Origin of the sequence: Thermocrinis sp. (assembly GCF_036781485.1) — a bacterium.
Lineage (GTDB): Bacteria > Aquificota > Aquificia > Aquificales > Aquificaceae > Thermocrinis.
Genome location: NZ_DAIQAX010000005.1, coordinates 26282 through 69403, shown reverse-complemented (window position 1 = coordinate 69403; position 43122 = coordinate 26282). Strand labels below are relative to the sequence as shown.

Here is a 43122-nt window from a genome sequence, read left to right as displayed (position 1 = left end):
GGAAAAAGGTTGAAGAATACATAAACGGTGGTTAAAATACAAAGAGGGAGGTAAGAGGTTTGGAGTGGCACACCTGCGGTGCTAAAGGACGTAGCTGTCCCCAACGTGCTAATAGTTTATGGATCAAAGGAAGACCCAGAGGTAGTAGCCCAGGCGGGGAAGCTTGCCTTCTACTGAAGTCCCTTGGGACTCTCTGCCTGTGGTAAAAACATGGCTCTGGCTGGACCTATGGTAGCCCAGTGGTCCGATGAGCTGAAAGCTGTGGTTAGAAAGAGAAATGCCATACTATACGCAGAACTACCAAAGGCTTTGGAGGAAAGGAACAAAGATAAGGCGGTGGAGCTCTGGAAGGAGGCTATGCTTACGTGCTATCAATGCCACCAAGGTATAGGTATTCCCCAAGTGAGAAAGTTTAAACCCGTAGAGGAAATACACGCAAAACATCAAAGGATAGCAGAAGCTTTTGGTTTGGTAAAGGTGGTTGGGAATGAAAAATCTTGCATAGCCTGTCATGCTGGTCAAACTCAGGTGAGAGGCTATAAGTGAAAAGAGTAATAGTTCTCTCCCTTTTTTTTCCCTTTCTTTTGATTTTTCTTTGCGTTAGGCTTGCCTTTACAGAGTTATTTGTGGAGCTAAACTACAGATTTGGGGACCTTCCACCCGATAGGTGGGGTATGGGATATGAGGAAAGGCTCAGTATAGCCAAGCTGGGGCTCAGGTCTGTGCTCTCCGACGAAGGAATGGAGGAGTTCATCAGCTCTGGGCTCTTTAGAGAAAAGGAAATAAGGCACATGCAAGATGTAAAAAGTCTGCTCTCTGTAATCTTTAAGATCCTTTACCTGGGTGGTCCCCTTTGGCTTTTTTTATTTTTTAGCCTAAGGGACAAAAAGAAAATGGGGCTTGTCCTCTTTTTTGGTGCGCTTCTTACGGAGATTTTGGTAATTTTCGTCCTGGTGTTTTCTCTTTTAAACTACGACTTGCTCTTTGAGGTTTTCCACAACTTCTTTTTTGACCCATATTCGTGGAGGTTTTTTGACCAGGACATGCTACTCAGGGTTTATCCTATGAAATTTTGGTATAACGCTACCCTTTGGGTGGGTGTCTTTTCCCTTCTTTTAAATTCTCTTTTCCAAGCCCTCGGGCTCATTCTTTGGAAGAAAACTTCTTGAGCTTTTCTTCCAAAGGTTCTGGCTTTCCAAAGTAATAACCCTGTGCGTAGTCTATGCCCAACTCCTTAACTACCTCCAAGATCCTATCATCCTCCACAAATTCCGCGATGGTTTTGATCCCCATTTCCTTTGCCACATTTACAATGCCTTTGATGAAGATTCTGTCTGTGTGTGAGTGGGTAAGATGTTTTATGAACTCACCTTCAATTTTCAAAAAGTCCGTGGGTAGGTATTTCAGGTAATAAAAGGAGGAATAACCAGAGCCAAAGTCGTCTATGGCAAAACGAAAACCTTCGTTTTTCAGTTCCCTAACAAAGTTAGCAACTTGCATAATATCTTCAATGGCTTTTCTTTCTGTAATCTCAAAGACAATATTGCTGGTAGGAACAGAATACTTATCCGCAAGGGCCCTGACCTTTTCCGCAAACTCCACTGTGGTGTTTTCTGGCACCATGTTAATAAATATGCTATACTGGTTTTCAAAAAGTTTATAACTTTCAAAAACCTTTTCCATAAGCAAAAGGTCAAGCTTTGGCGTGGCACCAAGTCTTTCTGCCACATCCACAAATTCTCCCGCATTCAAAATCCTACCGTTAAACTTTATCCTCGTGAGCACTTCAAAACCAAAGAGAGACATACTTTTGAGGTCTATGATCTCTTGATAGTAGGGCAAGACAGAGGACTTTTCTATACTTTCCACAAGGGACCTTTCAAGCTCCTTTACCACAGAGAACTTGTGAGGAACATCCTCTGAACTCAGAATTATGCTCTTTCCTCTCCTTTTTGCTTCCTTCATTAAGTATTCCGCATAGGTTATAAGCTCCTCTGCGCTGGTTCCGTCTTGGGGATAAGATACTACAACCGCACTTACGCTTAAAGAAATGTTTTTGTCTTCTATCTTCATGGGCTCGGAGGAGAGTTTGCCTGTAAGTCTTTGTGCCACAGTGCGGGCAGTTTCCCTTGAAAGGTATGGCAAAAGCACTGCAAACTCATCTCCCCCAAACCTTGCGGGTATATCCATCTCCCTGACGCTCCTTTTCAATCTTTCGCTTAGCTCCTTTAGGACCATGTCTGCAGTTTGGTGTCCATAAACGTCGTTTATAAGCTTGAAGTTGTCAATGTCTATGAGCGCAACGGAAAACACCGATCCAGTCCTCGAGCTTATTTGGATGTTATCTTTAAGATACATTTCAAAAGTTCTTCTGTTATACAGCATAGTAAGCGGGTCATACTCGGAGAGAAACTTAATGCTAAGTTGGGCACTTTGCAGATCCTCTATAACCTTCATCAATCTTACTATGTGGAACAGTTGATTGGAAATAGTTTTGAAGAAAGCAAGATCTCCCTTATCACAGGGTTCCTTTAACCTAACGCCCGCAACTCCAACTTGATACTGACTATGCTCAAACTTGGCAAAGCAGAGGCTATTTTTTGTATCAAAAATGTTTGGGTTAGCTTGAACCTCAGCAAGGAGCAATTCGAGGTCTTCCTCCCTAAAGTTCTTTAAAAACATAGAGGAAATGACGAGTTTTTCTATTTTTTCTGCGTTTTTATCAAGCATGTAAAATAGGCTACCGTCCATATGGAGGACTTGGTCCAACCTATCCAGCACTTGCTTTGAAAAGGTCTCTATGTTGTTGTATGCTTGAACTACGTATTCGGAAGTTTCAAGCATAGCTTGTAGTATCTCAATTTCCCTTAATTTCTCTTTGAGCAGCTCCTCATAGTTTTTGTGCTGGAGGAAATAGTAAAAGAGATGGCTTTCTATGTTCGTTACGTGGGCAATTATTAGGGGGTTGTCTGTGTCTGCATGGACCCTGCCGAGCAGCAGATAACCCTCTTCAACACGAAAGCGCCGTCCATCCTTGGTAAAGTCCACTTTGTTTTCTAAGATACTATTCCAGTCCTCAGGTGGTCTTAGGTCCTCCTCCCTTTCCTTTAGCCCATAAAAGTATGCCTTTAGCTCCTTCGTTCTTAGGTCGTATATGCACAAGCTTGTTATATAACCCTCTTCAAAGGACTTGCCCAGCGCAACTTTTAGCACACCACCCTCCCATCTTGGCACAGCTTTTGCCAAAGAGATCAAAAAAAGCCTTGAGTGTCTTAATATATCTTTACCCACATCTGTAATTTCCATCTTGATAACACCATAAGCAAATAACACATAAGCCAAAGCCCTATAAAAGGAAACTGCTATCCAAATTATGTCCCTAAAGTGTATGTAAAGGATGGGAAGGGCGCTGCCGATGCCATAAAAGAGCATACCCAAGCCTAAGTATCTGCTTACCTTTTCTCCATAAACCTTTTTCTTTAACAGAAGGTAAAAAAGCCAAAAGTTCCAAAGGGAAAGACCAGTCCAAAACACATCGGAAAAAGTAGTTGATCCCACCCCTTCTACGTAGGTCTTTGGGAGCAAGGGGTAGTAAAGCACTATAAAAAAGGAAACCGCCAGGGAGGAAAGAAGCAAAGCAAAAAACTTAGGGTATGGGGCAGTGTCTTTTTTATGGAACATTCCAAGGGTTATGCCAAGCAGTGTGTATGCCACAAAGGTTATATGTAGCCACGAGACCTTATCCCTGTGATTTGGTGTTATAAAGTCAGGAAAGAACCCAAAGGAAAGTATGTGAAAAGCTTGCGGGATCAAAGAAGGAACCAGAAAGAGGGCGGTATAGTAAAATATCCTTTTAACAATGTGGGGACCAACAAAAAGTGGGGCAAGCACGGTGCCTGCAAACATAAAGAAAGCAGGAATGCGGGTTATGGCAATAAGATAAGAAAAGGTCCCCTGGTCTAAGATAATTTTGTCGTGTACGAGAATTATAAAGAGAGCGGACAAAACCCCAAGGATCACAAGAAGCATCGTTCTAAGATCCATATTCTATACTCACCCCTACTGGCTTATCTTTTACTATTTTCATTATGAACCTTGCTACCTCCTCCGGTGGCTTTAGGGTAAGTGGATTCTCATTAGGATAGGCTTTGGCTCTCATTTGGGTCCTTGTGCCACCGGGATTGAAGGCATAAACCTTTATCCCCCTTGGCTTTAGTTCTTCTGCCAGCAAAAGAGAAAAACCCTCCACCCCAAACTTGGAAACCGCGTAGGCTCCCCAATAAGGTGCAGGCCTTTTTCCAGCCCCAGAGGAAAGGTTTATTATAACTCCTCCCGCTTTCATGTATGGGATGGCATACTTTGTTATGTAAAAAACGCCATTTAGGTTTATTCTTATCACTTCTTCCCAAATATCCTCTGGGTAGTGTTCTATGCTTGTTCTTTCTCCCAATATGCTTGCGTTGTTTATAAGCAAGTCAAAACTCTTAAGGTTTTCTTTGCAAAATTCTACAAAGGCTTTGGCAGAGTCTCTGTCTCCCACGTCGCACACCTTTGTATGTAGGTTTTTTGGATGTTTTAGCTCTTCCTTAATTCTTTTTAGACCTTCTTCGGACCTTGCGCAGGTGCATACGTCCCACCCTTCCTTTAGAAAAAGCTCAACTGTTGCCTTCCCTATACCCTTTGTTCCACCCGTTATTACCAAGTTGGGCATTATAATAAGTATATGGGAAACATAGAAGTTCTTGAAGGGCTTACCTTTGACGATATACTACTGATCCCTCAGTATTCCGAAGTGCTTCCTCATGAGGTAGATGTCTCTACCCAACTAACCAAAAGGATCAAGCTAAACATTCCTATAGTTTCCGCTGCGATGGACACGGTCACAGACCATAGGATGGCTATAGCCATCGCAAGGGAAGGAGGCATAGGCATAATCCACAGGAACATGGGAATAGAAGAGCAAGCTAAGGAGGTGGAGAGAGTTAAAAAATCTGAAAGTGGGATGATAACCAACCCGATAACGGTGAGACCAGACACAAACGTTAAGACCGCCTTGGAGATAATGGAAAGATACAAGATTTCGGGTGTGCCTGTGGTCTCGGATGGAAACAAACTGGTGGGAATACTAACCAATAGAGACCTTAGGTTTGTAAAGCCTACCGATTACCACAAACCGGTGTCCATGTTTATGACAAAAGAAAATTTAATAGTGGCCAAGGAGAGGGTAACCTTGGAGGAGGCTACGGAAATACTTCACAGGCACAAAATAGAAAAACTACCCATAGTGGATAAAGAGGGAAATCTTGTGGGCCTTATAACCATAAAGGACATTATCAAAAGGCAAAAATATCCCAATGCGTGCAAGGATGAGATGGGTAGGTTAAGGGTGGGAGCGGCGGTAGGAACGGGACCGGATACGAAGGAAAGGGTCTCGGCGCTTGTTTCCGCCGGTGTGGATGTGATCGTGGTAGATACAGCTCACGGACATTCAAAGAGAGTTTTGGACACGGTCCAAGATATAAAGTCTGTTTATCCTGAGGTAGATGTGATAGCTGGAAACGTGGCAACTGCAGAGGCAACAAAGGACCTGATAACAGCTGGGGCAGACGCGGTTAAGATAGGGGTAGGACCAGGTTCCATATGCACCACCCGTATAGTAGCCGGAGTGGGTGTGCCTCAGGTGAGCGCCATAATGTGGGCTTACAGTATAGCAAAGGAGTATGGAGTGCCTATAATAGCGGATGGGGGCATAAGGTATTCGGGGGACATAGTCAAGGCTTTAGCGGTAGGGGCCAGTGCGGTTATGCTTGGAAGTTTGCTGGCTGGAACAGAAGAAGCGCCGGGAGAGGTGATCTACTATCAGGGAAGGGCTTACAAAGCATATAGAGGTATGGGTTCTTTGGGTGCTATGATGAGTAGGATGTCTGCGGATAGATATGGACAAGAGAAGATGGAAAAGTTTGTGCCGGAAGGCATAGAGGGAAGGGTGCCATACAGGGGAAAGCTTTCGGACGTGCTCTTTCAGCTGGTGGGAGGATTAAGGTCTGGCATGGGATATTTGGGTGCAAGAAACATAGAAGAGCTCAGAAAAAGATCAAAGATAGTTAGGATAACTTGGGCAGGATACAAAGAGTCCCACGTGCATGATGTGATAATAACCAAAGAGGCGCCAAACTATTGGATAGATTAAAGTGGTATTAATTCTTATTTTCCTTACTCTGCTATCTCTGTTGCCAAACCTCAGCAGCTATGTTTTCAGGAATGAAGAGGCACTGAGGGTTTACGTTGCCTACCAAATGGTGAAAACCGGCAATTATTTTCAGCTTTACGTCCTCGGAGAACCTTATTACAACAAGCCCCCTCTTTTTAACTGGCTTATAGCTCTATACTCTAACTTCATACCTTGGAGTGAGTTAACTGCAAGGGCTGTTAGTTTAACCTCTCTCGTGCTTTGCGCAATAGTTATTTTTTTATTTTCTAGACGCACGTTTGGAGATTACTCTATGTCTGTTCTATCTTCTTTAGTTTTTCTAACCTTTGGCAACGTGCTGTTTTTTTATGGATATTTAGCAGAAATAGACACAACTTACACTCTGTTTGTTTTTATAACCATATCCTCCCTCTACATATGGTCTTTTGGGGCGGGTTTTGTTTGGGGAATTTTGGGTGCGTTCTTCGCTGGCCTTTCTACTTTGCTGAAAGGTTTTCCTTCTTATGCTTTCTATTTTCTTACCTTACTTGCTCTAAGTCTCTATCACAGAAGGCTTGGCACGCTTTTAAGCAAAAAGGTCCTTTTTATGCACCTTATCACTTTAGTAGTCCCTCTTTTGTGGCTTATAAACACAGAACATCCAATTACCTATTTAAAAACGTTGTTTTACGAGTCTTTCAGCAGAGTAAGTCATCAGGAATTTTCAAGAATTGTCCACTTTTTTACTTATCCTCTTGAAAACTTCAAAGACCTAATGCCTCACAGTGTATTGTTTTTGATTTCTGTCTACATTCTTTTCAAAGAAAAGAGATTGCATGTGCCAAGCCCAATAAAGGCTCTTTTACTTATCTTTTTGTTTAACTATCTTCCATACCTTTATGCTAAATCTGCTGGAAGATACATAATGCCTCTATATCCTGTGCTTGCAATCATCTTTTCTCTTTACATAAACAGAGCCCTAAGCATCGGATGGTTCAAAAAAGCCTTCTATACGATACTGATAATGACCATCGGACTCAGATTTGCCTATGGCCTTGTCTATATGTCATACAAAACCAACAGCGAGCACTCTAAGAAAGTTGTGGCGCAGAAAATCTTAAAAAGTATAGACCTAAGCTCCAATATAGAGTGTAACTGTAGACAAGAGCTGGCTGTATGTTTATATGTTAGTTTTGCAAAAGGAGAACCTCTGAAGAGGAAGCTTCCAGAGGCGGACTATTCAATAACTTGTACGGAAGAAGAAAAAGGAGAAGAAATAGCAAGCTTTGACGTAAAAAGGGCATACAAGATAAGGGTTTTAAAGCTAAATTAAAGTATAAGCATACCATCCCCGTAACTGTAGAACCTATACCTTTTTTCAACCGCGATTTTGTAGGCTTCCATTATAAAATCCTTGCCCCCGAAGGCACAAACTAAAAACAGAAGGGAAGACTTAGGAAGGTGAAAGTTTGTAATCAACCCGTCTATAACCTTGAATTGGTAACCTGGGTATATGTATAAGTCCGCCCAATCTTCGTAGGGTTCATAGGGTCTATTCTCTAAAGCTCTAACCACAGTAGTCCCAACTGCTATTACCCTTCTGCCCCTCTCTTTTGTTTGCTTTATCAGTTTTACCGTCTCAGTGGGAACCTTCACATACTCTGGATCAACTTTGTGTTGTGTTATGTCCCGTACCCTTACGGGCTTGAAAGTGCCGTAAGAAATGTGAAGTGTTATAAAGGCAATATTTATACCCTTTTCTTTTATCTTCTTTAGTAATTCTTCTGAAAAATGAAGGGATGCAGTGGGAGCAGCCACTGAACCTTCTTCTTTTGCAAAAACGGTTTGATAATATACCCTGTCTATTTCCTCTTCTTCCCTTTTAATGTATGGAGGTATAGGTATTTTTCCGTATCTGTCCAGAGCCTTCAACGGCTCTGAGGAGTGAAGATATACTTTAAATTTCCCACCCTCAACATGTTCAAGTATCTCAACTTCCAAATCTTCACCAATAAAAACTCTAAGTTTTTCTTTTATACCCTTCCCACCCACCAGGGCATACCACGTGTGTTTGTCTATGTAATCCGTTAGCAAAATTTCTACCACACCACCTGTGCTCTTTTTTCCGTAAAGCCTTGCGGGAAGGACCTTAGAGTTGTTAAAAACCAAAAGATCCCCTTCATTTAAATACAGCGGAAGATTCCAAAAAGTGTCGTGTATTATAGACCTACTTTCCCTGTTTAATACCATAAGTCGCGCATTATGTCTTGGAACAACTGGATATTTGGCTATGAGTTCTTCCGGAAGGGAATAGTCAAATTCACTTAAGTCCATGTATATATTCTAAGACTTTTATAAACTTGCACATACACACTTATTCTTAATATTTCTTACAAGGAGGGGTAGGCCATGAAAAAAGTAGTCTTGACTGTGGCATTATTTGGTATAGCTTTTGGTGCAGATCAGATAATCCTAAAAAAACCTCCTGCCTCCTTAGGAAAATACTATCCTCCACAGTCCAATAAGTTTGAGTTTGTTAGTGTAATGCACGAGATGAGCGGGTCTTTTTATGGTATTAGGTTAAACATAAATGAAGGCAAATGGGACAAAGCTCTGGAATGGGCAAACAGGCTAAAAGACGCCTACAGCAGAGCTCAAAACATGGTTCCAGAGTGGAAGCAGTACTATAAACCCGCTGTAGCGGACCAGCTGGTTAAGGCTGTGCAGGCTAAGAACACAGACGAGGTTTTGAAGCTTTCCAGGGAGCTTGGGCAAACCTGTCAGAAGTGCCATGCGGATAATCAAATAGCTGTAAAGCTCGTTTATCACTATCCTCCCTTTGCCAACTTAAAGATGGAGGACCCAGTGGAATTTGCCCAGCTAAGCCCGAAGGAATACATGAGAAAGACTTCAGACTCCATGAAGGCTCTGAGGATCTTTCTAATTCAGGGGGATGTGCCAAAGGCAAGGGAAGCTGGAGAGGCTTTTGTAGAAAGAGTCAGAGGCACTCAAGCGGTGTGCTCCAAGTGCCACACAGATAAAGCGTCCGAACAGCTTATATACAACAAAGCTCACGAGGATGCCTTGGCTTCTATAGAAAGACTGCTCAAGGAACCCCAGCCAAATAGGGACGCCATATTCAGGGCTATGTCCGTTGTGGGTCAAGCTTGCAACAGATGCCATAACACACACCTTGTGCCAGCCATGGTTCAGGAAGCTTTTAGAAAATGATCCTTGTCTTATTTATCATTTCCCTTTTTAGTTGTGCTAAGTTTGAAGAGATAGTAAGAGAAGAAGACCTTTTACAAAGACCAGAAGCTAAAAGATGCTCCGATTGTCACAGAGAAATCTTTGAAGAATGGAAAAACAGCAGGCATGCCAAAGCTTGGATAAGCGAACACTTTAGGCTTGAGTCTGAAAACTACACTAAGAATAAGTGTCTTTCCTGCCATGCCCCCCATCAGGTGGACCCAGACAAGGAGCCTATTCTTAGGGCAGAGTTTAAAGAGGATGGCGTTGGTTGCGTAGCTTGCCACTTCAAAGAAGAAACTAAGGCTATGCATGGGCCTTTGAAGGTTTGGTCCCCTCCCCATCCTTCAAAACAGGACCTAAGTTATACAAAGTCCAATTTCTGCGCAGGTTGTCATCAGGAAACTTTCAAACAATGGCAAGCTACCGGAACACAAAAAAGCTGTCAAGATTGCCACATGCCAAGTCTTGGAAAAAGGGACCTTATTCAAAGATTCCCGTTCCACCTATTCCACCTGTCCAAACCAAGACATTCTCACGAGTTTCCAGCTTTGAAGGCAAAGCCAGAAGATCTAAAGCTTGAGATCAAGGAAAACAGGCTTTACATAACCAACGTGGGAGTGCCTCATAACCTTCCCACCGCAGACCAGGGAGACCCAAAGCTTTATATAACCATTATTTTTGATACACCAGAGGGACAGCAGACTATAAGAAAGCTACTCTCCGCCCAAGCAAAGACAGCTTTGGAATACGGAAAACCTTACAAATTAGAATTGCCCCAAGATTTTAAAAACCTCAAAGTTTTGATCCACAGGAGACTATCCCATAGCCAAGAAAAGGAGCTTATACTTGATAAGAGTTTAAACTAATTACATCATTCAAGCCTGAAGGCCACTGGCAACCTTACTATTACGCTTGCTGGGGGTTTTGGGAACTCCCTGTAGCTTCTCTTTATGGCTTCCAGAGCTTCTCTGTCCAAAACTTCATAACCGCTACCTTTTAAAATTTTTAGATCCCTTATTTCTCCGCTTGGCTCCAAAACAAAGCTGATCAAAACCTTTCCCTCCCATCCCATCCTCCTGGCTATAGGCGGATAATTTGCGTATCTTTGGACTATACCTGATATAACGGAGAGCTTTTCCTTGAGAAAGCTTTCCTCCAAAGAGGCTTTTCTGCTTTCCTCCGCATGCTTTGAACCTTCTGAAGATTGGGTGCCCACAACTTGAGCTGTAGCTTTCTTTTCTTCAATCTCTACCCTCTGATTTGCGGAGGATGAAGGGGAAGTGTCCGCAGGTTTTCCCTCTGCGATACTTTGAACCTGAGAAGCCCTATCCTCTTCTGGTTCATCTCTTACAGGCGAAAGGGTTGGAGTTATTGGCTGTTTTTCTTGTGGGACTGTTTGAATTTGAGCAGTTTTTTCCTCTTGGTTGAGGGTTTTATCTTCATGGAAAGCTTTAAGAGGCTCTGCATGCCTTGACGGAGCTTGCTTTTGGTTTTTTTCAGCTACGATTTCTTTTTCCAGCTTTAAATTTTCAAAAGACAAATCTATTTCAACGATCCTTTTCTCCAAGAAGGGCATCCTTTGAGTCAGAAAAAGCAGGCCAAAGACCAAGAGGAAGTGGATCAGAAAGGATAGGCTATAGGCCTTAACGAGCTCCCTCACTACCTGACCTCCGTCTTTATGGATACCTTTTTAAAACTGAGCTTTTTCAAAAGGTCTAAGACATCTACTAAACTTTGGACTGTAGCCCTCCTATCTGCTAACACTTGCACCTGGTGATCTCTTTGATACTTCTCAAGCTCTCTCTCAAGCTCTGACAGAGAAACAATCCTGCCGTCAAAGAAGACCGACCCTTCCTGTGTTATGATTATGGAAAGTCCTTTCAGATTTTCTTGGGAGCTTACGCTTGCCTTTGGTAGTTGAACGGGTATGCTTCCCTGCACTACAAAGGTAGCGGTGATAAGCACGATTGTTAAAAGCACAAGCATTATATCCACCAAAGGAATAACGTTTATGGAGCTAAACTCTTTGTCTTCCATTCTTTGCCTCCCACAAAAGCAAAAGGATCTTTACTCTTCTAAGAAGTAGGTTGTAAAGGACGGAAGAAGGTATGGCTACCAATAGCCCAACCGCCGTAGCCTTGAGAGCTAAAGCAAGACCTACCATAACCTTCTTTGTATCCACAAAACCCTCCTCCCCTATGTTGTAAAAGGTTAGCATAATGCCAAGCACCGTACCCAAAAGTCCTATGTATGGTGCGTTGGAGGCCACAGAAGCTATAAAGGTAAGACCTTTGCTGAGCTCTACTTCCAACTCCTGTTTGCTTTTGTATTCTTCAAGCTTTACCTTTCTGTAAAAGCTCCACCTTTCTATGGCAACGGCTACCGCAAAGAAGCTAAGAGCAAGCAAAAGACCTATAACTCCGTAATCCACAAGTTCTCTAATGAAATCCACAATGGAATTTTAACACAGACTTAAAGTGAAAATTATGATAAAATAACCTAAATTTAACTGGAGGTGATAAGGTGGGTAAAAAAGGGTAGTGTTTTGGCCCTTTTGGTGCTATGTGGAGTAGCCCTTTCAAAAGGGACAGAGCCTGTATCTTTAGCATACCCGCTCTTCAAGAATAAATACATGCTTTTGTTCTACAAGTTTTTTACTACTTTCTTACTCTTCTACGCCATAGCTTACGGCAGTGGCTTTCCAACCCCTACATAGGGCTTATAGGTTCAAACATCTTGGCATACTGGTTTGTCCTTTACACATTCCCGGGATTTTTCAGACAACCCCTAAACACTGCTTTATTCTTTCTCTTCTTTACCATCCTCTCCTTTGTCTTCTTCTTCCTCTTCAACGGCATGGCTTACTGTAAATACATCTGTCCCATAGGTTCTGTTAATACCGCCTTTTCCAGAACTTCTCCGATGTGGCTTTCTACATATCAAGGGGAATGCAAAACCTGTAAAAGACCGGACTGCGCCTCGGCATGTCCTTACAAGCTAAACCCTTCAAAGTTTGATGAAAGAAATTCCATGTTTGGATGCACCATGTGCATGGAGTGTGCCCATGCTTGCGATGCGGTAAAGCTTGAGTTCAAAAGGTGGGGATACTCATTGTACGAAAAGATAAAAGAGCCAAAGATGATAGAGGTTATGGTCTATTTGTTCTTGACAGCGGTTATAACCATCACCATGAGGTTCCACCACGGGTTATCCAGAAGCGGTTTGGGTGAATACATGCCCTGGGTGGTCGGTGGAAAATACATACAGCAAGCCTTTAACCTTCCAAAGTGGGTGGATACCTCTGGACTTTTGGCAATGCTGTTGAGCTTGATTTTGGTCTTTGGCATCGTCTATCTGACCTTTGGGAAGATTGCCAAAGTGCTACAGACCAATTTATCCAACGTCTTGCTTTCACTTGGTTATGCCTTTGCCCCACTCATGATAGTTGGGGGGCTGTCCCACGTGCTGGAGCTTTTCTTCATAGAGTATTACCACCATATAGTAAATGGCTTTTCTCAGGCTTTTGGTTTGGGGGTATCCGTCGGACCACTGGCTAAGAGAGGTGAGCCATGGCTTTTGATCTTTAGAGTTTTCCCCTTCATAGCGGGCCTTTGGAGCTTGCACATACTCTGGAATAGGGTAAAAATGCTCCACACTCCAAGAAAAGGCTATGTGTTTGCCTTGGCTTCCGCCCTTCCGGTATTCTATCTACTTTTGGCTCTCCATCACCATCATTGACATGGGGGGAGGGGCGCTCCCTCCTTTTTAAAACAAAATTCTATGATTTTAAGCATCACTTTTTGGCTTATAATATTTAATTCTTACTTAAAACTCCCTTAGGAGGTTTTTATGAAGGTAAAGGTTGCCCAAAAGGAAGACTTTCACTTCGTAGGTGTGGGAGAGTCTAACAGAGAAGTGCCCATAGATGCAGCCGGTTATGTGGGTGGTAAAGGCAGAGGCATAAGACCTCCTGAGCTTTTGTTTCACTCCATAGCGGGCTGCGTGGGGATCCACCTGTACGAAGCCCTGCACAAAGAGGGCAAACACACAGAGCATATAGAGATAGAAACGGATGCGGAGAGGATCACAGAAGGCTATCCAAAGGTATTTACCAAGATCTACCTTTTTGTCAAAGTCAAAGGAGATGTTTCTGAGGAAGACGTAAAAAAAGCTTTGGACAAAACCATTTATGACCCCGGCACCTGTTCGATCGCGTACATGATAAACAAAGTTGCACCCATAGAGTATAGGATAGAGCTTATAAGGTAGGAGGTTGGCATGTTCAAAAAGGTGCTAATAGCCAACAGGGGAGAGATAGCCTGCAGGATCATAAGAGCTTGCAAAGAGCTTGGTATTCAAACGGTTGCCATATACAACGAAATAGAATCTACCGCAAGGCACGTGAAGATGGCAGACGAGGCTTACATGATAGGCGTCAATCCTCTGGATACTTATCTGAATGCAGAGAGGATAGTGGATTTGGCTTTGGAAGTTGGAGCGGAAGCTATCCATCCGGGCTATGGCTTTTTGGCAGAAAACGAGCACTTTGCAAAGCTCTGTGAAGAGAAAGGAATAACCTTCATAGGACCCCACTGGAAGGTTATAGAGCTTATGGGAGACAAGGCAAGGTCTAAGGAGGTAGCAAAAAGAACAGGCCTTCCTACCGTGCCAGGAAGCGACGGCATACTCAAGGACGAGCAGGAGGCAAAGCAGATAGCAAAGGAGATAGGCTACCCTGTTCTTCTAAAGGCTTCCGCAGGAGGTGGAGGAAGGGGTATAAGGATATGCAGGAATGAGGAAGAACTTTTGAAAAACTACGAGCTTGCTTACAATGAAGCCCAAAAAGCCTTTGGAAGGGGAGATCTACTTCTTGAAAAGTACATAGAAAACCCAAGACACATAGAGTTTCAAGTTTTGGGAGACAAATACGGAAATGTTATACATCTCGGAGAAAGGGACTGTTCCATCCAAAGAAGAAACCAAAAACTCGTGGAGATTGCACCATCCTTGCTGTTAACACCGGAGCAAAGGGAATATTACGGTTCTTTGGTGGTAAAGGCTGCAAAGGAGATCGGATATTACAGTGCGGGCACTATGGAGTTTGTGGGAGACGAAAAGGGCAATCTATACTTCATTGAGATGAACACACGGATCCAGGTGGAGCATCCTGTCACGGAGATGATTACAGGAGTGGATATAGTCAAATGGCAGATCCGTATTGCAGCAGGAGAACCTTTAAGATACAAACAGGAGGATATAAAATTCAACGGCTACTCCATAGAGTGTAGGATCAACGCAGAGGACCCAAAAAAGGGATTTGCTCCAAGCATCGGAGTTATAGAAAGATACTACGCACCTGGAGGTTTTGGCATAAGGGTGGAGCATGCAGCATCCAGAGGTTTTGAGGTAACACCTTACTACGATTCAATGATTGCCAAGCTCATAGTTTGGGCACCCCAGTGGGAAGTTGCAGTAGACAGAATGAGGGCAGCCCTTGAAACTTACGAAATCACCGGCGTAAAAACAACAATTCCACTTTTAATAAACATCATGAAAGATCCAGACTTTAGAGCTGGGCGCTTTACTACCAAATATTTAGATGAACGTCCTCACCTCTTTGATTACCCTGAGCACAGGGACAAAGAGGATTTTGTTGCTATAATAGCCTCTGCCATAGCAAACTATCACGGATTATAGGAGGTTTAACATGCAAGCAGTGGAGATTTTAGAGCAAATACAAGAAGAGCTTAAAAAGCTTGAAAAGAAAGGCTTTCGCAAGAAGATACTTATAACAGACCTTACGCCAAGGGATGGTCAGCAGTGCAAGCTTGCCACCAGAGTAAGAACGGATGACCTTTTGCCTTTGTGCGAAAAGATGGACAAGGTGGGCTTTTACGCAGTGGAAGTTTGGGGAGGTGCCACCTACGACGTGTGCTTGAGGTATTTAAAGGAAGACCCATGGGAGAGGTTAAGAAGAATAAAGGAGGTTATGCCCAATACCAAACTGCAAATGCTCTTCAGAGGTCAAAACATAGTAGGCTACAGACCAAAGTCTGATAAGCTTGTTTATAAATTCGTAGAAAGGGCCATAGCCAATGGTATAACCGTCTTTAGGGTCTTTGACGCCCTAAACGACAACAGAAACATAGAAACTGCAGTAAAAGCTATAAAAGAGCTTGGAGGAGAAGCTCACGCTGAGATCTCTTACACCAGAAGCCCCATCCATACCTATCAAAAGTGGATAGAATATGCCCTTGAGATAGCTGAGATGGGAGCAGACTGGCTCTCCTTCAAAGATGCCACCGGTATTATCATGCCCTTAGAAACTTACGCCATCATAAAGGGTATAAAAGAAGCCACGCAGGGGAAACTGCCGGTGCTTCTGCACAATCATGATATGAGCGGAACAGCCATCGTCAATCACATGATGGCAATACTTGCGGGCGTAGATATGGTGGATACTGTCCTATCCCCTTTAGCCTTTGGCTCTTCTCACCCGGCCACCGAGTCGGTAGTTGCCATGCTTGAAGGCACCCCCTTTGACACCGGCTTGGACCTAAAGCTCATAGACGAGTGCGCAGAGATCACCAAGCAGATAAGAAAGAAGTATAAGAAATACGAAACAGAGTATGCGGGCGTGAATGCCAAAGTGCTCATTCACAAGATCCCCGGTGGTATGATCTCCAACATGGTTGCACAGCTTATAGAAGCCAATGCCTTAGACAAGATAGAAGAAGCCCTAAAGGAAGTTCCAAACGTAGAAAGGGACCTTGGCTATCCACCCTTGCTTACTCCATCCTCCCAGATAGTTGGTGTTCAAGCTGTGCTTAACGTAATAAGCGGAGAGAGATACAAGGTGATCACCAAGGAGGTAAGGGATTACGTGGAGGGCAAATACGGAAGGCCACCGGGACCCATCTCCAAGGAACTGGCGGAGAAGATCCTTGGTCCTGGCAAAGAACCAGACTTTTCCACAAGGGCGGCAGACCTGGCAGACCCAGAGGACTGGGACAAGGCCTACGAAGAAACAAAGGCTTTGCTTGGAAGGGAGCCAACGGATGAAGAAGTTCTCCTTTATGCGCTCTTCCCTATGCAGGCTAAAGACTTCTTTGTAGCAAGGGAAAAGGGAGAGCTTTATCCAGAACCCATAGAGGAACTGGCGGAAACTGCAGAGGTCAAACCTGGCACAGTGCCCGGTGCTGCGCCAGTGGAGTTTGACATTATCTATCACGGAGAGAAATTCAAGGTAAAGATAGAAGGGGTAAGTGCCCATCAGGAGCCTGGAAAGCCAAGGAAGTATTACGTCAGGGTAGATGGAAGGCTTGAAGAGGTTCAGCTCACTCCGCTGGTAGAAGCTATTCCGGCAGGGGGTGTGTCTCAGGCAGTGGTTCAGGCAGAAGAGAAAGGTATTCCCAAAGCAACTCAGCCAGGAGATGCAACCGCACCCATGCCCGGAAGGGTAGTAAGAATCCTTGTGGAAGAGGGTCAGCCAGTGCAAGAGGGACAAACGGTAGCCATCGTGGAAGCTATGAAGATGGAAAACGAAATCCACGCTCCAATAACAGGAGTGGTAAAGAAAATCTTTGCAAAGCCCGGGGATAACATCACACCCGACGATGCCATTCTAAGAATAGAAGCGGTTAAAGGCGACTCTGACACTTACGGCTGAAAAGTTAGGGGGCGAAAGCCCCTTCCTATTTTTATGACCTCTATAACTATGAACCCCAATTTAATGGAAGCTATACAAGCATGGAAAAGTTAGGATACAACGGCTATCGTATGGCATTTCTCGGTAAATCTTACATTACACCCTAAAAATAAAAAGAAGGCATTATAATTAATATCTATGCTTAAAGAAGGAGACAAAGCTCCAGATTTTTGTTTGAAAGGTATAGACGAAGAAGGTAATGAAAAAGAGTTTTGCCTTAAAGACCTTTTAGACCAACCCATTATCCTTTACTTTTACCCAAAGGACAATACATCCGGATGCACCCAAGAAGCCTGCGACTTTAGGGACAACATAAACCAACTCATAAACAAAGGCTACAGGGTGGTTGGCGTAAGCCCAGATTCCATCTCTTCCCACAAAAAATTTAAGGAAAAGTACAATCTTCCTTTTCCTCTGCTGAGCGACCCAGACTGTAAGATCGCAGAGCTTTATGGCGCTTATGGTGTAAAGAAAATTTATGGAAAAGAAACAAAGGGTATAATCAGAAGCACCTTCGTCATAAATCCGGATGGAACTATCAAAAAGGCTTACTACAACGTAAAGGCAAAGGGACACGTAGAAAAGCTAATGCAAGAGCTTTAAACCTATGAAATATCCAACTCCCAAGCTTGTGGTAAGTGCATGCTTGGCAGGAGAGTTTGTAAGATACGACGGCGGGACTGTAAAAGATCCTTTTGTGGAAAAACTTCTAAGATACTGTCAGGTTATACCAGTTTGTCCTGAAGTGTCCATAGGATTGGGTGTGCCAAGAAACAAAGTTATCCTTTACTGGAAGGAAAAGGAACTAAGACTTGTTCAACCTTCTTCTGGAAAAGACCTAACAGAAGATATGCTCAGCTTTGTAGAAAGTTTTTTAAGCGGATTGGAAGAGGTGGATGGTTTTTTGCTAAAGGGCAAATCTCCCTCTTGTGGAGTGTCAAACAGCACCCTTTCTTACAAAGACCCAGAGGGAAGAACTTTCTCCCATCGCACAAAGGGACTGTTTGCAAAAAAAGTTATAGAGAGGTTTGAGGATTTGCCCGTAGAGGACGAAAAAAGGCTAAAGGACGAAAAGATAAAAAAACACTTTTTAGTTAGACTCTTTTCCATCGCAAGGCTGAGGGAGTTTATAAGCAGAGCAGAAAGTATAAGCCAGCTTATGGAGTTTCACAGAATAAACAAGTACCTTCTTATGCTTCACTCCCAGACAAAGCTAAAGGAGATGGGAAGACTTGTGGCATCCTCAAAGGGCTTTACTCAAACAATTAAAGAATACTCAAGGCTTTTTAGGCAGGCTTTAAAGAAAACTCCATCCAAAGGGCAATACATAAACACCTTCACCCACATATACGGCCATCTCTCCAGAAGGTTAAACCAAAAGGAAAAGGACCACTTTTTTACACTGCTGGAGGACTTCAGAAAAGGTCTGGTAAGTGAAAAGACTATCCTTGAACTTCTAAAAAACTGGAGTTTTAGGTTTGAAGAAGACTACCTTCAGACCCAAACGATCTTTGAACCCTGTCCAAAGGAGCTAAATTAAGACTATGGAGTTTATAAACATTTGCATAGCCCAGCTTAACTTTACAGTGGGAGACTTAGAAGGGAACGCAGAAAAAATCCTTGAGGTTTGGAGGTCTAAAGACGAAGAGGCCCATCTTGTAGTCTTTCCAGAGCTTTCCATAAGTGGCTATCCTCCTCAAGACCTTCTTTTTGATAGAGGATTTTTAAAAGAGTGCCAAAGGCAATTGGAAAGGATCGTGGAATTTTCTAAATCTCTAAACTCTACAGCGGTTTTGGGAATGCCTTACTACGATGGAGAGTTGTTTAACTCCTTGGTTCTCGTAGGAAGAGGAAAGGTCTTCGGGATATACCACAAAACCTTTTTACCAAACTACTCTGTTTTTGACGAAAAGAGGTATTTTAGAAGTGGCAGCAGGCCCCTTATGCTGTCCATAAACGGAGTTAAACTGGGTTTTTCTGTGTGCGAGGACGTATGGCATCCAGATGGATGGGAAAGATACTACGCTCTCTGCGGTGCGGAGGTTTTAATAAACATAAACGCCTCTCCATACTACGCAAACAAATACAGTTTTAAAGAAAACTTTCTAAAGGCAAGGGCTCAGGACAATTTAGCTTACGTAGTCTATGTAAATTTGGTCGGTGCTCAAGATGAGCTGGTTTTTGACGGAAGGAGTTTGATAATAGACCCAGAGGGAAAAGTAATATACAGAGCTAAAGCTTTTGAGGAAAGCGTAAAGACTGTCAGCTTGCCCCTTTCAAAGGTAAGAGCAAAAAGACTGATGGACCTTAGGCTGAGGGAGAGGCCGACTGAATGTCCTTCTGTTGAAAACATTTTAGACCAAAGAAGGTTGGAGTATTTTCAAGCTACTTTAGAACCAAGTCCGCAGGGAGAGGAAGAAATATACAACGCGCTACTTCTGGGTCTGAAGGATTACTTTTACAAAAACTCTTTTAAAAAAGCTGTCCTTGGGCTATCTGGTGGAATAGACTCTGCCCTTGTGGCTTGTCTTGCAGCAGATGCCCTCGGCAAGGAAAAGGTGGTGGGTGTGTTTATGCCTTCTCAATACACTTCAGAAGAGAGCAAAAGGTACGTGTTGGAGCTTTCAAAGAACTTAGGTATTGAACTTCTTACTTATCCGATAGATCCCATCTTTGAGTCCTACAAAGATAGCCTTGGAAGTAAAGAGCTAACGGTGGCCGAAGAAAACCTTCAGGCACGCATAAGGGCAAACATACTTTTTTACCTTTCCAACAAACACGGCTGGCTTGTGCTATCCACTTCCAACAAAAGCGAATCTGCTGTGGGATACACAACCATATACGGAGACATGGCAGGAGGCTTTGCTCCCATAAAGGACGTGTATAAGACCTTGGTTTATAAACTGGCAAAGTACAGAAACTCAATAAAGCCAGACATTCCAGAGGGACTATTTACCAGACCACCCACTGCAGAACTAAGGCCAAATCAAACAGATCAAGACACCTTGCCACCCTATGCGGTGCTTGACAGAATTTTGGAGCTTTACATAGAAGAGGGCTACACTTTTGAGGAAATCGTCAAAGAAGGCTTTGATAAAGAGCTTGTAAGAAAGGTTCTTGAAATGCTAAGAAAGGCAGAATACAAGAGAAAACAGGCGCCCATCGGGACTAAAATATCAAAAAGAGCCTTTGGATCAGATTGGCGCATGCCTTTGATAAACTTTTGGAGAGGATGAGAAGGTTTTTCCTAAGAAAAGAACAGATAAAGGATCTGGCAAAAAAAGTAGGAGAAACTTACAGATTAATATACCCTACGCTAAAAGATGGTGTAATAACTTATGTGGAGTGGAAGGGTGAGGAACTGGCTTTTCCTGAAAAGGTAAAGGAATATCAATCGCCAGGCTTTTATAGAATTTACTCGGGGGAGGAGGGCATCTTAAACGGATGGACCCACGGTATGAATTCACCTAAGGAGTTTTTACATCCTAAAAATCTCACCTTTCTCAGAATCTCAAAGGACCTTGAGCAGGAACTTCCAGAGCTTAAGGGCGGTTTTGCCTTCTTTGGTATAAGAAACTGCGACCTTACTGCGGTTAAGGTGTTGGACAGAGTTTTTAAGGATGATGTCTTTTACAACAAATTGAGGGAGGGCAATCTATTCATAGTGGCAAACTGTGTTAAACCTTCGGACACTTGCTTTTGCACGTCTGTAGGAGGCTCTCCCTTTAGTGCAGAAGGCTTTGACCTGGCTATAACCGAGTTAAAAGATGGCTTTTTAATTTCTGTGGGAAGTCCCAAAGGGCAGGAAATTCTGGATGGTTTAAGCCTTTTGGAGGCTACCCGGGAGCAATTGGAAGAAGAAAAAGCTCTAAAACAAAGAGCGGTTGAGTCTATGAAGAAGGCTTTCTCCTTTGAAAATCTCCCCGAAAGGCTTTTAAAAAGGGTGGATGATACATGCTGGGAAGCCATGGAGAAAAGGTGCCTTGCCTGTGGAAGTTGCACGATGGTCTGCCCTACGTGCTTTTGTTATGAGGTAAAGGATGAGTTCTTATCAGGGGGAGAGTTTGAAAGGATCAGAGAGTGGGATTCCTGTTTCAGGCTTGGCTTCTCCGAAACGCACCATATCCCAATAAGAAAAAGCATAGCCTCCAGATACAGACATTGGCTTCTTCACAAATTCTCCTACTGGTTTTATCAGTTTTCCACTTTGGGCTGTGTAGGTTGTGGAAGGTGTATCACTTGGTGTCCAGTTGGGATTGATGTAAGGGAAGAGGTAAGGAGGGTCTTGAATGCATAATTACTTTTCCCTTCTAAAAGCCAGAGTAGAGAGGGTTATTCAAGAAAACGAGAATACTAAAAGATTTCTTTTGAGCGTGGATGGGTTTCCAGACTTTAAGCCGGGGCAATTCAACATGCTTTATGCCTTTGGTTTGGGAGAGGCACCTATATCCATAAGTTCCATTAGAAAGGATCTTTTAGAGCATACTGTAAGGGCCGCAGGGGATGTAACTAATTGGCTCTTTAACTTAAAAGAAGGAGACTGTTTGGGTTTGAGAGGACCCTACGGTTCCCACTTTCCTGTAGAAGACTGTAAAGGAAAAGACATCGTCCTTTTAGGTGGAGGATTGGGGCTTGCGGACATAAAGCCCGTCGTTGAATACATAATAGCCCACAAGGAAAACTACGGAAGAGTTTATTTACTTATGGGCTTTAAGAATCCTAAGGGGATCTTATATAAAGAAGAACAAAAGGAATGGGCAAAGTATATAGATACGCTTTTGGTAGTCGGGGAAGCTTCTGAAGGTTGGACAGGAAGAGTGGGACTTATAACTGACCTTATACACGAGGTAGAGATCAAGCCAGAACACACGGTAGCTATGATGTGTGGTCCAGAGGGTATGATGATAGCTTGTTCGGACATCCTTTCAAGTCTTGGAGTTAAAAAAGAGAACATCTATCTTTCCTTAGAAAGGCACATGAAGTGTGCAGTGGGCACCTGTGGGCACTGTCAGTTAGGATGGGCTTTTGTTTGCAGGGATGGACCCATATTCCCTTACTCTGTGTTGGAGAGGCTATTAAAGACTAAGGAACTCTAACCAACTTCAAAAAGTGTGAAGCACAGGATATGCAAGGATCGTGATTTCTGATGATCTTTTCCGCTAAAGCCAAAACCTCTTGGTTGAAAACCTTCAGCCCCGCTTTTAAATCCTCTTCCATTGCAAACTGATTTTGAGAGGTAGGAGGCACTATCTTTGCAAGCTCTACTTTCCCTTCCCTGTTTATTCTATACCTATGAAAGAGTATACCTCTCGGTGCTTCTGTTATACCCACACCTTCTCCTTCTTTAAGCTCGTAATCAACATATGGCTCACCACCTTCGTATTTTTCCAGCAGTCTTTTAGCCTCTCTCAGGGCATACAACGTCTCAACTGCTCTTGCTATTATGCTTTTGAAAGGATTTTTTATAGGCAAAATGCCCTCCACCTTTTCTCTTATATCTTTTGGAAGGGTTCTGTAGTTATTATTTAGCCTTGCCACAGCACCCACTAAATAGTGCCTTCCATCTTTTAGCTTTGAATACATTGCGGTAGATGTAGGTTTTTGAAACTCCTCAAAGTATTCTTCGTAGTTCTCCTTTTCTATTTGCGAACCGTCCGAAAGGACGATCTTACCTTCCGTTATTGGATAATCCTCCCATCCTCCCAAAGAGACAAAAAGATAGTCCCTTTCAAAGTCCGGAAAGTCAAGGTGCAATGTGAAATCCAAAAACTCCTCCGCAAGGACAGTAGCTTCCTCTATAAGCTTTAAAACATCTTCCAACTTTTTCCAGCTTGGCAAACTGTAAAAGCCACCAACCCTTATGTTTATGGGGTGTATGTGCCTACCTCCGATCAGTTCTATTATTCTGTTTCCCGCTTCTTTTATCCTTAGGCCCATGTTTAAAAAGTCTTGTCTTTCCTTTGCCAGAGCAAGGGCGCTTGGTAGGTTAAAGTAGTCCGGAAGATGCAGTAAAAACATGTGGGCAGAATGGCTTGAAATCCATTCACCACAATACAAAGCCCTTCTTAGGTTTCTTATATGCTCTGGGACTTGAAGGTTCAGTATCTTTTCAAAGGCTTCAACTGCGCTCATTTGATAGGCAACGGGACAGAGGCCACAGATTCTTGGAACAATGTCCAACACTTGATCCATTCCTTTTCCTTTCAGTAACCACTCAAAAAACCTGGGTGCCTCGTAGATCTCAAGCCAAAGGTCTTCTATCCTTCCTTCTGTTTCTTTAACCACTATCTTTCCCAGTCCTTCTACCCTTGATATAGGATTTATCTCCTTCATTGGATGACCTCTCTTATGGGCTCTGCATAGGCGTTTTCGTTTTCAAAGATCTCCCTTGAATAGAGTCCCTGTCCCTTTAGCCAGCTCACAAAAGCCTTTACGTTTGCTCCTTCGCACGGACCAAAACAGCCATAACAACCTCTGCCTACGGAAGGGCACAATGCTCCACAACCTGCATTGGTTATAGGACCAAGGCACACCAAACCCTTTAGATCCGTAACACACGCATACCCAAGCCTTTTGCACTGCATGCAGAGAGGATAATTAGGCACCGCTGGGCGTCTATTGTGTTTGATGGCATTTATAAAATCCTGTAGAACCTGCGCATTTATAGGACAGCCGGGTATTTCGTAATCAACTTTGACTACTTCCTTTATAGGCAAACTCTTTTCGCTAACCTTAAGCCAATTGGGTTCAGGGTAAACTCTTAGCACATTCTCAAAATCTCCAAAATTTCTAAGAGCCTGAATGCCACCGGAAACCGCACAAGCTCCTATGGCTACAAGTAATTTTGATTTTTCCCTGATTTCATAAAGCTTTTCCCTCTCTTCCTCTGTTGACACAGATCCCTCCACAAAGGCTATATCTACATCTTCAAACACAGAATCACTTTTTCCCAACTGCCAATAGACTACTTCAAAAGGCATATCCACCTCAAAAAATACAGCCTGACAACCATCGCAAGAAGACAGTTTGAAAATCCCAACGCTTAGCTTTCTGTCACCCATTTTATAATATTAACTGAGCACATAGCTTTTTCTGAAACCGCTATAGCCAACTGAGTTTGGGATAAAGTGGTCTTTAGCTTTCTTTTTTGATGTAGCGCCCGCTGTAGATAAACCAAAGCAGAATACCCCCTACTGGGAAGAGATACACCAACAGAAGCCAGAATATCCTCGCGCAGTTATCTTCAAACTTGGCACCTGCAATACGAACTATTATCCAGACAAAAACCACAAGGTAAATCAGTATTAACCATCCAAAGATCGCTTCCATTTTATTACTCCCTCTTGCTGGATGTAGGATATTATACCATGCTTGCTCTTATTCTTTGTGCTTTCGGGCTTATTCAAAAACCCTCCCCATTCCACGCCTTGCTTGCTAAGTTAGGTTTCAGTCCCCTATAGGCACGTAAGAAACTAGAAAAGGATGTAATTCTTGAATGTGTTTCTAATGCTAAAGGAGATAAAATTGGAAAAATAAAAGTGAGAGGAGTTCCCTTATCTAAATTAATAGGGTGGAGCGATAGAGCTATTAGAGGAAAAGATTATTTTATAAAGTGATTTTATAGGGGGTCTCAAAGCCCCCCAGCCAACAAGATTACTGTATTTGTGGTTTTGGTGTTTTTGGCGATGATGGTGGTAGTACTGGAACTTTTAAAGCATCTTTTGGTATCTCTCCCGTTAAAGAATCTAAAAATGCAACAATTTTATCCACTTCTTCATCTGTTAAGTTAATCCCAAGTTGTGTTTCTCCCATAATTTTAACAGCTTCTTTTAAATCCCAAACTTTTCCATCGTGGAAGTATGGATATGTTCTTGTAATATTTCTTAAAGATGGAACTTTATAAACATATTTATCTGCTTCATTTTTCGTAACGTTATATCTTCCCAAATCGTTAGGATCTTGATATGGGTATGGTTTTACAATTCCAAATTTTTGGAACATATTTCCACCTACTGCAACACCATTATGACAAGATACACATCCTTTTTCTATAAAAAGTTTTAAACCTTCTTTCTCTTTGTATGTCAATGCTTTTGTGTTTCCTTTTAAAAATTCATCAAATCTTGATGGAGTAACCAATGTTCTTTCAAAAGCAGCAATAGCTTTAACTACGTTATCATAGTTTACAGGGTTTGGATCGTTGGGGAAAGCTTTTTTAAATTCTGCAACATAAGCATCAATAGTTTTCAATCTTTCTATCACCAATTCTGGATTTGGCATTGCCATCTCAACAGATGCTAAAATAGGTCCTTTTGCTTGTTCTTCCAAATCTTTTGCTCTACCATCCCAAAACTGTGCAATATGAAATCCTGCATTTAATACCGTTGGAGCATTTTTTCCACCAGTTTGAAATTTATGTCCAAGGGATGTTTCAACACCATCTACACCGTACATTGCCAAATTATGGCACGTATTACAACTAATCACACCGCTTAAAGATAATCTTGGATCGTAGTAAAGTTTTTTCCCAAGCTCTACTTTTTCTTTTGTTGTTGGATTACCTGATGGTGCCGGTATTTCTTTTGGTAAAGGTTGGAAATATTTTTTTGCTTGGTTAAGTAGATCTTTGTCGTTGATCTTTTGTCCTCCAACAGAGTAGGTAGTAAAACCAACAACTACAGCAGATACTAATCCAGCTAACGCCAATTTTTTCATCGCAGCACCTCCTTAATAGTAATTTTACCAAAAATAATTATAATATCTTCTATTTTTTTGTCAAGTTTTTGTATAGGTCACACTGAGAGTATGAATTGGCGTTTCAATCCCCTATAGGCACGTAAGAAACCCAACCCCTTTACATATTCAATTGCCAAGCTAAAAACATTGGGAGACAAAGCCCCCAACAAACGCCCCATTGAGGTCGACAATTTAAGGAATGTCAAATAACTAGATTAACTGAGTAAAATCATAATACAGATTTGCTTTTACAATACATTTAACTTAAATTTTTACCCAAGGAGGTGTCAGATGATTCAAACGCAAGCAGAGAAGGTTATATACAACAGAGCTGGCCAAAGGGTGGTTTCACCCGATTATCTACTCTTTGAAGCTCCAAGAACCAAGCATTTTATGACAGGTTCAGAGGCGGTCAAGGAAGCGGTTAAAAGGGCTTCAGTAGATGCGTCCGTATCCTATCCCATCACCCCCCAATCGGAGGCAGCACACCTTATAGGCGAGCTCTGGGTGGAAGGCTACGTTGGTGTTTACTTTAGAGGAGAGTCTGAGTTTGGTGTCATGTCTGAGTTGGCAGGATGTGCAATGGCTGGAGCAAGATGCATAACCACTACCTCTGGTCCCGGAACGCTCAGGGCTATGGAGAACTTCCCCATGTGGGCTGGGACAAGGATACCTGTCCAGCTGGTGCTTATGGCAAGAGGTATAAACTCGCCCCTTTCTATACAGCCTGATAACTTAGAAGTTTCGTTCCTCTTAGATACGGGATGTATGATATGGTATGCGGAAAATGCCCAAGACCTCTTCGACATGATCCTGGCTGGTTTTGTGGTGGCGGAACAACCGGAAGTTCATGTACCTGTAATAACCGTGGTGGATGGCTTTTTTGTGTCCCATACCAGAGAAGCCATAATGCTTCCTCCAGATGATATAGCCTTGCCACCATACAATCCATACAAGGCTCCAATGCCAGTGATAGACGCGGAAGTTCCACCGGGAAGATTTTTAAGAGATCCCTTTGTGATGAAATCAAACTACATTTCTTATGCAACCCATGCCAGCTGGCAGTGGGAAGTAAGGGCTGCTATAGAAAGGTCAAGACCCTATGCTAAGCATTACCTAAGGGGGCTGATTGAAGAATTTGGAGATCCAGAAGCGGAAATCGTCTTTGTTGCCTGTGGAACAGCTGCGGCACAGTCAAAGGAGGCGGTAAGACTTCTTGAAGACGAAGGAATAAAGGCAAAGGTGGTAAAGCTAAAGACCATAAGACCTTTTCCAATACAAGAGCTAATAGAGGCAACAAAGAACGCAAAAATTATCTTTGTTCCAGAGTTCAACGTTGTAGGTTGGCTGGAAAGGGAAGTAAGAAGATACTTATACAAACAATCTGAGGCAGACATCATAGGCACTCCAAGAGTTGCTGGTGGTATGACCATGCCCCCAGAGGTAATAGTAAAAGAAGTTTTAAAAACTCTAGGAAAGGAGGTTAAGTATGTCATATAAGATATACGATATCAACGAAGATTTAAAGGAGTTTATGCCAAAGGAAATTATAGACCTCGAAGAGAGGGCTACATGGGGCAATCCAAAAAGGGGTGTGATGGATCTTCCTTACGCAAAAGAGCTCATAGAGGAGCATTCCCTTTGCGCTGGATGCCCTGAGTCCATGGCTCTTAGATACATACTGGCATCTTTGCCCAACCCGGAGGACACTATTATAGTAAATTCCACCGGATGCACTTCTTTGGTTTTCCCTCACATAGCTTTGCATACTGTTCACTCTCTCTTTGGTAATCAAAATGCAGTAGCTTCTGGTATAAAGAGGGTGCTTGAGTGGAGGTTTCCAGACAAGGTCAAAGACGTGGTGGTCCTTGCAGGGGATGGGGCTACCATAGACATAGGCTTGGACTGCACCCTTCAATCCTTCTTCAGACAGGAAAAGATAACCACCATATGCTTTGACAACGAAGTATATGCAAACACCGGAGGTCAGGAAAGCGGTTCTACGGTAAAGGGACACGTCTTTAAGATGGCTCCAAAGGGCAAACAGTGGGACAAAGTCCCCATGTGGCAGTTGGCTATTGATTCGGGGTGCCATTATGTAGCAAAGCTAACGGTTTCTTCTCCAAAACGGGTAGAGCAGGTTATAAAGAAGGCAATCTACGTGGCAAGGGAAGTGGGACCAACCTACGTACATCTTTACACTCCTTGCATACTTGAGATAGGACTAAACTCTGACGATGGATTGGAAGAGATGAGGGCAAGGGATAAGGAGAGATTCTCCTTCTTTGAATACGCCACTCCTCAAGCAGAGGAGGTTATAAACCGCAAGAAAGAGGAGGGTTTGATATGACAAGAAGAAGGGTTAATATAAGAATGCCAGCGCTCGGCGGACAGGGTGCGGTTACCGCCGCCCACATAATAGCAACCGCAGCGGACTACGAAGGATACTATGCAGTTTCCAATCCATTCTTTGGTGCGGAGAAGAGGATGGCGCCTGCAGAAAGCTACGCTCGTATTGGCATAGAGCCCATATTTGACAGAGGAGAGGTGGTTTATCCGGATGTTATTATGGTCTTCCACCCTCAAGTTATCACCATGGGCAAATCCTACACAATGCCCTTTTACTCTGGAATAAAGAAGAATGGCCTGATAATAATAAACTCAGAAGAGGACCTGCTTACAGAAGAAGATAAGGAGTTTTTGGAAAGTTTAAACGTAAAAGTTTTTAACTTCAACGCCACCAAGTTCGCCATAGATATAGCTGGCACAGAGCTTTCCACAAACATGGCAATGATTGGAGCGCTCTTCGGCTCCATAGGCGGAGTGGGTTTAGAAGCTATAGAGGAAGGTATAAAATCTAGGTTCCTAAAGAAGTTTGTGGCCTCTGGAGGAACGGCATCCTTGGACTCTGCTTTGGAAAGAAAGTTCAAGAAAAAGCTGGAGCTAATCCAGAAAAACTTAGACACCGCAAGGGAAGCTTACGAGCTTGCAAAGAGGTGGGCTCAAGAACAAGGGCTTGAGCCTTTCTTACCACCGCCTCCAAAGAAGGTCACTGTCTAAAAATTTGGGCTCCTCTGGAGCCCATTTCCTTTAAAATATAAGCTAATGCCCATAGATGAGGCTTATAAAAACTTAGCAATAAGTAAGCTGGAAGAGTTTGGAGAATTAGCCCAACAGAAAATAAAAAATTCTGTTTCTGAGCTGGATCCAGAGGACTTAGAGTTTGGTCTGAGCCTTAGCTTGCAGGATCAAGAGCTTTTTAAGTTATGGCAGGATTGTATAGAAAACAACAACTACATGGAAGTTAGCTTTGTGGAGGTGATGGAGCATCACGACGGTGCGTATCTGAAGGCTACTTTCAAAAACTCAAAGGGTCCATATACCGCAGAGAGGTATGTTAGCGTAAGAAGCTCTGGGAGGGTGGAAATAGCCCATGCCTTTCTCTTAGAAACAAAAGGGATAGTTGTTAGAATGGAGAAAGAACCAGACGGTAGTTTTAAAGTGTTTGTAAGGTATAAATGAAAGCTTTTGTGTCGGTAGTGGAGAGGTCTGCCAGCAACTACATACATGCTATAATGAAAGACTTTAACTCCGTAGAATTCTGGGGAATAACGGATGAGAGCTTGGAAAGAATAGGTTTTAAAAGCGTGGGAAAGCTTGAAGACCTGTCGGTGGTTGGTCTTTGGGAAGCCATACCCAAGATCCCCACGGTAATCAAACTTCTCAGGCGCATAGAAAGCTTGGTAGAGAAGATGGACGCGGTGATCCTGTGTGATGCTCCCGCCTTTAACTTAATGTTGTTAAAAAGGATAAGGAAAAAGGCAAAAAAGGTAATCTACTTTATCTCTCCTCAGGTTTGGGCTTGGAAAGAGAAAAGGGCGGAAGTTATATCCAAGCTTGCGGACCATCTTATAGTCATTCTTCCCTTTGAGGTGGATTTTTACAAAAAATACAACAAGGAAGCCATTTTCGTTGGACATCCGCTGGTAGATTTGGCTAAACCTACCTTGCCAGAGGAAAAGGTTAAAAGCCTGCTGGACTGGGACCAATACATCGTCATACTTCCCGGAAGCCGATGGAGCGAGATAAAAAATCATGCGAAGTATCTCAAAGAAGCATACCAAGCAATATACAAAGAAACCAAGCTTCCAGCAGTTATTCCTACTTTTGAAAGCTTTAAAAGAAAACTTGAAGAAGTATTTGAAGACCTTCCCGTCAGGGTATTTACCGCCTTGGACATAGAACAGCCTAACTATAACCTGTCAGCTTACGCCAAGTTTGGGCTCGTGGCAAGTGGGACTGCGGAGCTGGAGCTTAGCCTTTTGGGTGTGCCTCACGTGGTATTTTACAGGGTAAATCCCATAACGTACTGCATAGCAAAAAGGCTCGTAAAGGTAAAAAACGTAGCCCTCACCAATCTGGTATTGGGGGAAAACGTCATTCCAGAGGTGGTGCAAAGACCTTGGCAAGACCTTGTGGAAGCCTCTTTGAAGATAGACTTTGAGGCACAGAAAAGAGCTTTTCCAAAGCTTAAAAAGGAGCTTGGCGGTGAGGGAAGTATAGAAAGACTGAGGGCTAAGTTTAGAGAGCTTCTCTTAGGTAGTTAAGCACGCTTGTAAAGGGTTCTACATTTTGCACTTCAAACTCAAGCCAACTGCCTTTTTTAGGATGAAAAAAACCGAGCTTGGAGCTCAGAAGCATATGACAGTCTTTTAGCATTTCAAGAAGCTTTTTAGGAAAAGCTTGAGCTTTAAAACCGTAAGTTTTGTCTCCAAGTATGGGATGTCCCAAACTGCTTGCATGAACTCTTATTTGATGGGTTCTCCCAGTGTGGATTTTTACCTCCAATAGCGTAGCATTGTGCTTTGGAAATCTCTCTTTGACGAAAAATTCGCTTTTGGCATACTTGCCCCCATCTTCCAATACGGTAAATCTCTTTCTGTCTATAGGATGCCTTCCCACGTTTGTTTCCACCAGTTTATAGTCCCAGCTTACCACACCTTGCACTATAGCCCTGTAAAGCTTTAACACCTTTCTTTCCTTGAACTGCTCAGACAAGCTTTTATGTACATCATCCCCTTTGGCTACCACCATAAGCCCCATGGTGTCTTTGTCCAGCCTATGGACTATACCCGGCCTTTCTACGCCACCAATGGAGGAAAGGTCCTTTACATGATACAAAAGAGCATTTACTAAGGTGCCAGATGTGTGACCAGGTGAAGGATGAACTACCATACCGCAAGGCTTTATAAGCACCAGTAAGCTTTCGTCTTCGTAAAGGATCTCTAAGGGTATGTCTTCTGGAGCAATCTCTAACCTTTCAGGTTCTGGCACAAGCAGGACAACTTTTTCGCCACCTTTTAGTTTTTTTGAAGGCTTGCTTACGGGCTCATCATCTACAAGAACGTATCCTTCCTCTATAAGCTTCTGTATGTAAGTCCTTGAGAATTCTGTATAAACCTTTGTTAAGAACTTATCCAGTCTATCTTGCTGTTGAACCTGAAATTCAAGTATTTCCTGTATTTTCCTCTTTTCCAACTTTTACTTTTATCTCTACCTCCCTTGGTGTCTCGTTAAGTTTTAGGCTTTTGACAAAACCAAGCAAAATGTTGTAGATTGCCCTTTGAGGAAAGTCCTTGAGCTTTACCTCCTTACCGTTAACAAATATCTGAACTTGCCACCTTTCTTCCATGAATTATTTCCGAAAGCCAGATGTACTTGTCCCTTTCTGGGCTTGTGGAAAGCATGACAATAGGCGCACCTAGGAACCTCTCTATGAATTGTATATAGTTCATTGCCTTTTCTGGTATGTCTTTGTAGTTTGTTATACCGTAGGTGCTTTCCTTCCAGCCTTCAAAGCACTCGTATACGGGCTGAGCTTTTTCTAAAAGAGAAAGACTGGCTGGAAAGTTTTTAAAAACCTTATCCTCCACTCTATAAGCGGTGCATACTTTTATCTCGCCAAAGCCATCCAGCACGTCTAACTTGGTGAGAACTATACCGTCCAGACCGTTTAAATCCACCGCGTGCTTTAGTGCTACCAAATCTAACCATCCGCACCTTCTGGGCCTTCCCGTAGTTGCCCCGTACTCTTTTCCTTTTTCCCTCAGAAGCTGTCCCACTTCATCCTTTAACTCCGTTGGAAAAGGACCTTCTCCTACCCTCGTGGCGTAAGCCTTTGAAACTCCAATGAATTTGGCGTTGGAGAAAAACTTTGGTGGAAGCCCTGTACCTGCCGAAAGTCCAAGGGCAGAAGAGTTGGAAGAGGTCACGTAAGGGTACGTGCCAATATCCACATCCAAAAGGGTCCCCTGAGCCCCTTCAAAGAGAATGCTTTTTTTCGTGTTCAAAAGATAGCTTGAGGTGTCTGTGATGCAGTGCTTTATCTCTTCAAAGCTCTCCAAAGCCCTATCCACCACCTCATCCACCTTCATCTGAAAATCTTCGCAATAAACCTTTTTGCACAGCTCTTCCACAAATTCTAAATTGTCCTTTATTATGCTGTAAAACCTATCTTTGTCCCAAAGGTCGCAGACCCTTGCACCTTTCCTTGCGTACTTTAGCATGTATGCGGGACCTATCCCTCTCAAAGTGGTGCCTATTTTGCCCCTTTTCTCCAAAAGAGCATCCAAGGTTTTATGATAAGGAAGAACCAAGTGGGCTCTGTCGCTTATCAAAAGTCTATCTCTTACGCTTATACCTTTACTCTCTATCTGCTTTATCTCTTCTACTAAAAGCTCTAAATCTACCACCATCCCCTGAGCTATAACTCCGACAGTGTGGGTGTGGAGTATGCCCGTAGGCAAAAGGTGAAGGATGAACTTTTGACCATTTACCATGACAGTATGGCCTGCGTTGCTACCGCCTTGATAGCGCACCACTACCTCGTATTCTGCAGATAAAAGGTCCACTATTTTACCCTTTCCTTCATCACCCCACTGAGCACCTAAGATTACCAAGTTCATGTGCCCGCCTCCACTAACTCTTCAACCTTTTCCCTTACTGCCTCCAGCAACTCTTTTATCCCCCACCCGTATTTACTGGAAACTACAACAGATCTGCCTTTCAAAAAGGCCGGTTCTGTCAGAAGTTTTATATCTTCCTCTTTCTCCACAACTTTGTCCGCTTTGTTAAACACGTATATGGTAGGTTTTTCATCTGCTTCAAGTTCTTTGAGTATTTCCTGAACTACCTTCACCTTATCCAGCCACTTAGGGTCTGATATATCTATCACATGAAGAAGGATGTCTGCCTCTTGAACTTCCTCCAAAGTAGCTTTGAAGGACTCTATCAGCTCGGGAGGAAGTTTTCTTATAAACCCTACGGTGTCTGTGATAAGAACCTTTATGTCTGGAAACAGAAACTTGGCTGAAGTCTTTGTGTCCAGCGTGGCAAAGAGCATGTCCTCTACAAAGGTCTCCCTGCCTGTAAGTGCCTGCATTAGACTGGATTTTCCTACGTTTGTGTATCCAACGAGCGCAACCTTAACCACCTTTATGTCTCCGTATTCTCTTTCTCTTTTCTTCCTCTGCTGTCTTCTCTGCCTTTTCACCTCTTCAAGCTCTCTCTTTATCTGCTCTATTCTCTTCTTTATGGCCCGCCTTTTTATCTCCAGCTCTTGCTCACCTGGACCCCTTGTCCCAACACCACCACCCAGACGGGAAAGCTCCTTACCCTTACCGTAGAGCCTTGGCAGTTGATGGGTAAGCTTAGCCAGCTCCACCTGAAGTTTGGCTGTCTTACTTCTTACCCTTCTTGAGAATATCTCAAGGACCAAATCTGCCCTGTCCAAAACCCTGACTCCTAAAAGGTCTTCCAAGTTGGAAACCTGGGAGGGACTCAAGAAAGCATCAAAGACTATGCAGTCCGCACCAGTGCCTTGAATCACCTCCTTTAGCTCTTGAGCCTTTCCAGCTCCTATGTAGTATCTTGGGTCTGGTGATTGTCTTTTTTGATAGACATAACCTAAGCTTTTACCACCTACTGCTCTGACCAGCTCCTTTATCTCTTCTAAGGATTCCCTAAACTCCCACTTTGTCTCTGAGGAGAGAAGGCTAACTAAGATTGCTTTCATTCATCCACCAAGCACTATGGTGCTTATGGCATGCTTGTATATAAGGTTTGGCTCTCCTTCCACTTCCAAAAGCACGGTGTATTTATCGTGGTTTATGATCTTTCCGGTTATTCTGTTTCCCCTTGTTAAAAATATGGTGACTGTGGCATTTTTCCTTTTAAGCTCTTCGATAAACTCATCCTGCACTTTTCCGTTTCTTTCCGTAGGATACATTTTTACCTCCTCAAATTATAAAATATAATACAACACTTAGCGGGTGTGGCGGAATTGGCAGACGCGCGGGACTCAGGATCCCGTGGGCATTGGCCCGTGAGGGTTCGACTCCCTCCACCCGCATTATAATTATTGGTCATGAAATTCTTAATAGTTGGTGATATTTTGGGCAAACCAGGAAGGAGAGCACTAAAGTATTACACCGTATCCCATCCGAATAGTTTTGATGTTCTGCTTGTGAACGTGGAAAACTCCGCAGGTGGCTTTGGCATAGACAGGAAGGTTTATGAGGAGCTAAAGTCTATGGGAGTGGATGTGATGACCTCGGGCAACCACATATGGGATAAAAAGGAGGTGTTGGAATTTATAAATTCGGACGATCTTCTAAGACCTGCCAACTATCCCCTTAGTGTGCCTGGCAAAGGCTATGGGCTTTACGAAAAGCGCGGGGTAAAGTTTGCGGTCATAAACCTGATGGGTAGGGTATTCCTGGACCCCCACTTGGAAAATCCTTTCCACACCTTTGACCGGATATACGAAGAGGTAAGCAGGCAAACCCCAATTATACTGGTAGACTTTCACGCAGAAGCAACCTCAGAAAAATATGCCTTTGGTATGTATGCAGACGGGAGAGCAAGCGTGGTTTTTGGCACACATACTCACGTTCCCACCGCAGACCAGATAATCCTAAGGAAAGGCACGGGCTTTGTCAGCGATGTGGGCATGTCTGGATGTTGGTATTCAGTCATAGGGATGAAGCCTGAGCAAATTATCAACAAGTTTCTAACAGGTATGCCCCAGAGGTACGAAGTGGAAGAGAAAGAGGACGTGGTTTTTAACGCCATTCTTGCGGATATTGACGAAAACTCTGGAAAGTGCCTGAGCATACAAAGAATTCAAAAATACATCTCAAGAGATGAATTAAAAGAACTATAATATTCTCATGCTTTGCATAGACCTTTCTGAGAAAAAGGCTCTAATTACGGGTTCTACAAGGGGTATAGGAAAAGCTATCGCCGAATTTTTGGCAAAAGCTGGGGCACAGGTTGTGATAACTGGCAGGGATGAGAAAAGAGCTCAAGAGGTTGCAAAGTCTATATCTTCCAATGCAATAGGAATAGGCATGGACCTTTCTGACCCCCAGTCCGTACGCACTGGCTACGAGGCAGTAGAAAGGGAGATTGGTCCGGTGGATATACTCGTAAACAACGCTGGAATCACAAAGGACAAGCTATTTTTGAGAATGACGCTGGAGGATTGGGAAGAAGTTCTAAGAGTAAATTTAACTGGGACCTATCTTATAACTTCTTTGGCTGTAAAGGGTATGTTAAAAAAGCGCTGGGGAAGGATAATAAACATATCTTCTGTTGTAGGTTTTACTGGAAACGTGGGACAGGCCAACTACTCAGCTACCAAATCTGCTTTGATAGGCTTTACCAAAAGCTTGGCAAAGGAGCTGGCGAGCAGGAACATAACCGTAAACACAATCGCCCCAGGTTTTATAGAAACAGATATGACATCATCTCTTTCTGAAGAGATAAGAAAAGAATACCTGAAGAATATACCCCTTCAGAGGTTTGGCACTCCAGAGGACGTGGCAGGTATGGTTGTCTTCCTTTGCTCATCTATGGCTGATTACATAACTGGAGAAATAATCCACATAAACGGTGGTATGTTCTGAAGAATGTTTAGGTTTGATGTTATAAAAAGCGACGGGATGGCAAGGAAGGGGAGACTCTACACTCCAAGGGGCATAATAGAAACGCCTGTATTTATGCCAGTGGGCACGCAGGGAACAGTCAAAGCTATGATCCACAAGCTTTTGGAAGAGATAGGCACCCAGATAATCTTAGGAAATACCTACCACCTTTACCTAAGGCCTGGGGTAGAAGTAATCCAGCAGGCGGGTGGGCTTCACTCCTTCATAGGTTGGAAAAAGCCCATACTCACAGACAGCGGAGGCTTTCAGGTCTTTTCCCTCTCAAGGGATAGAGTAAAGGATGGCAAGTCTAAGGTAAAGATAACCCAAGAGGGGGTTTATTTTAGAGACCATCTGGCAGGAGATTATCACTTCTTTACACCAGAAAGGGTGGTGCAGATACAAGAAATATTTGGTTCAGACATTATAATGCCCCTTGACGAATGCGTCGAGTATCCAACTACCTATGCCTACGCAAAGGAAGCTTTGGACCGGACCATAGAGTGGTTAGATAGGTCTATAATAACAAAGAGAAGGGAAGACCAAGTGCTCTTTGGCATAGTGCAAGGGGCTTTTTTTGAAGACCTAAGAAAGGAGTCTGCTTTAAGGACAGTGGAGAGGGACCTTTTTGGATATGCCATCGGTGGGCTTTCGGTGGGAGAGCCAAGGGAGGTTATGATAGAAATGGCTCAGTTGGTTTGTGAATACCTACCCTGGGAAAAACCAAGATACCTTATGGGAGTGGGTATGCCAGAGGATATTCTTATGGCGATAGGTGTTGGGATAGATATGTTTGATTGCGTAGCACCCACCAGAATGGCCCGCACGGGCACACTCTTTACCTCACAAGGTAAAATAAACATAAGAAGCGAAAAGTATAAAAAAGACTTTTCTCCACCAGATCCAGAGTGTGACTGTTATACTTGCAAGAACTTCTCCAGAGCCTATCTTAGACACCTATTTAACGCCGATGAGATTTCAGCATACATACTTAACACGATTCACAATCTGTATTTTTACCACAGACTAACAGAAGGAGCAAAAAAGGCCATAGAGGAGGGAAGGTTTGAGAAATACAAGAGGCAGTGGCTGGAAAGATTATCGGTGGCTGTGGGCTAAGCTTTTAACCTTGTGTCTAACCTTAATACTATCCTTTTCACAAGAAAGGGTGTCAGAAAACTTTTTTCTGGCTCAAAAGAAGTTCTACAGCGCTAACATATATTTAGAAAACAAAAACTACGAAGAAGCCATAAGGGATTTTACAAGTTCGTTTAATCTTGACAGAAGGGGCTACTACGGAGAGTTATCTTATCTATACTTAGGTTATTCTTACGCTTTACTTTCCCATTCAAAGGGGGACAAAAGAGGTTTGTTTTCGTCCATAGCTTTTTTGAACATGTATACCTTCTACTTTAAAAAGCCCAACTACGCAGATTTACAGGCAGAGTTTTTGGCAGAGGTGCACCTTCTATTAGAGGATTATTCAAAGGCAAAGGAAATCTACATGAGTTTATACAAAAGGACAAACCAAAAAAAGTATTTGGCAAAATTTCTATACGCCGAGGCTTTGGAGGGAGGTACTGATAACTTTAAACTCATAGACAACATTCAACCTGAGGTTGATGGTATAGATGGATACTTTATTTCTGTAATCAAAGGATACTACCTATACAACATGGGTAATTTCAAAGAAGCTATAGCAGAGCTAATACAAGCAAGAGCTCGGAATAGATACTTGGAGAATGACCCACACTTTCTTTACAGATTGGCTTTGTCCTATTACATGATGGGGGATTGGAGAAACAGCCTTTTCTACTTTGAAGTCCTGCAGAGAAAGGACATAAGTTACAGGTACAAGGAGAAAACTAATTACTTCCTGCTACTGATAAATCTCAAAAACAAGAACTACGCAGAGGCCATGGAAAAGCTTGAAAGTCTTATGGAGGAAGATCCTTTTGGCAATCTTACTCTACGGCTTGCTCTTTCCCAACTTTGGCTATACGAGGACTTTTTGGAAAAGTATAAATTAGAGTGGTATAAGCCCCTTCTCCTTAAATTAGCTTGGATTGATTACAACAAATACTATAGCTTACCCTCAGTCTTAGGTGTTTATTACTACTCCCTGAAGGATAAAAAAATAGCTGAGAAGGACCTAATAAGCAGAGTTAGAGTCAAAAGAGAAGGCTACATAACCGTGGAAGACATAAAGGTAGATCTGACGCCCCTTTACTTTGCATTAGATGAAGCCTATAAGAAGCTAAATCCCTACGAAAAACAAGATTTTGAGTTTATTGAATCTTTATACGTTGCAAACAAGGACAATTTTCTCCTTTTGTTCAATCCGGAGAGCTTGCTAAGGGGTGCGGTCTTCAACGGTAAAAAGGAATACGCCCAGCTTTTGGATAGGATCCAAGAGCCAACAAAGAGCTTTTTAAGATCGCAGTTTCTTATCTTGGAGGACAAGGATAAGGAAGGATTGGAGCTTTTAGCAAAAGTAAAGGATAGCCTGCCCGAAGAGGATAGGATTGAAGCCCTTTTAATCTTAGGTCTCCTTTCTGAAAATAAAAAGGCTTTGGAGGAGGTTATACAGTATGATAAGCTGGAAAAGTCTGTTAGATTCAAAGGATACAAACCTTTAGCCCTTATTGAACTGGGAGATTACTATTATTCTACCCGCAATTTTCCAAAGGCAAAAGAGCTTTATAAAAGCTATCTGGAATTGGAAGAGGAAAACAACCTATACTGGCTTACGGCACTAAGGTTGGCAAGGATAAGCAGTTTAACCAAGGATCAAGAAACCTTAGAATGGGTTGTCAAAAAGGCGGAAAGGACAGATAATATAATAGGTAAGGTCCTAATCGCCATTTGGGGGGAATGAGATGGATATTTTTGGGGGCATAGACAAGGTTTTGCCCCATTTGAATTACACGTGGAAAAGACACAAGGTCATACTTAGCAACATAGCCAATGCGGATACGCCAAGATACAAGGTAAAGGATATAATAATGGAAAAAGAGAGGGGAAGAAAGTTGAAAACCACAAGAGAAAAGCACCTATTCACCAAAGGTGAAGAGATATACAGGGTAATTGAATTGCAAAGAAGGCTCGTGGGAAACGACCTTAACAACGTTAGCTTGGAAGAGGAGATGGCAAAGCTTAGCCAGAACAGAATAGCTTACGAGACCTACATGAGGATGGTAAGGGGCAGTATTGACAAGCTGAACAACGTAATAAAGGAGGGTAGGTAATGAACGATCTATTTAGAGCCTTTAATATTTCAGCCAGTGGGATGTATGCCCAGAGGGTAAGGATGAATGTAGTGGCTTCAAACCTGGCAAATTACGAATCTTATAGAGCTAACGGAGAGCCCTATAGAAAGTTGGAAGTGGTCTTTGAGGCTGTGGAAGATCCGCAGTCCCTTGCTAAGGGTGAAATACCTGTGAATGTTGCTCAGATAAGGTTTTCGGATGAGCCTTTTAGGTTGATCTATGATCCAAACAATCCAAGGGCTAACGCGGAAGGCTATGTTCAAAAGCCAAACGTGGATCTGGTAAAGGAGATGGCAGATATGATAACCGCTGTAAGAAGTTATGAAGCTAATTTGAACGCGTTTGCAACAACAAGAGAAATGGCACAGAGGACATTAGAGCTATGGAGATAGGCGGTGTAAATCCACTTTTTAACCTTCAGGCTGAGAAGTTAAAAAGTAAAAACTCAAGTTTTACTGAAGAGTTTGCAAAGTTTTTGCACTGGGTAAATCAAGAGCAGGAAAAGGCAGAGGCAATAAAAGATGCGGTCCTTAAAGGTGCAGACATTCCGCTACATCAGATGATAGTTGAATTTGAAAAGGCGAGCGTAGCTCTTAACCTTCTTATTCAAATCAGAAACAAGCTGGTGGAAGCCTTTCAGGAAATCAACAGGATACAGGTATAAGTTATGGCTTGGCAGGATAGATTAAACGAGATAAAAGAGAAGTTCCTATCACTTAGTCCTGCCCAGAAGGCTATTCTTATAGCTGTTCCTGTCTTTGTCCTTTTACTTCTGTCGGTCCTATTCTTTTATGGGTCAAAGCCTAACTACGCTGTTTTATACGGAGGATTAGCTCAAGAGGACTTAAATGCAATAATTTCTGAATTAGATAAGGAAAACATCCCATACAAGATAAGTCAAGATGGGTCCACCATCTTTGTGCCCGAAGATAAAGCAAGGGACATAAGATTGAAGCTTGCGGCAAAGGGGATTCCAAATAAAGGTGTGGTGGGCTACGAAGTCTTTGACAAAGATCGTTTTGGGGTTTCGGACTTTCAAAATCAAGTTAACTTCAAAAGGGCGGTGGAAGGGGAACTTGCAAAGACTATAATGAGGATTGATGGGGTGGAGTATGCTAAGGTGAACATCGGCATGCCGGAAAAGTCCATCTTCCTCAGGGAAGAGGATGAACCAAGCGCAAGCGTGCTTGTCAGATTAAAGCCAGGTTATGAACTAAACCCAGATCAAGTAAAGGCTATAAGGAACCTGGTGGCGCTGAGCGTGCCTAGGTTGAAGCCTAAAAATGTGGTTGTTGTGGATGATAAGGGAAGGGACCTTACAGCCCAAATAGAAGAGGATGAGTTAATAAAGGATAAAGAGCTAAAATTAAAGGCTGAGTTTGAAAAGAACCTTGAGAAAAAGATACAAAAAACCTTAGAAGAAGCCTTAGGTTTAGGAGCGGTCAAAGTTAGAGTATCTGCAGACATTGACTTTACCAAGAAAGAGCAGAGGGAAGAAATTTACGATCCAGAGATGACAGCCATAGTAAGCCAGCAGAAGAAAAAAGAGAGAGTTTTTGGGGGAGCCGTAGGTGGTGTGCCGGGGGCAGGGGCAAACATACCACCAGGTACTGGGGCTGTTCAGAACGTTATCTCTGAAAAAAGTGAAACTATCACAAATTACGAAGTGAGTAAAAGGGAAATATATACCCAGGAACCTATAATAAAAGTAAGGAGGCTTAACGTGGGTGTGCTTGTGGATAGCAATCTTAAAAATCTGGATTTAGAAAAAATAAGACAACTAGTGCAGGCTTCGGCGGGTATAGACCCCAACAGAGGCGACGTGCTAAGTGTGGTATCCGTCCCATTCAAAAAGCCCGAGGTAGAAAAACCACCCACAGATTACACAGAATACCTAAAATGGATAGTTTTACTCATTTTTGGTCTAGCATCCTTCGCTATAGTTCTGATAGTTTAAAAAAGCTGTCCAAAAAACCTACCCCTACGATCCCAACACCACCGACTACTGTGCCTGTGAGTGAGGAAGTGGCCGGAGTGGAAGAGCTGAGGATAAAAGCTAAAGAAGTAGCAAGTATAGAGGCCATATCTAAGTTAGCAAAGGAAGAGCCTCAAAAGGTAGCCAAGATAATTAGTTCTTGGCTAAAAGCTAAAACTTGATCATGGATGAACACACCCTATCCCAGGAAGAGATAAATCTATTACTCCAAACTCTTGGAAAAGAGGAAGAAAAACGAGAAGTTCCACTGGAAAAAGGGGTAAAGCCTCTAGACATCAACGCTTTGGAGCACATATACGCAGGTAGGATAGCCAGCTTAGAGCTCATTTTTGAAAGGTGGATTACAAATCTGAAAAGAGAGCTAATATCCGTAATGGTAAGTGTGCCTACGATATTAAAGGAAGGCGTAAGTTCGTTGAAATTCAGCGAGCTTATTTCCAAACTCCCCTTCCCCTCCGCAGTGGGATATTTCAACCTTGTTTTTGGAGGATCCGCAAGACCTTACAAAATAGAGGGTAAAGACTTCACAAAGGTGGAAATGAGGATTGTGGAGAAACTGCTAAAGGTCTTGTACAATGAACTGCAAGAGGCTTGGCGCACCCTCATGGACGTAAATCTCGTGCCTGTGGGTATAGAAACCAATCCAGCCATACTTATGGTAGCAAGGTCGAGGGATAGGTACATAGTTTTAAAGCTTACCGTAAGCCTAGAAGGAGGGGATGGATTTATAATACTCGCCATTCCGGAGGAAGGAATTGAACCATACAAAGAAAAACTAAAAGGTTTGTTGGAAAGGAGGCCAGATGACTATGAAAAACTTATAAAGGCGTTAACTAAGGTGCCTATTCACCTAAGTGTGAAGCTAGGAAAAGCTAAGCTTTCCCTAAAAGAACTATACGATCTCAAGGTTGGCGATACTATAATCTTGGAAAACTCTACACGGGAACCTGTAGAGGTTTACTTGGAAGGTGTAAAAAAGTTCTTGGGTGTTTTAGGTCATTCAAAAGATAAAAAGGCTTTCAAAGTAATCGGAGATGTCAAAGAATAAGGAGATTGCCAACATTTGAGTTAAGCGTGGATGTGGAAGATCTAATCAGGACTGGCAAGATTTATCAAATTACTGGATGTGCCCGGGATAGGACCAAAAACGCTTAGGTTGGCTTATGAAAAGTTAAAGATAAGGACCAAAGAAGACTTTCTGAGAGCCGTCAGAAGTGGCATGCTTGCTACACTGCCTGGCATAAGAGAAAAAAAACTACAGCAGATAGTTAGAGGTTTGGAGCTCTACGAAAAAAGTAAGGAAAGAATGTCTTTGATAGAAGCTTATCAGTTGGGTGAGCTCCTTTTAAACCACATGAAGACCTTATCCAACCTATACCAGAATATAGAGTTAGCCGGGAGTTTAAGAAGGAGAAAGGAAACCGTTGGAGACATAGACCTGCTGGTTTCTGCAAAGAGGGAGTCTTGGAAGGCTTTGCATGAACACTTTACAAAGTTTGAAGAGGTCCAAGAGGTTCTGCTACAGAGAGAAACAAAGTCAAGCGTAATTCTAAGGAGAGGTTTGAAGCTGAGCGAATACGGAGTTTTCAGAGCGGATACGGAGGAATGGATAGGGGGTAGAACGGAAGAAGATCCACCCGAGCTAAGGGAAAATATTGGGGAGGTGGAACTCGCAATGGAGAGGAAGTTGCCAAGGCTCGTAGAATGGGAAGATATAAAGGGAGAGTTTCACATACACACCAAACACTTACTACAATAAAAAAGGTTTTTACATACTAAAGGGTTGTGAAGTGGACATTTTGCCCGATGGCAGTTTAGACCTGCCAGATGAATTTCTTAGAGAATTTGATTTTGTGGTAGCCTCTGTACATACCCGTTTTGGACAGGACAATACTTACAGAGTTTTAAAAGCCATTGAAAATCCCTATAAGGGCACTGCCTTGGAGTTAAACACCTTTAGGGCTGATTTGTCTCCAGAGATGGTA

The 43122-nt window shown here is 42.9% G+C and carries 47 protein-coding genes, 1 tRNA gene and 1 pseudogene; 34 read left to right on the top strand and 15 right to left on the bottom strand.

Going from position 1 to position 43122, the window contains the following annotated elements:
• Positions 1-183: 183 nt before the first annotated feature.
• Positions 184-546 (top strand): cytochrome c3 family protein, encoded by a 363-nt coding sequence (locus V7P40_RS04245; RefSeq protein WP_333784734.1) that lies wholly within the window; start codon positions 184-186, stop codon positions 544-546.
• Positions 543-1169 carry a TIGR01906 family membrane protein gene (locus V7P40_RS04240; protein WP_333784733.1) on the top strand — a complete coding sequence of 209 codons (627 nt, stop codon included), beginning with the start codon at positions 543-545 and terminating at the stop codon, positions 1167-1169. The genes V7P40_RS04245 and V7P40_RS04240 overlap by 4 nt, the downstream gene beginning before the upstream one ends.
• Here the strand turns inward: V7P40_RS04240 and V7P40_RS04235 are convergent.
• Together V7P40_RS04235 and V7P40_RS04230 are read right to left on the bottom strand one after the other, a co-directional pair.
• Positions 1144-4044: an EAL domain-containing protein gene (locus tag V7P40_RS04235; protein WP_333784732.1), complete on the bottom strand. Its 2901-nt coding sequence runs from the start codon at positions 4042-4044 to the stop codon at positions 1144-1146. The genes V7P40_RS04240 and V7P40_RS04235 overlap by 26 nt on opposite strands.
• A complete protein-coding gene (locus tag V7P40_RS04230) occupies positions 4034-4711 on the bottom strand; it encodes an SDR family oxidoreductase (protein WP_333784731.1) in 678 nt (225 codons plus the stop codon). The genes V7P40_RS04235 and V7P40_RS04230 overlap by 11 nt, the downstream gene beginning before the upstream one ends.
• 12 nt (positions 4712-4723) lie before the next feature.
• Between V7P40_RS04230 and guaB the strand changes: the two genes are divergently transcribed.
• Positions 4724-6190: an IMP dehydrogenase gene (guaB, locus tag V7P40_RS04225; RefSeq protein WP_333784730.1), complete on the top strand. Its 1467-nt coding sequence runs from the start codon at positions 4724-4726 to the stop codon at positions 6188-6190.
• 1 nt (position 6191) lies between these two features.
• Positions 6192-7523, top strand: a complete 1332-nt coding sequence (locus tag V7P40_RS04220; protein ID WP_333784729.1) for a glycosyltransferase family 39 protein — start codon at positions 6192-6194, stop codon at positions 7521-7523.
• On the opposite strand, the gene queA is transcribed toward V7P40_RS04220, so the two are convergent.
• On the bottom strand, positions 7520-8524 hold the full coding sequence (queA, locus tag V7P40_RS04215; RefSeq protein ID WP_333784728.1) for a tRNA preQ1(34) S-adenosylmethionine ribosyltransferase-isomerase QueA: 1005 nt from the start codon (positions 8522-8524) through the stop codon (positions 7520-7522). The two genes, V7P40_RS04220 and queA, sit on opposite strands and share 4 nt — an antisense overlap.
• 75 nt (positions 8525-8599) lie before the next feature.
• On the opposite strand from queA, the gene V7P40_RS04210 reads away from it, so the two are divergent.
• Positions 8600-9421 carry a hypothetical protein gene (locus V7P40_RS04210; RefSeq protein WP_333784727.1) on the top strand — a complete coding sequence of 274 codons (822 nt, stop codon included), beginning with the start codon at positions 8600-8602 and terminating at the stop codon, positions 9419-9421.
• Positions 9418-10308 carry a multiheme c-type cytochrome gene (locus V7P40_RS04205; protein ID WP_333784726.1) on the top strand — a complete coding sequence of 297 codons (891 nt, stop codon included), beginning with the start codon at positions 9418-9420 and terminating at the stop codon, positions 10306-10308. Before V7P40_RS04210 ends, V7P40_RS04205 begins: the two co-directional genes overlap by 4 nt.
• A gap of 5 nt (positions 10309-10313) precedes the next feature.
• Here V7P40_RS04205 and V7P40_RS04200 read toward each other — a convergent pair whose 3' ends face one another.
• From V7P40_RS04200 to exbB, 3 genes are read right to left on the bottom strand one after another with little or no spacing between them, the layout of a single operon-like run.
• Positions 10314-11102, bottom strand: a complete 789-nt coding sequence (locus tag V7P40_RS04200) for an energy transducer TonB (RefSeq protein WP_333784725.1) — start codon at positions 11100-11102, stop codon at positions 10314-10316.
• Complete coding sequence (locus V7P40_RS04195; RefSeq protein WP_333784724.1) at positions 11102-11479, bottom strand: biopolymer transporter ExbD; 378 nt, start codon at positions 11477-11479, stop codon at positions 11102-11104. Before V7P40_RS04195 ends, V7P40_RS04200 begins: the two co-directional genes overlap by 1 nt.
• Entirely contained in the window at positions 11460-11894 is a 435-nt protein-coding gene (exbB, locus tag V7P40_RS04190; RefSeq protein WP_333784723.1) for a TonB-system energizer ExbB, read from the bottom strand. The genes V7P40_RS04195 and exbB overlap by 20 nt, the downstream gene beginning before the upstream one ends.
• Before the next feature lie 63 nt (positions 11895-11957).
• On the opposite strand from exbB, the gene V7P40_RS04185 reads away from it, so the two are divergent.
• The 10 genes from V7P40_RS04185 (at position 11958) to V7P40_RS04140 (ending at position 22246) form a co-directional block, all read left to right on the top strand.
• Positions 11958-12158, top strand: a complete 201-nt coding sequence (locus V7P40_RS04185; protein WP_333784722.1) for a hypothetical protein — start codon at positions 11958-11960, stop codon at positions 12156-12158.
• Between the two features lie 20 nt (positions 12159-12178).
• Positions 12179-13180, top strand: coding sequence for a 4Fe-4S binding protein (locus tag V7P40_RS04180; protein WP_333784721.1), 1002 nt, complete (start codon positions 12179-12181; stop codon positions 13178-13180).
• Positions 13181-13291: 111 nt separating this feature from the next.
• Positions 13292-13711, top strand: coding sequence for an OsmC family protein (locus tag V7P40_RS04175; RefSeq protein ID WP_333784720.1), 420 nt, complete (start codon positions 13292-13294; stop codon positions 13709-13711).
• Positions 13712-13720: 9 nt separating this feature from the next.
• A complete protein-coding gene (gene accC, locus V7P40_RS04170) occupies positions 13721-15139 on the top strand; it encodes an acetyl-CoA carboxylase biotin carboxylase subunit (protein ID WP_333784719.1) in 1419 nt (472 codons plus the stop codon).
• Between the two features lie 10 nt (positions 15140-15149).
• The gene (gene cfiA / locus V7P40_RS04165) at positions 15150-17111 is read left to right on the top strand and encodes a 2-oxoglutarate carboxylase large subunit (protein WP_333784718.1); all 1962 of its coding nucleotides are present in this window, start codon (positions 15150-15152) and stop codon (positions 17109-17111) included.
• 177 nt (positions 17112-17288) lie between these two features.
• Positions 17289-17753: a peroxiredoxin gene (locus V7P40_RS04160; RefSeq protein WP_333784717.1), complete on the top strand. Its 465-nt coding sequence runs from the start codon at positions 17289-17291 to the stop codon at positions 17751-17753.
• Between the two features lie 4 nt (positions 17754-17757).
• A complete protein-coding gene (locus V7P40_RS04155; protein WP_333784716.1) occupies positions 17758-18690 on the top strand; it encodes a DUF523 and DUF1722 domain-containing protein in 933 nt (310 codons plus the stop codon).
• Between the two features lie 4 nt (positions 18691-18694).
• Positions 18695-20386 (top strand): NAD+ synthase, encoded by a 1692-nt coding sequence (locus V7P40_RS04150; protein ID WP_333784715.1) that lies wholly within the window; start codon positions 18695-18697, stop codon positions 20384-20386.
• Positions 20383-21447: a 4Fe-4S dicluster domain-containing protein gene (locus tag V7P40_RS04145; RefSeq protein ID WP_333784714.1), complete on the top strand. Its 1065-nt coding sequence runs from the start codon at positions 20383-20385 to the stop codon at positions 21445-21447. Before V7P40_RS04150 ends, V7P40_RS04145 begins: the two co-directional genes overlap by 4 nt.
• Positions 21440-22246 (top strand): FAD/NAD(P)-binding protein, encoded by an 807-nt coding sequence (locus tag V7P40_RS04140; protein ID WP_333784713.1) that lies wholly within the window; start codon positions 21440-21442, stop codon positions 22244-22246. The genes V7P40_RS04145 and V7P40_RS04140 overlap by 8 nt, the downstream gene beginning before the upstream one ends.
• On the opposite strand, the gene V7P40_RS04135 is transcribed toward V7P40_RS04140, so the two are convergent.
• The 4 genes from V7P40_RS04135 to V7P40_RS04120 all read right to left on the bottom strand — a co-directional run bounded on the left by V7P40_RS04135 (position 22233) and on the right by V7P40_RS04120 (position 25865).
• Positions 22233-23483, bottom strand: a complete 1251-nt coding sequence (locus V7P40_RS04135; protein ID WP_333784712.1) for a nickel-dependent hydrogenase large subunit — start codon at positions 23481-23483, stop codon at positions 22233-22235. The genes V7P40_RS04140 and V7P40_RS04135 overlap by 14 nt on opposite strands.
• On the bottom strand, positions 23480-24211 hold the full coding sequence (locus tag V7P40_RS04130) for an oxidoreductase (protein WP_333784711.1): 732 nt from the start codon (positions 24209-24211) through the stop codon (positions 23480-23482). The genes V7P40_RS04135 and V7P40_RS04130 overlap by 4 nt, the downstream gene beginning before the upstream one ends.
• Positions 24212-24284: 73 nt before the next feature.
• Positions 24285-24479, bottom strand: coding sequence for a hypothetical protein (locus V7P40_RS04125; RefSeq protein ID WP_333784710.1), 195 nt, complete (start codon positions 24477-24479; stop codon positions 24285-24287).
• Positions 24480-24803: 324 nt separating this feature from the next.
• Entirely contained in the window at positions 24804-25865 is a 1062-nt protein-coding gene (locus tag V7P40_RS04120; RefSeq protein ID WP_333784709.1) for a cytochrome-c peroxidase, read from the bottom strand.
• 312 nt (positions 25866-26177) lie between these two features.
• Between V7P40_RS04120 and V7P40_RS04115 the strand changes: the two genes are divergently transcribed.
• The 5 genes from V7P40_RS04115 to lpxB are packed head-to-tail and all read left to right on the top strand — an operon-like array spanning position 26178 to position 30493.
• On the top strand, positions 26178-27386 hold the full coding sequence (locus V7P40_RS04115; RefSeq protein WP_333784708.1) for a transketolase C-terminal domain-containing protein: 1209 nt from the start codon (positions 26178-26180) through the stop codon (positions 27384-27386).
• On the top strand, positions 27376-28236 hold the full coding sequence (locus V7P40_RS04110) for a thiamine pyrophosphate-dependent enzyme (RefSeq protein WP_333784707.1): 861 nt from the start codon (positions 27376-27378) through the stop codon (positions 28234-28236). Before V7P40_RS04115 ends, V7P40_RS04110 begins: the two co-directional genes overlap by 11 nt.
• Positions 28233-28946, top strand: coding sequence for a 2-oxoacid:acceptor oxidoreductase family protein (locus V7P40_RS04105; RefSeq protein WP_333784706.1), 714 nt, complete (start codon positions 28233-28235; stop codon positions 28944-28946). The genes V7P40_RS04110 and V7P40_RS04105 overlap by 4 nt, the downstream gene beginning before the upstream one ends.
• A gap of 45 nt (positions 28947-28991) precedes the next feature.
• Positions 28992-29408 carry a hypothetical protein gene (locus tag V7P40_RS04100; RefSeq protein ID WP_333784705.1) on the top strand — a complete coding sequence of 139 codons (417 nt, stop codon included), beginning with the start codon at positions 28992-28994 and terminating at the stop codon, positions 29406-29408.
• Entirely contained in the window at positions 29405-30493 is a 1089-nt protein-coding gene (lpxB, locus tag V7P40_RS04095) for a lipid-A-disaccharide synthase (protein WP_333784704.1), read from the top strand. Before V7P40_RS04100 ends, lpxB begins: the two co-directional genes overlap by 4 nt.
• On the opposite strand, the gene V7P40_RS04090 is transcribed toward lpxB, so the two are convergent.
• Genes V7P40_RS04090 through hfq form a run of 5 tightly spaced genes read right to left on the bottom strand, consistent with a single transcriptional unit; the run spans position 30468 to position 34173 of the window.
• Positions 30468-31424, bottom strand: a complete 957-nt coding sequence (locus V7P40_RS04090) for an RluA family pseudouridine synthase (RefSeq protein WP_333784703.1) — start codon at positions 31422-31424, stop codon at positions 30468-30470. The genes lpxB and V7P40_RS04090 overlap by 26 nt on opposite strands.
• Positions 31393-31578 (bottom strand): hypothetical protein, encoded by a 186-nt coding sequence (locus tag V7P40_RS04085; RefSeq protein WP_333784702.1) that lies wholly within the window; start codon positions 31576-31578, stop codon positions 31393-31395. The genes V7P40_RS04090 and V7P40_RS04085 overlap by 32 nt, the downstream gene beginning before the upstream one ends.
• Positions 31544-32851 (bottom strand): adenylosuccinate synthase, encoded by a 1308-nt coding sequence (locus tag V7P40_RS04080; RefSeq protein ID WP_333784701.1) that lies wholly within the window; start codon positions 32849-32851, stop codon positions 31544-31546. The genes V7P40_RS04085 and V7P40_RS04080 overlap by 35 nt, the downstream gene beginning before the upstream one ends.
• Positions 32848-33960, bottom strand: coding sequence for a GTPase HflX (hflX, locus tag V7P40_RS04075; protein WP_333784700.1), 1113 nt, complete (start codon positions 33958-33960; stop codon positions 32848-32850). Before hflX ends, V7P40_RS04080 begins: the two co-directional genes overlap by 4 nt.
• Entirely contained in the window at positions 33961-34173 is a 213-nt protein-coding gene (gene hfq, locus V7P40_RS04070) for an RNA chaperone Hfq (RefSeq protein WP_333784699.1), read from the bottom strand. It lies immediately after the preceding gene.
• 39 nt (positions 34174-34212) lie between these two features.
• Here hfq and V7P40_RS04065 point away from each other — a divergent pair.
• The 13 genes and pseudogenes from V7P40_RS04065 to V7P40_RS04005 form a co-directional block, all read left to right on the top strand.
• Positions 34213-34296 (top strand) — tRNA-Leu (locus tag V7P40_RS04065).
• Positions 34297-34311: 15 nt separating this feature from the next.
• Positions 34312-35109 (top strand): TIGR00282 family metallophosphoesterase, encoded by a 798-nt coding sequence (locus tag V7P40_RS04060; protein ID WP_333784698.1) that lies wholly within the window; start codon positions 34312-34314, stop codon positions 35107-35109.
• A gap of 7 nt (positions 35110-35116) precedes the next feature.
• Complete coding sequence (gene fabG, locus V7P40_RS04055) at positions 35117-35854, top strand: 3-oxoacyl-[acyl-carrier-protein] reductase (RefSeq protein ID WP_333784697.1); 738 nt, start codon at positions 35117-35119, stop codon at positions 35852-35854.
• Between the two features lie 3 nt (positions 35855-35857).
• Positions 35858-36991 (top strand): tRNA guanosine(34) transglycosylase Tgt, encoded by a 1134-nt coding sequence (gene tgt, locus V7P40_RS04050; protein ID WP_333784696.1) that lies wholly within the window; start codon positions 35858-35860, stop codon positions 36989-36991.
• Entirely contained in the window at positions 36939-38750 is a 1812-nt protein-coding gene (locus V7P40_RS04045) for a tetratricopeptide repeat protein (protein WP_333784695.1), read from the top strand. Before tgt ends, V7P40_RS04045 begins: the two co-directional genes overlap by 53 nt.
• Position 38751: 1 nt before the next feature.
• On the top strand, positions 38752-39120 hold the full coding sequence (gene flgB / locus V7P40_RS04040) for a flagellar basal body rod protein FlgB (protein ID WP_333784694.1): 369 nt from the start codon (positions 38752-38754) through the stop codon (positions 39118-39120).
• Entirely contained in the window at positions 39120-39533 is a 414-nt protein-coding gene (flgC, locus tag V7P40_RS04035) for a flagellar basal body rod protein FlgC (protein ID WP_333784693.1), read from the top strand. Before flgB ends, flgC begins: the two co-directional genes overlap by 1 nt.
• On the top strand, positions 39524-39805 hold the full coding sequence (fliE, locus tag V7P40_RS04030) for a flagellar hook-basal body complex protein FliE (RefSeq protein WP_333784692.1): 282 nt from the start codon (positions 39524-39526) through the stop codon (positions 39803-39805). Before flgC ends, fliE begins: the two co-directional genes overlap by 10 nt.
• Before the next feature lie 3 nt (positions 39806-39808).
• The gene (fliF, locus tag V7P40_RS04025) at positions 39809-41098 is read left to right on the top strand and encodes a flagellar basal-body MS-ring/collar protein FliF (protein WP_333784691.1); all 1290 of its coding nucleotides are present in this window, start codon (positions 39809-39811) and stop codon (positions 41096-41098) included.
• Between the two features lie 56 nt (positions 41099-41154).
• On the top strand, positions 41155-41298 hold the full coding sequence (locus V7P40_RS04020) for a hypothetical protein (RefSeq protein WP_333784690.1): 144 nt from the start codon (positions 41155-41157) through the stop codon (positions 41296-41298).
• Positions 41299-41300: 2 nt separating this feature from the next.
• The gene (locus V7P40_RS04015) at positions 41301-42185 is read left to right on the top strand and encodes a FliM/FliN family flagellar motor switch protein (RefSeq protein ID WP_333784689.1); all 885 of its coding nucleotides are present in this window, start codon (positions 41301-41303) and stop codon (positions 42183-42185) included.
• Between the two features lie 78 nt (positions 42186-42263).
• Positions 42264-42896, top strand: coding sequence for a helix-hairpin-helix domain-containing protein (locus tag V7P40_RS04010; protein WP_333784688.1), 633 nt, complete (start codon positions 42264-42266; stop codon positions 42894-42896).
• A 31-nt stretch (positions 42897-42927) separates the two neighbouring features.
• Positions 42928-43122, top strand: a pseudogene (locus V7P40_RS04005) (DNA polymerase III); the annotation flags it as partial.

What these genes read in the sequence shown, in the direction of transcription:
- guaB (WP_333784730.1), top strand. Translation starts at nt 4,724, where the DNA reads ATGGGAAACATAGAAGTTCTTGAAGGGCTTACCTTTGACGATATACTA.
- V7P40_RS04060 (WP_333784698.1), top strand. Translation starts at nt 34,312, where the DNA reads ATGAAATTCTTAATAGTTGGTGATATTTTGGGCAAACCAGGAAGGAGA.
- fliE (WP_333784692.1), top strand. Translation starts at nt 39,524, where the DNA reads ATGGAGATAGGCGGTGTAAATCCACTTTTTAACCTTCAGGCTGAGAAG.
- flgC (WP_333784693.1), top strand. Translation starts at nt 39,120, where the DNA reads ATGAACGATCTATTTAGAGCCTTTAATATTTCAGCCAGTGGGATGTAT.
- tgt (WP_333784696.1), top strand. Translation starts at nt 35,858, where the DNA reads ATGTTTAGGTTTGATGTTATAAAAAGCGACGGGATGGCAAGGAAGGGG.
- queA (WP_333784728.1), bottom strand. Translation starts at nt 8,524, where the DNA reads ATGGACTTAAGTGAATTTGACTATTCCCTTCCGGAAGAACTCATAGCC.
- accC (WP_333784719.1), top strand. Translation starts at nt 13,721, where the DNA reads ATGTTCAAAAAGGTGCTAATAGCCAACAGGGGAGAGATAGCCTGCAGG.
- cfiA (WP_333784718.1), top strand. Translation starts at nt 15,150, where the DNA reads ATGCAAGCAGTGGAGATTTTAGAGCAAATACAAGAAGAGCTTAAAAAG.
- V7P40_RS04110 (WP_333784707.1), top strand. Translation starts at nt 27,376, where the DNA reads ATGTCATATAAGATATACGATATCAACGAAGATTTAAAGGAGTTTATG.
- hfq (WP_333784699.1), bottom strand. Translation starts at nt 34,173, where the DNA reads ATGTATCCTACGGAAAGAAACGGAAAAGTGCAGGATGAGTTTATCGAA.
- V7P40_RS04115 (WP_333784708.1), top strand. Translation starts at nt 26,178, where the DNA reads ATGATTCAAACGCAAGCAGAGAAGGTTATATACAACAGAGCTGGCCAA.
- flgB (WP_333784694.1), top strand. Translation starts at nt 38,752, where the DNA reads ATGGATATTTTTGGGGGCATAGACAAGGTTTTGCCCCATTTGAATTAC.
- lpxB (WP_333784704.1), top strand. Translation starts at nt 29,405, where the DNA reads ATGAAAGCTTTTGTGTCGGTAGTGGAGAGGTCTGCCAGCAACTACATA.
- V7P40_RS04120 (WP_333784709.1), bottom strand. Translation starts at nt 25,865, where the DNA reads ATGAAAAAATTGGCGTTAGCTGGATTAGTATCTGCTGTAGTTGTTGGT.
- V7P40_RS04175 (WP_333784720.1), top strand. Translation starts at nt 13,292, where the DNA reads ATGAAGGTAAAGGTTGCCCAAAAGGAAGACTTTCACTTCGTAGGTGTG.
- V7P40_RS04145 (WP_333784714.1), top strand. Translation starts at nt 20,383, where the DNA reads ATGAGAAGGTTTTTCCTAAGAAAAGAACAGATAAAGGATCTGGCAAAA.
- V7P40_RS04230 (WP_333784731.1), bottom strand. Translation starts at nt 4,711, where the DNA reads ATGCCCAACTTGGTAATAACGGGTGGAACAAAGGGTATAGGGAAGGCA.
- V7P40_RS04150 (WP_333784715.1), top strand. Translation starts at nt 18,695, where the DNA reads ATGGAGTTTATAAACATTTGCATAGCCCAGCTTAACTTTACAGTGGGA.
- V7P40_RS04135 (WP_333784712.1), bottom strand. Translation starts at nt 23,483, where the DNA reads ATGAAGGAGATAAATCCTATATCAAGGGTAGAAGGACTGGGAAAGATA.
- V7P40_RS04155 (WP_333784716.1), top strand. Translation starts at nt 17,758, where the DNA reads ATGAAATATCCAACTCCCAAGCTTGTGGTAAGTGCATGCTTGGCAGGA.
- hflX (WP_333784700.1), bottom strand. Translation starts at nt 33,960, where the DNA reads ATGAAAGCAATCTTAGTTAGCCTTCTCTCCTCAGAGACAAAGTGGGAG.
- V7P40_RS04140 (WP_333784713.1), top strand. Translation starts at nt 21,440, where the DNA reads ATGCATAATTACTTTTCCCTTCTAAAAGCCAGAGTAGAGAGGGTTATT.
- V7P40_RS04210 (WP_333784727.1), top strand. Translation starts at nt 8,600, where the DNA reads ATGAAAAAAGTAGTCTTGACTGTGGCATTATTTGGTATAGCTTTTGGT.
- V7P40_RS04015 (WP_333784689.1), top strand. Translation starts at nt 41,301, where the DNA reads ATGGATGAACACACCCTATCCCAGGAAGAGATAAATCTATTACTCCAA.
- fliF (WP_333784691.1), top strand. Translation starts at nt 39,809, where the DNA reads ATGGCTTGGCAGGATAGATTAAACGAGATAAAAGAGAAGTTCCTATCA.
- V7P40_RS04080 (WP_333784701.1), bottom strand. Translation starts at nt 32,851, where the DNA reads ATGAACTTGGTAATCTTAGGTGCTCAGTGGGGTGATGAAGGAAAGGGT.
- V7P40_RS04160 (WP_333784717.1), top strand. Translation starts at nt 17,289, where the DNA reads ATGCTTAAAGAAGGAGACAAAGCTCCAGATTTTTGTTTGAAAGGTATA.
- fabG (WP_333784697.1), top strand. Translation starts at nt 35,117, where the DNA reads ATGCTTTGCATAGACCTTTCTGAGAAAAAGGCTCTAATTACGGGTTCT.
- V7P40_RS04235 (WP_333784732.1), bottom strand. Translation starts at nt 4,044, where the DNA reads ATGGATCTTAGAACGATGCTTCTTGTGATCCTTGGGGTTTTGTCCGCT.
- V7P40_RS04130 (WP_333784711.1), bottom strand. Translation starts at nt 24,211, where the DNA reads ATGGGTGACAGAAAGCTAAGCGTTGGGATTTTCAAACTGTCTTCTTGC.
- V7P40_RS04105 (WP_333784706.1), top strand. Translation starts at nt 28,233, where the DNA reads ATGACAAGAAGAAGGGTTAATATAAGAATGCCAGCGCTCGGCGGACAG.
- V7P40_RS04205 (WP_333784726.1), top strand. Translation starts at nt 9,418, where the DNA reads ATGATCCTTGTCTTATTTATCATTTCCCTTTTTAGTTGTGCTAAGTTT.
- V7P40_RS04085 (WP_333784702.1), bottom strand. Translation starts at nt 31,578, where the DNA reads ATGGAAGAAAGGTGGCAAGTTCAGATATTTGTTAACGGTAAGGAGGTA.
- V7P40_RS04195 (WP_333784724.1), bottom strand. Translation starts at nt 11,479, where the DNA reads ATGGAAGACAAAGAGTTTAGCTCCATAAACGTTATTCCTTTGGTGGAT.
- V7P40_RS04100 (WP_333784705.1), top strand. Translation starts at nt 28,992, where the DNA reads ATGCCCATAGATGAGGCTTATAAAAACTTAGCAATAAGTAAGCTGGAA.
- V7P40_RS04125 (WP_333784710.1), bottom strand. Translation starts at nt 24,479, where the DNA reads ATGGAAGCGATCTTTGGATGGTTAATACTGATTTACCTTGTGGTTTTT.